Annotated in this window: 54 protein-coding genes (2 of these 54 cut by a window edge); 34 read left to right on the forward strand and 20 right to left on the reverse strand. The window is 70.5% G+C overall.

What is annotated here, in order from left to right:
- The 7 genes from J3P44_RS03870 to J3P44_RS03900 form a co-directional block, all read left to right on the forward strand.
- Positions 1–4 carry the 3' portion of an ATP-binding protein gene (locus tag J3P44_RS03870; RefSeq protein WP_255888911.1) on the forward strand. 569 nt of this gene lie to the left of the window's left edge, so 4 of the gene's 573 nt are visible here — the last part of the coding sequence; its start codon lies beyond the left edge, outside the window; its stop codon occupies positions 2–4.
- Between the two features lie 259 nt (positions 5–263).
- Positions 264–3,476: an isoleucine--tRNA ligase gene (ileS, locus tag J3P44_RS03875; protein ID WP_255888912.1), complete on the forward strand. Its 3,213-nt coding sequence runs from the start codon at positions 264–266 to the stop codon at positions 3,474–3,476.
- Between the two features lie 39 nt (positions 3,477–3,515).
- On the forward strand, positions 3,516–4,619 hold the full coding sequence (gene dapE / locus J3P44_RS03880; RefSeq protein ID WP_255888913.1) for a succinyl-diaminopimelate desuccinylase: 1,104 nt from the start codon (positions 3,516–3,518) through the stop codon (positions 4,617–4,619).
- Positions 4,616–5,374 (forward strand): LOG family protein, encoded by a 759-nt coding sequence (locus tag J3P44_RS03885; protein WP_255888914.1) that lies wholly within the window; start codon positions 4,616–4,618, stop codon positions 5,372–5,374. Before dapE ends, J3P44_RS03885 begins: the two co-directional genes overlap by 4 nt.
- A 7-nt stretch (positions 5,375–5,381) precedes the next feature.
- The gene (locus J3P44_RS03890) at positions 5,382–5,675 is read left to right on the forward strand and encodes a DivIVA domain-containing protein (RefSeq protein ID WP_255888915.1); all 294 of its coding nucleotides are present in this window, start codon (positions 5,382–5,384) and stop codon (positions 5,673–5,675) included.
- Between the two features lie 14 nt (positions 5,676–5,689).
- Entirely contained in the window at positions 5,690–6,112 is a 423-nt protein-coding gene (locus tag J3P44_RS03895) for a hypothetical protein (RefSeq protein ID WP_255888916.1), read from the forward strand.
- Complete coding sequence (locus J3P44_RS03900; protein ID WP_255888917.1) at positions 6,112–6,882, forward strand: M14 family zinc carboxypeptidase; 771 nt, start codon at positions 6,112–6,114, stop codon at positions 6,880–6,882. The genes J3P44_RS03895 and J3P44_RS03900 overlap by 1 nt, the downstream gene beginning before the upstream one ends.
- Before the next feature lie 71 nt (positions 6,883–6,953).
- Here the strand turns inward: J3P44_RS03900 and J3P44_RS03905 are convergent, their stop codons facing one another.
- Positions 6,954–7,757 (reverse strand): enoyl-CoA hydratase/isomerase family protein, encoded by an 804-nt coding sequence (locus J3P44_RS03905; protein ID WP_255888918.1) that lies wholly within the window; start codon positions 7,755–7,757, stop codon positions 6,954–6,956.
- Positions 7,758–7,941: 184 nt separating this feature from the next.
- On the opposite strand from J3P44_RS03905, the gene J3P44_RS03910 reads away from it, so the two are divergent.
- Genes J3P44_RS03910 through J3P44_RS03920 form a run of 3 tightly spaced genes read left to right on the forward strand, consistent with a single transcriptional unit; the run spans position 7,942 to position 9,985 of the window.
- Complete coding sequence (locus J3P44_RS03910; protein WP_255888919.1) at positions 7,942–8,109, forward strand: DUF3117 domain-containing protein; 168 nt, start codon at positions 7,942–7,944, stop codon at positions 8,107–8,109.
- 2 nt (positions 8,110–8,111) lie between these two features.
- The gene (locus tag J3P44_RS03915; RefSeq protein ID WP_255888920.1) at positions 8,112–9,647 is read left to right on the forward strand and encodes a leucyl aminopeptidase family protein; all 1,536 of its coding nucleotides are present in this window, start codon (positions 8,112–8,114) and stop codon (positions 9,645–9,647) included.
- Positions 9,647–9,985 carry a hypothetical protein gene (locus J3P44_RS03920; RefSeq protein ID WP_255888921.1) on the forward strand — a complete coding sequence of 113 codons (339 nt, stop codon included), beginning with the start codon at positions 9,647–9,649 and terminating at the stop codon, positions 9,983–9,985. Before J3P44_RS03915 ends, J3P44_RS03920 begins: the two co-directional genes overlap by 1 nt.
- Positions 9,986–10,422: 437 nt before the next feature.
- Here the strand turns inward: J3P44_RS03920 and J3P44_RS03925 are convergent, their stop codons facing one another.
- On the reverse strand, positions 10,423–11,082 hold the full coding sequence (locus J3P44_RS03925) for an O-methyltransferase (protein WP_255888922.1): 660 nt from the start codon (positions 11,080–11,082) through the stop codon (positions 10,423–10,425).
- Positions 11,083–11,306: 224 nt separating this feature from the next.
- On the opposite strand from J3P44_RS03925, the gene sigE reads away from it, so the two are divergent.
- The 3 genes from sigE to J3P44_RS03940 are packed head-to-tail and all read left to right on the forward strand — an operon-like array spanning position 11,307 to position 13,866.
- Positions 11,307–11,918: an RNA polymerase sigma factor SigE gene (gene sigE, locus J3P44_RS03930; RefSeq protein ID WP_372496468.1), complete on the forward strand. Its 612-nt coding sequence runs from the start codon at positions 11,307–11,309 to the stop codon at positions 11,916–11,918.
- Positions 11,918–12,445 (forward strand): anti-sigma factor, encoded by a 528-nt coding sequence (locus J3P44_RS03935; RefSeq protein WP_255888923.1) that lies wholly within the window; start codon positions 11,918–11,920, stop codon positions 12,443–12,445. The genes sigE and J3P44_RS03935 overlap by 1 nt, the downstream gene beginning before the upstream one ends.
- On the forward strand, positions 12,442–13,866 hold the full coding sequence (locus tag J3P44_RS03940) for a S1C family serine protease (protein WP_255888924.1): 1,425 nt from the start codon (positions 12,442–12,444) through the stop codon (positions 13,864–13,866). Before J3P44_RS03935 ends, J3P44_RS03940 begins: the two co-directional genes overlap by 4 nt.
- A gap of 9 nt (positions 13,867–13,875) precedes the next feature.
- On the opposite strand, the gene J3P44_RS03945 is transcribed toward J3P44_RS03940, so the two are convergent.
- Positions 13,876–14,109 carry a helix-turn-helix domain-containing protein gene (locus J3P44_RS03945; protein ID WP_255888925.1) on the reverse strand — a complete coding sequence of 78 codons (234 nt, stop codon included), beginning with the start codon at positions 14,107–14,109 and terminating at the stop codon, positions 13,876–13,878.
- Positions 14,110–14,245: 136 nt separating this feature from the next.
- On the opposite strand from J3P44_RS03945, the gene J3P44_RS03950 reads away from it, so the two are divergent.
- The 3 genes from J3P44_RS03950 to J3P44_RS03960 are packed head-to-tail and all read left to right on the forward strand — an operon-like array spanning position 14,246 to position 17,108.
- Positions 14,246–14,923 carry a CpaB family protein gene (locus tag J3P44_RS03950; RefSeq protein ID WP_255888926.1) on the forward strand — a complete coding sequence of 226 codons (678 nt, stop codon included), beginning with the start codon at positions 14,246–14,248 and terminating at the stop codon, positions 14,921–14,923.
- A gap of 5 nt (positions 14,924–14,928) precedes the next feature.
- The gene (locus J3P44_RS03955) at positions 14,929–16,215 is read left to right on the forward strand and encodes a CpaE/TadZ family protein (protein ID WP_255888927.1); all 1,287 of its coding nucleotides are present in this window, start codon (positions 14,929–14,931) and stop codon (positions 16,213–16,215) included.
- A 32-nt stretch (positions 16,216–16,247) separates the two neighbouring features.
- On the forward strand, positions 16,248–17,108 hold the full coding sequence (locus J3P44_RS03960; RefSeq protein WP_255888928.1) for a calcium-binding protein: 861 nt from the start codon (positions 16,248–16,250) through the stop codon (positions 17,106–17,108).
- A gap of 10 nt (positions 17,109–17,118) precedes the next feature.
- Here the strand turns inward: J3P44_RS03960 and J3P44_RS03965 are convergent, their stop codons facing one another.
- Both J3P44_RS03965 and J3P44_RS03970 read right to left on the reverse strand, forming a co-directional pair.
- Entirely contained in the window at positions 17,119–18,456 is a 1,338-nt protein-coding gene (locus J3P44_RS03965; RefSeq protein WP_255888929.1) for a hypothetical protein, read from the reverse strand.
- 2 nt (positions 18,457–18,458) lie between these two features.
- On the reverse strand, positions 18,459–18,845 hold the full coding sequence (locus tag J3P44_RS03970) for a hypothetical protein (protein ID WP_255888930.1): 387 nt from the start codon (positions 18,843–18,845) through the stop codon (positions 18,459–18,461).
- A gap of 151 nt (positions 18,846–18,996) precedes the next feature.
- On the opposite strand from J3P44_RS03970, the gene J3P44_RS03975 reads away from it, so the two are divergent.
- From J3P44_RS03975 to J3P44_RS03990, 4 genes are read left to right on the forward strand one after another with little or no spacing between them, the layout of a single operon-like run.
- Positions 18,997–20,454, forward strand: coding sequence for a WS/DGAT/MGAT family O-acyltransferase (locus J3P44_RS03975; protein WP_255888931.1), 1,458 nt, complete (start codon positions 18,997–18,999; stop codon positions 20,452–20,454).
- Complete coding sequence (locus tag J3P44_RS03980; RefSeq protein WP_255888932.1) at positions 20,451–20,795, forward strand: DUF6912 family protein; 345 nt, start codon at positions 20,451–20,453, stop codon at positions 20,793–20,795. Before J3P44_RS03975 ends, J3P44_RS03980 begins: the two co-directional genes overlap by 4 nt.
- A gap of 31 nt (positions 20,796–20,826) precedes the next feature.
- A complete protein-coding gene (gene pruA, locus J3P44_RS03985; RefSeq protein ID WP_255888933.1) occupies positions 20,827–22,455 on the forward strand; it encodes an L-glutamate gamma-semialdehyde dehydrogenase in 1,629 nt (542 codons plus the stop codon).
- Positions 22,456–22,478: 23 nt separating this feature from the next.
- Positions 22,479–22,643, forward strand: coding sequence for a hypothetical protein (locus tag J3P44_RS03990; RefSeq protein WP_255888934.1), 165 nt, complete (start codon positions 22,479–22,481; stop codon positions 22,641–22,643).
- On the opposite strand, the gene J3P44_RS03995 is transcribed toward J3P44_RS03990, so the two are convergent.
- Both J3P44_RS03995 and J3P44_RS04000 read right to left on the reverse strand, forming a co-directional pair.
- The gene (locus tag J3P44_RS03995) at positions 22,626–23,270 is read right to left on the reverse strand and encodes a maleylpyruvate isomerase N-terminal domain-containing protein (protein WP_255888935.1); all 645 of its coding nucleotides are present in this window, start codon (positions 23,268–23,270) and stop codon (positions 22,626–22,628) included. The genes J3P44_RS03990 and J3P44_RS03995 overlap by 18 nt on opposite strands.
- Positions 23,267–23,740, reverse strand: coding sequence for a DUF2505 domain-containing protein (locus tag J3P44_RS04000; RefSeq protein WP_255888936.1), 474 nt, complete (start codon positions 23,738–23,740; stop codon positions 23,267–23,269). The genes J3P44_RS03995 and J3P44_RS04000 overlap by 4 nt, the downstream gene beginning before the upstream one ends.
- 141 nt (positions 23,741–23,881) lie before the next feature.
- Between J3P44_RS04000 and J3P44_RS04005 the strand changes: the two genes are divergently transcribed.
- The gene (locus tag J3P44_RS04005) at positions 23,882–28,738 is read left to right on the forward strand and encodes an NAD-glutamate dehydrogenase (protein ID WP_255888937.1); all 4,857 of its coding nucleotides are present in this window, start codon (positions 23,882–23,884) and stop codon (positions 28,736–28,738) included.
- 33 nt (positions 28,739–28,771) lie between these two features.
- Positions 28,772–29,644 (forward strand): SDR family NAD(P)-dependent oxidoreductase, encoded by an 873-nt coding sequence (locus tag J3P44_RS04010; protein WP_255888938.1) that lies wholly within the window; start codon positions 28,772–28,774, stop codon positions 29,642–29,644.
- A 17-nt stretch (positions 29,645–29,661) separates the two neighbouring features.
- On the opposite strand, the gene J3P44_RS04015 is transcribed toward J3P44_RS04010, so the two are convergent.
- Positions 29,662–30,420, reverse strand: a complete 759-nt coding sequence (locus J3P44_RS04015) for a sulfite exporter TauE/SafE family protein (protein WP_255888939.1) — start codon at positions 30,418–30,420, stop codon at positions 29,662–29,664.
- A gap of 176 nt (positions 30,421–30,596) precedes the next feature.
- On the opposite strand from J3P44_RS04015, the gene J3P44_RS04020 reads away from it, so the two are divergent.
- The gene (locus J3P44_RS04020; RefSeq protein ID WP_255888940.1) at positions 30,597–31,772 is read left to right on the forward strand and encodes a CaiB/BaiF CoA transferase family protein; all 1,176 of its coding nucleotides are present in this window, start codon (positions 30,597–30,599) and stop codon (positions 31,770–31,772) included.
- Positions 31,773–31,814: 42 nt separating this feature from the next.
- Here the strand turns inward: J3P44_RS04020 and ku are convergent, their stop codons facing one another.
- On the reverse strand, positions 31,815–32,741 hold the full coding sequence (gene ku / locus J3P44_RS04025; protein ID WP_255888941.1) for a non-homologous end joining protein Ku: 927 nt from the start codon (positions 32,739–32,741) through the stop codon (positions 31,815–31,817).
- Between the two features lie 16 nt (positions 32,742–32,757).
- Here ku and ligD (J3P44_RS04030) point away from each other — a divergent pair, with 16 nt between their 5' ends.
- From ligD (J3P44_RS04030) to J3P44_RS04045, 4 genes are all read left to right on the forward strand, one after another.
- Positions 32,758–33,681, forward strand: a complete 924-nt coding sequence (gene ligD, locus J3P44_RS04030) for a non-homologous end-joining DNA ligase (RefSeq protein WP_255888942.1) — start codon at positions 32,758–32,760, stop codon at positions 33,679–33,681.
- 41 nt (positions 33,682–33,722) lie between these two features.
- Positions 33,723–34,628 (forward strand): non-homologous end-joining DNA ligase, encoded by a 906-nt coding sequence (gene ligD / locus J3P44_RS04035; RefSeq protein WP_255888943.1) that lies wholly within the window; start codon positions 33,723–33,725, stop codon positions 34,626–34,628.
- A 110-nt stretch (positions 34,629–34,738) separates the two neighbouring features.
- Complete coding sequence (locus tag J3P44_RS04040; RefSeq protein WP_255888944.1) at positions 34,739–34,885, forward strand: hypothetical protein; 147 nt, start codon at positions 34,739–34,741, stop codon at positions 34,883–34,885.
- Positions 34,886–34,907: 22 nt separating this feature from the next.
- Positions 34,908–35,594 carry a response regulator transcription factor gene (locus J3P44_RS04045; protein ID WP_255888945.1) on the forward strand — a complete coding sequence of 229 codons (687 nt, stop codon included), beginning with the start codon at positions 34,908–34,910 and terminating at the stop codon, positions 35,592–35,594.
- A 25-nt stretch (positions 35,595–35,619) separates the two neighbouring features.
- Here J3P44_RS04045 and fdhD read toward each other — a convergent pair whose 3' ends face one another.
- The 10 genes from fdhD to J3P44_RS04095 form a co-directional block, all read right to left on the reverse strand.
- Positions 35,620–36,462: a formate dehydrogenase accessory sulfurtransferase FdhD gene (gene fdhD / locus J3P44_RS04050; protein ID WP_255888946.1), complete on the reverse strand. Its 843-nt coding sequence runs from the start codon at positions 36,460–36,462 to the stop codon at positions 35,620–35,622.
- Between the two features lie 7 nt (positions 36,463–36,469).
- Positions 36,470–37,096, reverse strand: a complete 627-nt coding sequence (locus J3P44_RS04055; protein WP_255888947.1) for an MBL fold metallo-hydrolase — start codon at positions 37,094–37,096, stop codon at positions 36,470–36,472.
- Positions 37,093–38,178 (reverse strand): S-(hydroxymethyl)mycothiol dehydrogenase, encoded by a 1,086-nt coding sequence (locus J3P44_RS04060; RefSeq protein WP_255888948.1) that lies wholly within the window; start codon positions 38,176–38,178, stop codon positions 37,093–37,095. Before J3P44_RS04060 ends, J3P44_RS04055 begins: the two co-directional genes overlap by 4 nt.
- Before the next feature lie 34 nt (positions 38,179–38,212).
- Positions 38,213–39,076: a formyltetrahydrofolate deformylase gene (purU, locus tag J3P44_RS04065; protein WP_255888949.1), complete on the reverse strand. Its 864-nt coding sequence runs from the start codon at positions 39,074–39,076 to the stop codon at positions 38,213–38,215.
- Between the two features lie 179 nt (positions 39,077–39,255).
- Positions 39,256–40,248 carry an ABC transporter substrate-binding protein gene (locus tag J3P44_RS04070; RefSeq protein ID WP_255888950.1) on the reverse strand — a complete coding sequence of 331 codons (993 nt, stop codon included), beginning with the start codon at positions 40,246–40,248 and terminating at the stop codon, positions 39,256–39,258.
- A 64-nt stretch (positions 40,249–40,312) separates the two neighbouring features.
- Positions 40,313–42,415 (reverse strand): ABC transporter permease, encoded by a 2,103-nt coding sequence (locus J3P44_RS04075; RefSeq protein WP_255888951.1) that lies wholly within the window; start codon positions 42,413–42,415, stop codon positions 40,313–40,315.
- Complete coding sequence (locus J3P44_RS04080; protein WP_255888952.1) at positions 42,412–43,482, reverse strand: quaternary amine ABC transporter ATP-binding protein; 1,071 nt, start codon at positions 43,480–43,482, stop codon at positions 42,412–42,414. Before J3P44_RS04080 ends, J3P44_RS04075 begins: the two co-directional genes overlap by 4 nt.
- Positions 43,479–45,179 carry a choline dehydrogenase gene (gene betA, locus J3P44_RS04085; RefSeq protein ID WP_255888953.1) on the reverse strand — a complete coding sequence of 567 codons (1,701 nt, stop codon included), beginning with the start codon at positions 45,177–45,179 and terminating at the stop codon, positions 43,479–43,481. Before betA ends, J3P44_RS04080 begins: the two co-directional genes overlap by 4 nt.
- Before the next feature lie 10 nt (positions 45,180–45,189).
- Positions 45,190–46,659 (reverse strand): aldehyde dehydrogenase family protein, encoded by a 1,470-nt coding sequence (locus tag J3P44_RS04090; RefSeq protein ID WP_255888954.1) that lies wholly within the window; start codon positions 46,657–46,659, stop codon positions 45,190–45,192.
- A gap of 221 nt (positions 46,660–46,880) precedes the next feature.
- Positions 46,881–47,684 (reverse strand): IclR family transcriptional regulator, encoded by an 804-nt coding sequence (locus J3P44_RS04095; RefSeq protein WP_255888955.1) that lies wholly within the window; start codon positions 47,682–47,684, stop codon positions 46,881–46,883.
- Positions 47,685–47,910: 226 nt separating this feature from the next.
- On the opposite strand from J3P44_RS04095, the gene J3P44_RS04100 reads away from it, so the two are divergent.
- The 3 genes from J3P44_RS04100 to J3P44_RS04110 are packed head-to-tail and all read left to right on the forward strand — an operon-like array spanning position 47,911 to position 51,038.
- Positions 47,911–48,780, forward strand: coding sequence for a bifunctional methylenetetrahydrofolate dehydrogenase/methenyltetrahydrofolate cyclohydrolase (locus tag J3P44_RS04100; RefSeq protein WP_255888956.1), 870 nt, complete (start codon positions 47,911–47,913; stop codon positions 48,778–48,780).
- A gap of 9 nt (positions 48,781–48,789) precedes the next feature.
- Positions 48,790–49,665 (forward strand): methylenetetrahydrofolate reductase, encoded by an 876-nt coding sequence (locus J3P44_RS04105; protein WP_255888957.1) that lies wholly within the window; start codon positions 48,790–48,792, stop codon positions 49,663–49,665.
- Positions 49,662–51,038: a bifunctional folylpolyglutamate synthase/dihydrofolate synthase gene (locus J3P44_RS04110; protein ID WP_255888958.1), complete on the forward strand. Its 1,377-nt coding sequence runs from the start codon at positions 49,662–49,664 to the stop codon at positions 51,036–51,038. Before J3P44_RS04105 ends, J3P44_RS04110 begins: the two co-directional genes overlap by 4 nt.
- Positions 51,039–51,138: 100 nt before the next feature.
- Here the strand turns inward: J3P44_RS04110 and J3P44_RS04115 are convergent, their stop codons facing one another.
- Entirely contained in the window at positions 51,139–51,726 is a 588-nt protein-coding gene (locus J3P44_RS04115) for an anthranilate synthase component II (RefSeq protein WP_255888959.1), read from the reverse strand.
- Between the two features lie 118 nt (positions 51,727–51,844).
- Between J3P44_RS04115 and J3P44_RS04120 the strand changes: the two genes are divergently transcribed.
- The 4 genes in view from J3P44_RS04120 to fdhA are tightly spaced (at most 52 nt apart) and all read left to right on the forward strand, a layout consistent with a single transcriptional unit that may run on beyond the window.
- Positions 51,845–54,283, forward strand: a complete 2,439-nt coding sequence (locus J3P44_RS04120) for a GcvT family protein (protein ID WP_255888960.1) — start codon at positions 51,845–51,847, stop codon at positions 54,281–54,283.
- 52 nt (positions 54,284–54,335) lie between these two features.
- Positions 54,336–55,655 carry an aromatic ring-hydroxylating oxygenase subunit alpha gene (locus tag J3P44_RS04125; protein WP_255888961.1) on the forward strand — a complete coding sequence of 440 codons (1,320 nt, stop codon included), beginning with the start codon at positions 54,336–54,338 and terminating at the stop codon, positions 55,653–55,655.
- Positions 55,656–55,680: 25 nt separating this feature from the next.
- The gene (locus J3P44_RS04130) at positions 55,681–56,823 is read left to right on the forward strand and encodes an FAD-binding oxidoreductase (protein ID WP_255888962.1); all 1,143 of its coding nucleotides are present in this window, start codon (positions 55,681–55,683) and stop codon (positions 56,821–56,823) included.
- 51 nt (positions 56,824–56,874) lie between these two features.
- Positions 56,875–57,079 carry the beginning of a formaldehyde dehydrogenase, glutathione-independent gene (gene fdhA, locus J3P44_RS04135; protein ID WP_255888963.1) on the forward strand. It continues 1,010 nt past the right edge of the window, so only the first 205 of its 1,215 coding nucleotides appear in the window; the start codon lies at positions 56,875–56,877; the stop codon falls past the right edge of the window.

Below are 57,079 nucleotides of genomic sequence, written 5' to 3' on the forward strand. Positions count from 1 at the left end.
CTAGAACCGATTGGCGGGCGTGCGAGCCGGAGCCGTACGATCGGGGGCAGGCGTCTGAGCCGTCATCAGCGGCGAGCCACGGGAAGAACGGGTGCGGCGATCCGGCCGTCACCTCACTAGAACCCGGCGGGTCCGGCCCGACACAGCCGAAAACGAAGCGGGCGCACACGTGCGCCAAGCGAGGTGGTACCGCGGCAGCCCCCAGGGACGTCGTCCTCGTGTCAGCAGACCGAGACGTACGACGCCACCGCAGGAGCCCCGCCATGACCTACCCGAAGGTCTCGCACACCGACGCGACCACCGTCGCCAGCAGCCCCCGCTTCCCGGCGATCGAGGAAGCGGTGCTCGCCTACTGGGAGTCCGACGACACCTTCCGCGCGAGCGTCGAGCAGCGCGACGCGGGGGAGGACGGCGCCAACGAGTTCGTCTTCTACGACGGCCCGCCCTTCGCCAACGGGCTGCCGCACTACGGCCACCTGCTGACGGGCTACGTCAAGGACCTCATCCCGCGCTATCGCACCATGCGCGGCCAGCGCGTCGAGCGCCGCTTCGGCTGGGACACCCACGGCCTCCCCGCAGAGCTGGAGGCCATGCGCCTCAACGGCATCAAGACCACCGACGAGATCGTCGAGCTCGGCATCGAGAAGTTCAACGAGGCGTGTCGCCAGTCGGTGCTGAAGTACACCGGCGAGTGGCGCGACTACGTCACCCGTCAGGCGCGCTGGGTCGACTTCGACAACGACTACCGCACCATGAACCCGGAGTTCATGGAGTCGGTCATGTGGGCCTTCAAGCAGCTCCACGAGAAGGGCTTGGTCTACGAGGGCTTCCGGGTGCTGCCCTACTGCTGGCAGGACGAGACGCCCCTCTCCAACCACGAGCTGCGGATGGACGACGACGTCTACCAGATGCGGCAGGACCCCGCCGTCACCGTCGGCTTCGACGTGACGACCGCCGGCGATCTCCGGGGCGTCAAGGTGCTCGTCTGGACGACGACGCCCTGGACCCTGCCGTCCAACCTCGCGGTGATGGTCGGCGAGGACATCGAGTACGTCGTCGTAGAGTCCGCCGCGCCGACCGGCAGCCCGGAGCGCTACCTGATCGCCGACGCCCGCCTGGCGTCGTACAAGCGCGACCTCTATCCCGACACCGACGAGCCCACGATCGTGGGGCGCTACCAGGGCGCCGATCTGGTGGGGTTGGAGTACGCGCCCGCGTTCACGTACTACGCGGGACACGAGCGAGCCTTCCGGCTCGTGCCCGCCGAGTTCGTGACGACCACGGACGGCACGGGCCTGGTGCACACCGCGGGCGCCTTCGGTGAGGACGACAAGGTCGTCACCGACCGCGAGGGCATCGAGGCGGTCATGCCGGTCGGCAAGGACGGGCGGTTCACGTTCCCCGTCGTCGACTACGAAGGCATGCAGGTCTTCGACGCCAACCTGCAGATCATCGACCACCTCAAGGCGGCGACGTCCCGCGCAGGGGAGACCGGATCGGTCACCCCCGGAACCGTGCTGGTGCGCCGCGAGACCTATGACCACTCCTACCCGCACTGCTGGCGCTGCCGGCAGCCGCTGATCTACAAGGGCGTCTCGTCGTGGTTCGTCGAGGTCACGAAGGTCAAGCAGCGCCTCATGGAGCTCAACCAGGACATCCGCTGGGTGCCCGACCACATCAAGGACGGCCAGTTCGGCAAGTGGCTGGAGAACGCCCGTGACTGGTCGATCACCCGCAACCGGTTCTGGGGCAGCCCGGTGCCGGTGTGGAAGTCCGACGACGAGCACTACCCGCGCGTCGACGTCTACGGCTCCTTCGAGGAGATCGAGCGCGACTTCGGCAGGCTGCCGCTCGACAAGGACGGCAACCCGGATCTCCACCGGCCCTTCGTCGACGACCTGACCCGTCCCAACCCCGACGACCCGACCGGGAAGTCGACGATGCGCCGCGTCACCGACGTCCTCGACGTGTGGTTCGACTCGGGCTCGATGAGCTTCGCGCAGGTCCACTACCCGTTCGAGAACAAGGACTGGTTCGAGCACCACTTCCCCGGCGACTTCATCGTCGAGTACATCGGCCAGACCCGCGGCTGGTTCTACACGATGCACGTCCTGGCCGGCGCGATCTTCGACCGGCCGGCGTTCTCGACGTGCCTGAGCCACGGCATCGTGCTGGGCACCGACGGACAGAAGATGTCGAAGTCCCTGCGCAACTACCCCGACGTGCGCGAGGTCTTCGACCGCGACGGCGCCGACGCGATGCGCTGGTTCCTGATGTCGAGCCCGATCCTGCGCGGCGGCAACCTCATCGTCACCGAGCAGGGCATCCGCGACTCGGTGCGGCAGGTGCTGATCCCGCTGTGGAACAGCTGGTCCTTCTTCAGCCTGTACGCCAACGCCGCGGGGGGCGGGCAGGGCCACGACGCCACGTGGCGGGCCAACAGCTCCCACCCGATGGATCGCTACATCCTGGCCAAGCTGCGCGACTACGTCGCCGCGATGACCGACCAGCTCGACAACTACGAGGTGGCCGCGGCGTGCGACTCGACGCGCAGCTTCCTCGACGTGCTGACCAACTGGTACATCCGCCGCTCGCGCGAGCGCTTCTGGGACGAGGACGCCGACGCCTTCGACACCCTCTACACCGTGCTCGAGGTCGTCTGCCGGGCCACCGCACCGCTGCTGCCGCTGACGACCGAGGAGGTCTGGCGCGGCCTCACCGGCGAACGCTCGGTCCACCTCACCGACTGGCCCGTCGCCGGGGACCTCCCCATCGACGAGGACCTGGTCGCGTCGATGGACACGGTCCGAGACGTCTGCTCGGCGGGCTCAGCGCTGCGCAAGGCGGGCAACCTGCGCAACCGACTGCCCCTGTCCCGGCTCACGGTGGTGACCGACGCCCGCCTCGACGGATTCGAGTCCCTGGTCGCCGACGAGCTCAACCTCAAGGCCGTCGAGGTCCTCGCCGTCGACGCGCCCGAGGCGGAGTCGTACGGCGTCTCGCAACGGCTCACCGTCAACGCCCGCGCGGCAGGCCCGCGCCTCGGCAAGGACGTGCAGCTCGCGATCAAGGGCTCCAAGTCGGGCGACTGGAGCGTGGCCGAGGACGGCACGGTCACGGCGGGTGGTCTCGCGCTCGTGGAGGGGGAGTACGCCCTCGAGACCGTCGCCGGCACCTCGCAGGACGACACCGCGATCGGCATGCTGCCGCGCGGCGGGTTCGTCGTGCTCGACACGGCGGTGACGCCCGAGCTCGAGGCCGAGGGCACCGCCCGCGACCTGGTCCGCGCGGTCCAGCAGGCCCGCAAGGACGCGGGTCTGCAGGTCAGCGACCGCGTCTCGCTCACGATCTCGGGCCCGGCCGAGATGCTGGCCGCGGCGCGGACCCACGAGGGCCTGATCGCGGAGGAGACGCTGGCGACGTCGGTGTCGTACGCCGACGCGGCCGAGGTCGCGGTCGAGGTGGCGAGGGCCTGAGCGTCGGCGGCTGATCGACCGGCTGGTTGAATCGGGACCATGCCTCACCTCGATCTCTCAGCCGACGTCGTCACCCTCACCCAGCAGCTGGTCGACATCTCGTCGGTGAGCCACGACGAGCAGGAGATCGCCGACGCGGTCGAGACGGTCCTGCGCACGCTGCCGCACCTGACGGTGACCCGGCGCGGCCACACCCTGGTCGCGCGCACCGACCTGGGCCGCGGCGAGCGGGTCGTGATCGCCGGCCACCTCGACACGGTCCCCCTCAACGACAACCTGCCGGCCCGGCTCGAGGACGGCATCCTGCACGGGCTCGGCAGCTGCGACATGAAGGGCGGCGACGCGGTGATGCTCAAGCTCGCCGCCGACGTGGCCGAGCCCAACCGCGACCTCACCTTCATCTTCTACGAGGCGGAGGAGGTCGACTCGGTCCACAACGGCCTGCGCAAGCTCACCGTCAGCGACCCCGACCTGGTCGAGGCGGACTTCGCGATCCTGATGGAGCCGAGCAACGCCTCGATCGAGGCCGGCTGCCAGGGCACCATGCGCGCCGACGTGCGTACGACCGGCGAACGCTCCCACAGCGCCCGCAGCTGGAAGGGCGTCAACGCCATCCACCTGGCGGCCCCGATCCTGGCGCGCCTCAACGACTACCTGGCCCGCGAGCCCGAGATCGACGGCCTGACCTACCACGAGGGTCTCAACGCCACCGGCATCCGCGGCGGCGTCGCCGGCAACGTGATCCCCGACGAGTGCGTCGTCGAGGTCAACTTCCGCTTCGCGCCCGACCGCAGCGAGGCGGACGCCGAGGCGTTCGTCCGCGAGTTCTTCGAGGGCTACGACGTCACGGTGACCGACATGGCCGCGGGCGCGCTGCCCGGCCTCGACCGCCCCGCCGCCAAGGCGTTCGTCGAAGCAGTCGGCGGCGAGGCCAAGCCGAAGTTCGGGTGGACCGACGTCGCGCAGTTCACCAAGCTCGGCATCCCCGCGGTGAACTTCGGACCGGGGGATCCGATGTTCGCGCACAAGCAGGACGAGCACGTCCCCACCGAGCACATCGAGCGCTGCGAGCGCACGCTCAAGGACTGGCTGGGCGCACCGCTGGGATCACCGGTGGGATCAGCGTCGGGGGAGCACGCATGAGCGACCGCATGGAGGGCCCGGTCGTCACCCGCCGCGGCCAGGTGGAGACCGGCTCCACCACCGACCAGCGGCTGCTCGACTCGCGCGGCCCCTCGGACTGGGTGCACACCGACCCCTGGCGGGTGCTGCGCATCCAGTCGGAGTTCGTCGAAGGATTCGGGGCCCTGGCCGAGATCGGGCCGGCGATCGCGGTCTTCGGCTCGGCGCGGACGCCGGCCGACCACCCGCATTACGCCGTCGCCGAGGCGGCCGGTCGCAAGCTCGTCGAGGCCGGCTTCGCGGTGATCACCGGAGGTGGCCCGGGCGCCATGGAGGCCGCAAACAAGGGCGCCTGCGAGGCCGGAGGAATCAGCGTCGGCCTTGGCATCGAGCTCCCCTTCGAGGCCGGGCTCAACCAGTGGGTCGACAAGGGCATCAACTTCCGTTACTTCTTCGCCCGCAAGACCATGTTCGTCAAGTACGCCCAGGGCTTCGTGGTGCTGCCCGGAGGGATCGGGACGCTGGACGAGCTGTTCGAGGCGCTCACCCTGGTGCAGACGCAGAAGGTCACGTCCTTCCCGATCGTGCTCATCGGCACGGCCTACTGGCAGGGCATGTTCGACTGGCTGCGCGAGACGGTCCTGGCCGAGGGCAAGATCAACGCCTCCGACCTCGACATGATGGTGGTGACCGACGACATCGACGAGGCGGTGGCGCTGATGGTCGCCGCCCGCGAGGGCCGCTGGCCCACGCCCGCCCCCGAGCGCCCGGAGTGATCCAGTGATGATGTGGCTGTTCGCCGTCCTGATCGTCCTCGCCATGGGCGGGGTCGCCATGATCGCGTCCGGACGAGGCGGCTCGATGGCACCGGCGTACGACGACCGCCCCGACGTCGCTCTTCCCGACGACCGCCCCCTGCAGGCGCAGGACCTGCGCACGGTGCGGTTCCCGCTGGCGGTCCGCGGCTACCGGATGTCCGACGTCGACGCGGTGCTGGCACGGCTCGCCACGGAGCTCGAGGACCGCGCCGAGCCTGGTCACGAGGACGACGCGGCTGGCGACGCCGGTCCGGGCTAGGGCACACTCCTCGCGTGTCGTTCCCGATCGTGGTGTGGATCCTCACGGCCCTGGCTGCCGTGGTGGTCGTGCTGACCCGTCTGCGCCTCAGCGGCGACGAGACGGCCGGCCGGTTCTCCATCAGCCGCCGGCTCCCCGCCGCCCACTTCGTGGCCGGGACCATCGCGCTCGTCCTGTGGCTCGGCGTGCTCGTCGCACCGGAGGACACGCTGGTCGGCGGCCCGCTGGTCGGCATCCTCGCGATCGCCGCCTGGTGGATCACCGCCATCTGCGGCCTGCTGATCCTCGCCCGCTGGCTGCCCGCCAAGGGCCGGCACGTGCCGGAGGCGACGGGAGACAGCTGGAGCGACGGGCCGGGGTTGTCGTTGCTGGCCCACCTCGGGATGGTGGTCGGCGTCCTCGTGTTCACCTACGCCTACCTCACCGCCGCCGTCTGATGCGCCGCCTCCTCGGGGTCGTCCTCGCGGCGGCAGTGCTGGCCGCGGTCGCGGCAGGCGATCCTCTCGCTCCTGCACCGGCAGCCGCGTTGCCAGCCGGCCCCAGTGACCGCCCGGCCGTGGTCGAGGCCCGCACCATCGGGCACTCGGTGAAGGGCCGCCCGATCCGCGCGTGGCGGCTGGGCGAGCCGGGCAAGCGACGGATCGTGCTGGTCTCGACGATGCACGGCAACGAGCCGCACACGCGAGGCATCCTCCAGAGCCTGCGTGACGGCCGGGCGGTCCGCGGCGTGGACCTGTGGGTGATCCCCACCTACAACCCCGACGGGCTCGCCAGGGGCACCCGTCGCAACGCCCGCGGCGTCGACCTCAACCGCAACTTCCCCTACAAGTGGGCCGACCTCGACGGCAACTACGAGTCCGGCCGGCGTCCCGGCAGCGAACCGGAGACCCGTGCGGTGATGAGGTTCCTCGATGAGATCGACCCGCGCCGGGTGCTCAGCTTCCACCAGCCGCTCAACGGGGTGGACACCGACACCAAGGACCCGGGCTTCGCCCGCCGTCTGGCCCGCGCGCTCCGGCTCCCGCAGACAAGGCTCGACTGCGGCGGCCTGTGCCACGGCACCATGACGATGTGGTTCAACCACCACTTCCGCGGCGCTGCCCTCACCGTGGAGTACGGCAGCCACCCCTCGCGTCGACGCATGGTCGTCGAGGCGCCCCGCCAGGTACTCGGCGTACTCGGGGCGCACCGCACCTCGCTCGGCTGACCGCGTGCAGTCCTCATCGGATGGGTTGGTGTCCCGCCCTGGGGCGACCCGATTGAGGCGGACCATCGGGTTCAGCGGCCGCGGAAGACCGGCTTCTCCTTGGCGACGAAGGCATTCACCGCGGCCAGGTGGTCCTCGGTGCCGCCGGTGAGGGCCATCATGTCGGCCTCGAAGGCCAGCGCCTCCTCGAGCGGCTGCGCGGCCGAGTTCGCCACGGCCCTGCGGATCGAGCCGAAGGCGACCGTGGGCCCGGAGGCCAGGCGGGTCGCCAGCTCGCCGACGGCCCGCGGGAACTCCTCGGCCGTCACCACCTGCGTGGCCAGCCCGAGGTCGAGCGCCTCCGCGGCCGTGACGGTGCGCGGGAAGTAGAGCAGCTCCATCGCCTTGGCCCGCCCGACCAGGCGGGGCAGCGTCCAGCTCGAGCCGGTGTCGCACGACAGGGCGACGCCGGCGAAGGAGGTGTTATAGCCCGCCGAGTCGACCAGGATCCGGAAGTCGGCCGCGAAGGCCAGGCTCGCGCCCGCGCCAGCGGCGACCCCGTTGACTGCGGCGATCACCGGCTTCGGCATGGTCGAGAGCGCCAGAACGATCGGGTTGTAGTGCTTCTCCACGGTGTCGGACAGGGGTACGTCGGCCGCGCCGGTCAGTCCGGCCAGGTGCTCCTTGAGGTCCTGGCCCACGCAGAACGCCTTGCCGCTGCCGGTGAGCACGACGCACCGCACCGCGTGGTCCTCGCTCACCTGCTGCACCAGCTCCAGCAGGAGGTCCTTGGTCGCCACGTCGAGACCGTTCATCGCCTCGGGCCGATTGAGGGTGATCGTGGCCACCGAGTCGACGACGTCGAGCAGGACAGGGGCACTGGTTGAGCTCGTCATGGGGGCAGTCTGCCCGACGTACATCTGCCGTCCGTGCGCCCTGTGGTGCCGATCACGTGCGTCATGAGGGATAATGAATTCTGTACGACGCCTATCGGGGCGGCCAGGCACGACTCAGCCGCCTCGATTCGCATGTGAAGAGCGACCATCCCCGACGATGGCTGAACCAGGAAGAGGTGCGCCGATGGCCGCCATGAAGCCCCGCACGGGCGACGGACCGCTCGAGGTCACCAAGGAAGGCCGCGGCATCGTCATGCGCGTCCCGCTCGAAGGCGGGGGACGCCTGGTGGTCGAGCTCAACGCCGAGGAGGCGACGGATCTCGGTGACGCGCTCAAGGACGTCGTCGGCTGACCGTGCCCATCACTGCGCACCTTCCCACGCAGGTCTCTCCTCCCCAGTTCGCCCTCAGCCCCGCCCTGCCGCACCAGATCGGCGGCGCGGAGGTGTGGGCCTTCCCGGTCCTCCCCGACCAGGAGGGACTCCTGCTGGGCCCCGGTGCGGACGAGGCGTCCGAGGCCCTCGGCATCGACCTCCTGGCGGCCCTCGACGCAGCGCGTGCCACCGGTCGGACCGGCGAGGTCACGTCGATCCCGGTGACCTCCTCCGACGCGAACCACGAGGTGAGCCTCGTGCTCCTCGTCGGTGTCGGCGAGGGCACGGTCACCGACTTCCGCCGTGCCGGTGCCGCCGTGGCCCGAGCGACCAAGGACCGAGCCAGCGTCGTCACCTCCCTTGCGGCGATCGCGCCTGACGAAGGCCTGGGTGCACTGGTGGTCGGTGCGATGCTCGGCTCCTTCGCGTTCCACTGGCGCTCGACCGGTCCTCGGGAGCGCCCGGTGGCGCGGATCGTGCTCGCCGGCGTCAGCGACGACGGCGCCGACGACGCGCTGGCCCGGGCCATCGCGCTCGGCGGAGCAGGCTGGCGCTCCCGGGCACTGGCCATGGTCCCGGCCAACCTCAAGACCCCCTCCTGGCTCGCCGAGCAGGCTGTCGAGGTCGGGGAGGCCGCGGGCCTCGAGGTGACGGTCTGGGACGAGGAGAGGCTCCGTGCCGAGGGCTTCGGGGGCATCCTCGCCGTCGGCGGCGGCTCTGCGCACCGGCCCCGGTTGATCCGCATGGACTACACCCCCCGCGGAGCCACCAAGCGCATGCCCACCGTCGTGCTGGTGGGCAAGGGCATCACCTTCGACACCGGCGGCCTGGACATCAAGCCCAGCGAGGGCATGCTGACGATGAAGCGCGACATGAGCGGCGGTGGCGCGGTGATCGCGGCGATGGCCGCGCTGCGCGACGTCGACTGCCCGGTCCGCGTCATCGGCCTGGTCCCGGCAGCCGAGAATGCCATCAGCGGCTCCGCGATGCGTCCCGGCGACGTGGTCACCCACTTCGGCGGTCGCACCTCCGAGGTCAACAACACCGACGCCGAGGGCCGACTGGTGCTCGCCGACGCGATGGCGTACGCCGTCGCCGAGCTGTCGCCGACCGTGCTGGTCGACATCGCCACCTTGACCGGGGCGATGAAGGTGACGCTGGGGCAGTGGACCGGCGGCTTCTTCGCCAACGACGAGGTGCTGGCCGGCCACGTCGAGTCGGCCGCTGCCGCCTCCGGGGAGAACGTCTGGCGGATGCCGCTGGTCACCGACTACGAGGACCGGGTCACCTCCAAGATCGCCGACGGCGACAACGCCGCCGGTGGGGCCGGCGCCATCACTGCGGCGCTGTTCCTGCAGCACTTCGCGGGCGACGTGCCGTGGGCCCACATCGACTTCGCCTCCGCCGCAGAGTCCCCCGCCGAGCGGCACGAGTGGACGGCGGGCCCCAGTGGCTTCGGTCCGCGTCTGCTGCTCACGTGGCTGGGCTCCGACGACCCGTTGGAAGGGATTGCCTGATGCTCGGTCTCACAGTCCGCTGGTCGCTCGCCGACGCGCCGGAGGGCGTCGTGGAGGAGCTCTCGTCGTATGTCGCCGAGACCTCACACGCGCGCTTCACCGGCATGGCCGGTCTCCGCTTCAAGACGTGGCGGATGGTGCGCGGCGAGTGGTTCGAGGGCTGCTACGTCTTCGCCACGAGCGAGGCGCGGGAGGAGTTCCAGCGCACCTTCACCGAGGGCGCCGCCGAGTCGCCGGGGTCGCGGATCATCGGCTCGTCGCCGATCCTCATCGAGGCGTGCGACATCGTCGCGATCGCCGAGGGCTGGGAAGGTTTTGCGGCAGCGTCCCGGTACTGATGCGCTCGCTCCGCTCGCGCGTGCTGTGTCTTTGGCGCTCGCTCCGCTCGCGCGTGCTCGTCGCCCTTGAACGGCCTGTCTTCCCTCGTCGCTCGACGGCGCTGCCTCGCTTCGCTCGTCACGCTTGCTCGCTCCTCAGTCCAGACAGCCCGGGGCGACGAGCGCGTGAGCTGAGGTGGTCGGTCGCCTAGACCACATCGCTCGTTCCTTCATGCGTAGCGAGCGTGGCGAGCCCCGAGGTCAGACTCACTTGAGGCTCGGCGCCCGACGTCGTCTGGACTGACGAGCGACGCGAGCGCAGCGAGCAAGCCGAGGAGGGAAGACGACGTCTACGGGGGCGCCGAGCACGCGCGAGCGGAGCGAGCGCCATACAGCAGGGGCGGCGAGCACGCGCGAGCGCAGCGAGCGCCAAAGCAGAGCGGAGCGAGCGCCAACGACTACGCCTCCGGCGCCCATTCCTTCTTGGCGACCAGCAGGCCGTCGCCGACGGGGAGGAGCACCGGCACGAGGGACTCGTGCTCGAGGATCGTGCGACCCAGGTCGCGGATGGTGACCGTCTCCTCGTCGCGCTGCGCGGGGTCGGCGACGCGGTCGTGCCACAGTGCGTTGTCGAAGGCCACGATCCCGCCGGGACGCAGCAGGCGCAGCGCCTCCTTGAGGTAGGCGGCGTACTCGCGCTTGTCACCGTCGCAGAACACGAGGTCGTAGTGACCGTCGGTCAGGCGGGGGAGGACGTCGAGCCCGGCCCCGGCGATCGTGCGCGCCCGGTTGCTCGGGATGCCGGCCTCGGTGAAGGTCTCCTTGGCCAGGCGCTGGTGCTCGGCCTCGATGTCGACCGTGGTCAGCACGCCGTCGGCACGCATGCCGCGCAGCAACCAGAGCCCCGAGACGCCGGTGCCCGTGCCGATCTCGACGACCGCGCGAGCCTCGAGGACGGAGGCGAGGAAACAGAGGGTGGCTCCGACGCCGGAGCCGATGGGGGCGACGCCGACCTCCTCGGCACGGCTACGAGCGGCGGCCAGGATGTCGTCCTCGACCACGAACGACTCGGCATAGGACCAGCTGGCGGGCTTGATCGGCGCAGTGGGGGTGGGCACGGGCGCGACTCTATCGCGCGCGAGCTGTCCGACGTGTCCGGGAACACACACGGCACCCCGGTCGTTGGAGGGGGTACGCCAGCTGGGGAGGCCCGGTTGCCGGGGAAGTTCTTGGCCGGAGCGCATGGGGTTCACAGGGAACTCTCAGGCGGACTGCCTAGCGTCAGGAAGGACATCGAACCGAGTTGCAGCTGCGGTCGAGGAAGACGAGCCAGGGGGCACCAGTGGGTGAGCAGGTCGACACGAGTCTGGACCCGGACGTCGTACCCACGTGGGACGAGATCGTCGAGCACCACTCGGACCGGGTGTTCCGCCTCGCCTACCGCCTGACGGGCAACCGTCCTGACGCCGAGGACCTGACGCAGGAGGTCTTCGTCCGCGTCTTCCGCTCGCTGGACACCTACTCGCCCGGCACCTTCGAGGGCTGGCTGCACCGCATCACCACTAACCTGTTCCTCGACGGCGCGCGCCGCAAGCAGCGGATCCGCTTCGACCCGCTCTCGGACGAGCGCGCCGCGCGGCTCACCAGCTCGGCGCCGGCGCCCGACCTGGCCATGGCCGACCAGACCTTCGACGACGACATCGAGACCGCCCTCGCCACGCTCCCACCCGACTTCCGCGCCGCTGTCGTGCTGTGCGACGTCGAAGGCCTCAGCTACGAGGAGATCGCGGAGATCATGGACGCCAAGCTCGGCACCGTACGCTCGCGCATCCACCGCGGCCGCAGCATGCTCCGCAAGGCGCTCGCCCACCGCGAGCCCGCAGCCGGACGCCAGCGATACTCCGGCCCCACCGCGCCGCAGCTCCAGCCTCGATCGCAGGGGTCGGTGTCGTGATGAGCCACTTGGGATCCCGTGTCAGTGCCCTCATCGACGGCCGCCTCGCCCCGGACGAGGAGGAGCGCTGCTGGGACCACGTCCACAGCTGCCACTCCTGCCGTGACCTGGTCGAGAAGGAGGGCTGGGTGAAGACCCAGCTCGCACAGCTCTCCTTCGGGCCCTCGGAGCCCTCGCGCGACTTCAAGTCGTCGCTCATCGGCCACTGCTCCGCCCTGGCGCCCGCGTCGGGCTCCGGCCTGACGGCCGCGACCCCGTTCCCGACGTCCTCCCAGCGATCGCGTCGTGGCCTCGTGGCCATCGGCGGTGGTGCGGCCAGTGCGTGCGTCGTCGGCGTCCTGGCGCTCGGTGTCGCCGGGGCTCCGCGGATGGAGCCCCGTCCGCCGGCCACGGACCTGAGCCGTCCGGCCGGCCCCGCGACACCAGTCAACAGTGTCGACGACCGTGCCGTCCGTGGCCCGGTGTCACCCTCCCGGACGCCCCTGGCTGAGCGCCTTGTGGCGATCCGGGAGAAGATTGCTCCGTGAGCGACGAGCACGAGCCCGACGAGCAGGCGCCCGAGGAGCCGACGCAGCCCCTCGCGGGCTGGAGTCCACAGCCCGACGGGCAGGCGTACGGTCGCACCGACGCGTCCCACGACCGCCCGGACGACGGCATGCTCGCGCCGCCGCCCCCGCCGCCCCACGTCGAGGAGCCGACCGCTCCCCAGGCACAGCAGCCGCGTCCGCACGAGTCGGCCGCTCCGACCGTGCCGTTCGGTCACCCCGCTCCGGGGCCGGCGTACTTCGGTCCCGGTCCCTATCCGCAGCCCGGCTACGGTCAGCACGCGGGAGCGACCCGGACCCGCAAGCTCCCGCTGTGGGTGTGGCCGTCCGTCGCGTGCCTCGCGCTGGTCGTCGGCATCGTCGGCGGTGTCGCCGGTAGCGCGCTGCACGACGAGCTGGCCTCGTCCCAGGGTGCCACGGTCGACAACGGCCTCGACGGAGTGCGGACCCGCACGGCCGCACCGCTGACCACCGACAACGGCTCGGTCCCGGCCGTCGCCCAGGCCCTGCTGCCCAGCACCGTGCAGATCGTCGCCGAGTTCGACGGTGACGCCGCCGGAGCGACCGGGTCGGGCTTCGTGCTCGACCGCGAAGGTCACGTGGTGACCAACAGCCACGTGGTGGCCTCCGCCGCCGAGGAGGACGGCCCGATCGTGGTCATCGACCACTCCGGTGAGCGGCACGAAGCCACGGTCGTGGGTCGCAGCGCGGTCTACGACCTCGCGGTGCTCGACGTCGACGGCGCCGAGTCGCTGGAGCCCGCCGCGCTGGGCGCCTCGCAGGCGCTCCGCGTCGGCGACCCGGTCATCGCCTTCGGTGCCCCGCTGGGCCTGAGCCAGACCGTCACCTCGGGGATCGTCAGCGCCCTCAACCGACCGGTCACCACGTCGGGTGAGTCCAACGACGACTCCTCCTACATCAACGCGGTGCAGACCGACGCCGCGATCAACCCCGGCAACTCGGGTGGCCCGCTGGTCAACCTCGCCGGCGAGGTGGTCGGGGTGAACTCCGCGATCGCCACCACCGGCGGGGCCTCGACCGAGTCGGGCAACATCGGCGTCGGGTTCGCGATCCCGATCGAGCAGGTCATCACGACGGTCGACCAGATCCTGCGGACCGGGAAGGCGGAGTACCCCGTCATCGGTGCCCAGGTGCGCACGGGCGGTGCGCCCGACGCCGAGGGCGCGACCATCACCGAGGTCATGCCGGACACTCCCGCCGAGCAGGCCGGGCTGCGCGAGGACGACGTGATCACCGCCGTCGGGGACCTGCCCGTGAACGACGGCATCGCCCTCATCGTCGCCATCCGGACGCACCTGCCCGGTGAGACGGTGGAGATGTCTGTGCTGCGCGACGGCGAGGAGCAGGTCGTCGAGGTCGAGCTCGACGGCAAGGTCGGCTGAGGACGGGTCCTAGTCGGACTCGGCCTCCACGAACGGGTGCTCGTCGACGAACGCCTTGGTCTCGGCATACATCCGCTGGATGAACTCCTCGAGCTGCACGCGCTCCACCCGCCACTGCCCGCGGCCGCCGATCTTGATGGCCGGCAGGTCACCACGGCGCACGAGTGCGTAGACCTGCGCACCGGAGGTGTTGAGCACCTCGGCGACGTCGGCGAGCGTCAGGAATCGGGGGTCCTCGGGCATGGGCCCATCGTGCCATCGACGAGGTGAGCGACGACGCCGCCCGGCCGGGGCTGTGGACAGGCAGGTGTGAAGTCCGCCCGGTGGGGCAATGATGACCCCCGTGTCTCGGAACGTGTCTCGCAACCTGTCTGACAACGTGTCTCGCAACCGGTCCAGGAGGTTCCGCGCCGTCGACGTCCCCGTCGCGAGCCGCGCGAGCTCTCCCGGATGGCGCGACCCCCGGCTGTGGATCGGGATCGCCCTCGTCACAGGGTCCGTGGTGGCCGGCGCCCGCATCCTGTCCGGTGCCGACGACATGACGGCCGTCTGGTCCGCCTCCTCGGACCTGGTCGCCGGACAGACGCTCACCGCCGACGACCTGACGGCGACCCGGGTCCGGTTCGCCGAGGGCGCCGACCAGCAGCGCTACCTCCCCGTCGACGACGAGCTCCCGGACACGCTCACGCTGACCCACCCCTTGGCCGCCGGAGAGCTCGTCCCCGCAGGGGCCCTGGGCGAGGAGGCGGCCGACGACACCGTGGCCGTGTCCATCGCCGTGTCGGCCGAGCACGTGCCGACCGATCTCGTACGCGGCTCGCACGTCGACGTGTGGGTCATCGACGGCCAGAGCGCGGGGGCCCGACGCTCACGCGCAGCCGCCGAGCTCGTCCTGGCCGACGTCCTCATCCTCGACGCGCCCCTCGTCTCGGACTCCTTCGCCTCCGCCACTGCGAGGCAGCTCGTGCTGGCCGTCCCGCAGGACGACGAGGAGTCGTTGGGGCTGGTGCTCGCCGCCAGTGGCGAGAACCGCGTCCGCGTCGTCGGCCGGAGCTGAGCGCCGTGATCTGCGTGCTGCTCCTGGCGGCGGGGGAGGCGTGGGAGTCGCCGGCTCTCGCAGACCTCGAGGCGCACCACGGCGTCGTGGTCCTGAAGCGTTGCGTCGACGTGGACGACCTGCTGGCCTCCGTGACCAGCGGGCAGGCGGACGTCGCCGTGCTGTCCCTCGACGCGCCGGGACTCGACCCGGCGAGCATCGCCCACCTGAGGCGCCATGCCGTGCGCCCGGTCGGGGTGACCGCGGCGCGCGCCGACGACCTCGACGTGCGCGAGCACGCGCAGCGCCTCGGGATCTCGGCGGTCGTGGGCTCGGGGGAGCTGGCCTCGCTGCCGGTCGTGGTGACGACGGTCGAGGACGTTGCCGACACCCGTGCACGCGACGACGCGCCGGCGCCCGTCGCAGGTCCCGACCCGACGCGGGCGACGGACCGAGGCCGGGTGGTCGCTGTCTGGGGGCCGATCGGCGCCCCGGGCCGTACGACGGTCGCGACCAACCTGGCCTGCGAGGTCGCGCGGCGCGAGGTCGCCGCCGTGCTGGTCGATCTCGACCCCTACGGCGGCGCGGTGGCCCAGCAGCTGGGCATCCTCGACGAGGTCTCGGGGCTGCTCTCGGCGTCCCGGCTCGCCGGGTCCGGTCAGCTCGACGACCGGTTCGCATCGGTCTGCCGGGGGGTCGGCGACCACCTCGCCGTCGTCACCGGGCTCCCGCGGGCCGACCGCTGGCGGGAGGTCCGAGCCGCCCACGTGGACCAGCTGCTCGAGGCCTCACGCTCCCTCGGGCACGTGCTGGTCGACACCGGGTTCTGCCTCGAGGACGACGCAGGATCGGACTTCGGCGGCCGTCCCGGCCGCAACTCCCTCACTCTGGCCGCGCTGGACCAGGCCGACGAGATCGTCGTGGTCGGATCGGCCGACCCGGTCGGCCTCGCCCGGCTGGCGCGGGCCCTCGTCGAGCTGCGTGAGCGCGCGACGGGCAGCCCGGTGCGGGTCGTGGTCAACCGCATGCGCGGCTCCATCGGGTGGTCCGAGAAGGAGATCGCCGGCATGGTCGAGGGTTTCAGCCGGGTGGCAGGGATGCACTTCCTCCCGGAGGATCGACCGGCCCTCGACCGGGCCCTCGTCTCCGGGCGGCCGCTGGTGGAGCAGGGCGACTCCTCCCTGGTGCGCAGCCTTGCGGCGCTCGCCGATGCCGTGTTCCCCGACTCGGTGCCGACGACCCCGGAGCGGGGACGGCGTCTCGCTGGGCGGCGGATCCGGGCAAAATCCAACGAATCGTCAAGATTCATCTAAGATTGGGGCCTTCTTCTAAGGAGAACCCTGACGTGTCACGTTCCGTACGCACCAGCGCCCTGGCGATCACCGCGCTCGTCCTGACCGCCACACCGGCCTTCGCCGGTCGTGTTGTCGAAGGCACGACGAAGAACGACGTCATCTCCGGGCGGTCGAAGAGCGACCACATCATGTCCCTCGGTGGTCGCGACCGCGTGACGGGCAACGGCGGTGACGACAAGATCTACGCCGGGTTGGGTCACGACATCGTCCACGGTGACGACGGCAACGACTGGATCACGGCGCAGCCCGGCGACGACTTCGTCGCCGGCGGGCTCGGCAACGACAAGATCGATGGCGGGCAGGGCGAGGACGTCCTCTACGGTGGCGAGGGCGACGACATCATCTCCTCCAGCATCGGCCACGACACCGTCTACGGCGAGCTCGGCAACGACATCCTCGGCGGCAACGACGGAGATGACCGCCTCTTCGGCGGTGACGGCTCCGACAAGCACATCGGCGGCGCCGGCAACGACTGGATCGACGGCGGCCCCGGTGACGACGGAGCCATCCAGGGCGGTCCCGGCGACGACGTGCTCATCGACGGCGACGGCAACGACTGGCTGATCAAGGGCGACGAGGGCAACGACGTCGTGTTCCTCGGCCCCGGCGCCGACAAGGTCTTCACCGAGCAGGGTGACGACACGATCTACGTCCTGCCCGACGGCATGGTCGACAAGATCCGCTGCGACGACGACGGCCAGCAGAACGGCACCAACGACCAGGTGATCTTCGTCGGCTGGCGCGACCCGCTCGACCAGGTCGACCCCTACGGCGGTCGCTGCGAGGTCGTCACCGTGATCACGGAGCTGCCTCAGGGCTGGCCCTACGGGCCGGTCCCTCCCCGCGGCTGAACCCGCTGGGTCACGCCGCGAACAGCAGGTAGAGACCTCCCACGGTGAAGCCCACCATCGCCACGAGCAACGGCAGCTGACCCGTCAGCTGGTGCCGCGGCGGCAGGAGCTTGACCGCGCGGTCGTGTGCGGCCACCACGCCGAGCACGTGGCCCAGCGCCACGGCCAGGACCTTGGCGACGGCGACGAACGTCGGGTGCATGGACAGCCAGTAGTTGACCTGCAGGTCGGCGGTGCCGAGGTAGTCGTCGCCACGGCTGAGCGGATCGCTCAGCTGGATCAGGGTCTGCTGGCCGTACTCGACGAGGTAGGTGAGGTAGTGGGCCGCGATGTAGCCCACGATGATCGGCACCACTGCGTGGGCGAACAGGTCCGGCAGGGCACGCCGCAAGGTGTCGCTGGTGACGCCTGTGGCCATCGTGGCGACGGTCAGGACCAGGGCCACCCCGAGCGAGAACGTGATCAGCGCCAGGGTGTCCGGGAGGACCCGCGACATCGACATCGACTGGACCAGCCGCAGCCAGGCGCTCGACTCCCGGAACGAGTCGAAGGCAGTGCTGCCGAACAGCACCCCCACGACCGCGACCAGGCCGGGGCGCGGCACCACCGTGTCGAGGTTCGCCAGGGGGCTGCGCAGCACCAGCACGCCCTGGCGGCGCCCCCAGATCGACAGCTTGGCGACCAGTGAGGAGTAGACCTCGAACGGGTCGGCGCGCGCCAGGAACGTGGTGCCCCACACGGCCGAGCCGATGAGCATGATGCCGAGGTAGGCAGCTGTCCACAGCCGCACCGGGCCGAGGTCCGTGGAGTGGGGGTAGACCAGCTCGAGCCAGACGAAGGCGAAGAGGCCGGCGGCGGCCGGCCAGTAGCCGAGGCGGGCGGGGTAGGCGTACAGGCCCTCGCCCTCGGGCACGCCGGAGATCTTCGCGAACAGCATGCTGATGGTGCGGACCGGGCTCACCGCCTTGAAGAACGGACCCAGCAGCAACGATGCCGGCACCAGGCCGACCCAGAGCAGCACGTAGAACGTCCCGAGGAACGGGTTGATCAGCGAGTCCTTGCCCGCGACCGCCGCGGCCGCGACGTAGAGGAAGAACGCCATGCCGAGCACCCGGGCGACGACGGCCAGCACGCGCGAGGACACGAGGCGGTCCAGCCACGCGGGAGCCGGACGCCCGCTCGTGGCCGCGTCGTAGCGGGGTTCGCGCCAGGCCAGGGCCAGGACGGTGAACGAGATGACGAGCGCGGCGACCGCGCCGGCGATCGCCAGCTCGGCCGGGATCGGCAGGTCCTTCGCGCCCCCGAGCCCGTGGGCCGAGATCGAGCCGCCCACGCTCAGCGGACCCACGGTCAACGTACTTCGAGCTGGAGCACGACGACGTCGGGCTCGTGGCTCTCGACCTCCACCACACCGGGGCGGTCGATGGTGATCTCGTGCTCGGAGGTGCCCTCCTCGTAGGCGATCTCCTGCTCCGGGGTGCTGTGCACGTGGAGATCCCCGGCCTCGTCGGCGGTGACGGTGAGGACGAGGGTCTGGTCGACGCCGAGCTCGACGCGCTCTCCGTTGGGGGTGAACTCCCCACCCTCGCGGGTCACGGTCAGGGCGACGGAGTCGCCCTCCGTGGCGGGTTGCGTGCTGGCCGGCGGGTCCGCGTCGTCACCACCACCGCACGCGGTCAGGCTCACGGCGACGACGAGGGCGAGGGGGACAAGGCGGGCGAGGCCGCGACCGGACACAGCGTTCTCCTTCAGGCGTTGCACGAGTGGCGGTGGCCACGACACGCACTCCGCCACCGGCTCTGTCAGAATCCCATGCGGGACAAGCGCGAAGGGCACCGGCCCTGGCCCGGGCTCCGACGGTCCGACACTTCAGCGAAGGGGCAACCAGATGAGTGAGCGGCTCCGGCCGCGGGACCTGGCCATCCTGGCCGCCGAGTCCCCCACGACGCCCATGCACAACGCCACCGTCGAGATCTTCGACCCCGGTGACTCGGGGTTCGACCACGACCGGCTGGTCGAGCTGATCGCCGACCGGATCGCCTTCGTCCCGCGCTACCGCCAGCGCCTGCAGGTCGTGCCGGGTCGCCTGGCCAACCCGGCGTGGGTCGACGACGAGAACTTCGACCTCGGCTACCACGTACGCCGCTCCGCGCTGCCGCGGCCCGGGACGCACGACCGGCTCCGTGAGCTCGTCGCCCGCATCGCGTCCCGGCCGCTGGACCGCGGCCGCCCCCTGTGGGAGGTCTACTTCGTGGAGGGGCTGGCCGAGGGGCGAGTGGCGCTGCTCACCAAGAGCCACCAGATCCTCGTCGACGGCCGTGAGACGGTCGACATCGGGCAGGTGCTGCTCGACACCTCGCCGGACCGCTCCACGCTCGGGCACGACGACGTCTGGCGCCCACGACGCACGGCGGGCCCGGTCGCGGCCGCGGTCAACGCGGTGACCGACAGCCTGGAGAGCCCGCGGACGCTGTGGCTGACCACGCGAGCCAACGCGGAGTCGCTGGGCCGGCAGGCCTCCGCGACCGGCGCCCGGGTCGCCGAGGTGGCCAACGCCCTCGCCGGACGTGCCCCGGTCCACTCCACCCCGGTGCACCGGCGGCTGTCCCAGCAGCGTCGGTTCGTCACCGTGCACACCGAGCTCGCCGACTACCGCAAGATCCGCGAGGTGCACGGCGGCACCGTCAACGACGTCATCCTCGCCACGCTCGCCGGCGGCCTGCGCGGCTGGCTGATGACGCGGGCGGAGTCGATGGGTGGGCTCAAGACGATCAAGGCGATCGTGCCCATGTCGGTCATCGACGACGAGCTCGAGGCCACCTCGCTGGGCAGCCAGATCACCGGCCACCTGGTGAACCTCCCGATCAGCGAGCCAAGCCCGGTCGTACGCCTGCACCAGGTCAGCTACGACCTCAAGGCGCACCGCGAGAACGGCCGCAACGTCTCGGCCCGCCGACTCTCCGGCATCGCCGGCTTCGCGCCGACGACCTTCCACGCGCTCGGCTCCCGGCTGGCGGCCGCCGAGCTGCGGCGCGGGTTCCACGTCTCGATCACCAACGTTCCCGGCCCGCAGTTCCCGCTGTACGCCGACGGCGCGCGGATGCTGGAGTCCTACCCGGTCCACCCGCTCCTGCCCGACCACCCGCTGGCCATCGGCGTGACGTCCTACGACGGCGGTGTCTTCTACGGCATCACCACCGACCGTGACGCCGTGCCGGACGCCGACGTCCTGGGGCAGTGCGTGCTGGAGTCGCTGGAGGAGCTGAAGGACTCGGCCTCGGACACCAGGCCACGCGCCCCCCGCGGGCGGAAGAAGGCCTCAGGTCAGAAGGCAGGCAAGAAGTGACCCGCCGCTACGTCCCGAGCACCCTTCCTCGCCTCGCTGAGGAGTGGGAGCGCGAAGGACCTGAGGTCCGCGACGCCGTGGTGGCCGAGGACGAGGGCGAGGAGACGGAGTACGCCGCCCTGATGACCGCGGCCGACGCGTCGGCACAGCTGCTCGCCGCGCTCCCGGACGGGCGGCGTCGCCGGGTCGTGGTGGTCGTCGAGACCGCCACGGCGGAGGGCCCGGCAACCTGGCGAGACGTGGTCGCCGTGCACGTCGACAGCAGCGACGACGCGGATCCTGACGACGACCTCGCCTGGTGGGCGACGCAGGAGATCGGTGACCTGGTCGCCTCCTTTTGAGGCCCGCGCGTCTGGATGAGACCATCGCCGGATGGACGCGATCACCTTTCCTCCGGCTCCCACCAACGAGCCGAACCTGACGTACGCCCCCGGCAGCCCGGAGCGCGAGGACCTTGTCGTCGAGCTCGCGTTGCTGGAGAAGGAGCAGCGCAGCTTCCCGGCCGTCATCGGGGGCGAGCACCGTGAGGGTGGCGGTGCGGAGATCAAGGTCGTCCAGCCGCACGACCACCAGCACGTGCTCGGCACGCTGAGGAACTCCACCACCGCTGACGCTGAGGCCGCCGTGAAGGCCGCCACCGCGGCCGCGCCCGACTGGCGGGCGATGCCCTTCGACGAGCGGTGCGCGATCCTGCTCAAGGCCGCGGACCTGCTTGCCGGCCCGTGGCGCCAGCGCCTCAACGCCGCGACCATGCTGGGGCAGTCCAAGACCGCGTTCCAGGCCGAGATCGACGCCGCGTGCGAGCTGATCGACTTCTGGCGCTTCAACGTCCACTACGCCAAGCAGATCCTCACCGACCAGCCGATCGCCAACAGCCCGGGGATCTGGAACCGCACCGACCACCGCCCGCTCGAGGGCTTCGTCTACGCGATCACGCCGTTCAACTTCACCGCGATCGCCGGCAACCTGCCCACGGCCCCGGCGCTGATGGGCAACACGGTGATCTGGAAGCCGTCGCCGACCCAGCAGCTCGCCGCGTCGCTGACGATGGAGCTGTTGGAGGAGGCCGGCATGCCGCCCGGCGTCATCAACATGCTCCCCGGTGACGGCCTGGACGTGTCGAAGGTCGTGATGCCGCACCGCGACCTGGCCGGTATCCACTTCACCGGCTCGACGCCGACCTTCCAGCACCTGTGGCGCACGATCGGGGAGAACATCCAGGGCTACCGCACCTACCCGCGGATCGTGGGGGAGACGGGCGGCAAGGACTTCATCGTCGCCCACCCCAGCGCCGACCCCGACGCGCTGCGCGTCGCCATGATCCGCGGCTCGTTCGAGTACCAGGGCCAGAAGTGCTCGGCCGCCTCGCGTGCCTACGTCCCGCGCTCGGTCTGGGTGAAGATCAAGGACCAGCTCATCGCGGACACCGACGCACTGTCGATGGGCGACGTGACCGACCTGTCCCACTTCATGGGAGCGGTGATCGACGAGCGTGCGTTCGCCAAGCACGAGAAGGCGATCGGCCGCGTGCAGGGGACCGACCACCTCAGCCTGCTGGCCGGCGGTCAGACCGACGACTCGGTCGGCTACTTCGTCCGTCCGACGATCGTCGAGTCCACCGACCCGACGGACCAGATGTTCTCCGACGAGTACTTCGGCCCGATCCTCGCCGTCCACGTCTACGAGGACGACCACTTCGAGCAGGTCGTCGAGCAGATGGAGTCGTTCGCCCCGTACGCCCTGACAGGCGCGATCATCGCGCAGGACCGGGCGGCCATCGCGTGGGCGCGCAAGACGCTCCGCTTCGCGGCCGGCAACTTCTACATCAACGACAAGCCGACCGGGGCCGTGGTCGGCCAGCAGCCGTTCGGCGGCGGACGCGCCTCGGGCACCAACGACAAGGCCGGCGCCGCCGTCAACCTGCTGCGCTGGACCTCGCCGAGGTCGATCAAGGAGACCTTCGTGCCGCCGAAGGACCACCGCTACCCGCACATGGGCTGAGGCCCCGGGTGACGCCGTGGCACATGGGTTCGCTGCACCCCTACGAGCAGGCGCTGACGCTCCTTTTGGCGTTCGGGCCGTTCGTGGTGCTCGGGCTCGTCGTGTGGCTGCGTCGTCATGCGGACGAGACGGCGAGCATCAGCTCGGAGCAGACCTCGGCCGACCCCCTGTCAGCTGAAGACCGGTAGGCGCGCATCCCCGAGGGCCTCGCGCTCCTCCGGGGTGGGTGCTGCTCGCCCGGTGCCGACGAGGGCGACCCGCTCGTCGGACCACCCCGGCAGGACAGCCGGGAGGAGCGCCTCGACCACGTGGCGCACCTCGGCCAGGCCGCTGGCGGTGGGACCGGCAGGGCTGCCCTCGAGGTGGGCGACGAGATCGCCGTGGTGGAGGGTCGCCTCCACGGCCAACGTGCTGGCGAGGTCAGCGGCGCGGATGGCATGGCCCTGGGTGGCCACGACCTCGTCGTCCGGCAACGCGCTCACTGCGCGGGAGGCTGCGGCCGCAGCCTCCAGGTACCGCTCGCGCAGGACCGAGAACTCGTGCAGTCCGGCCTCGACCCGGGTCAGCCGCCTGGTGCGGTCGTCGGCCCGCGGGTCGCTCCCCCAGGAGCGCCAGTAGGCCACGGCGTCGCAGTCCGCCGGTCGGCGCGCAGGAGTGTGCGCCGCGACCAGTCCCCGTACGGCGTCGGCGTGCAGGTGCCACACGAGGTCGCGCACCGTCCACCCTGTGCAGCCCGTCACCACCCACTGCTCCTCGTCACCGAGCTGTTGGACGGTGCCGGAGAGCGCGGCGTAGACGTCGTGCAGCAGTGTCATCCGCGCGCGAGCCACTCCACGCCGACCTCGTGCTCGCGGTCGAGCGCGTCACGGAAGAGCCCGGCGATCATCGCCTCGATCTTCCCCCCGACCAGGGGGATCCGGACGGACAGCTCGAGGTCGAGGGACTCGGTGGTGGTGCCCCCGGCCTCGGTGAGGGTCAGTGATCCCGCCGCCTCTCCCGGCTTGCCCGGGATGGCCAGCTCCACGTCGGCCGCGGTCGGGGAGGTCCAGGTCTCCTTCTGCACGATGACGATCTCGTCCCCGACGAACTTGCGCGCGAAGGAGGGGATGTCGTGGGCGGAGCGGACCTGCTCGATCGTCACGACGTCACCGTCGATGTCGACCGAGCCGCGCACCACCTTCTGCCGCTCGAGCACCGCTTCGCGGAACGCAGGGTCCTCGAGCATCGCGGTCACGGCCGCCGCCGGAGCGTCGTACGTCAGCTGCTTGGTGAGCTTCGTGCTCATGGGTGACCACCGCATTCCGTGTCGTCGTGGGAGCCGGGTCCTGCTGTCCGGTGTGCGGCCCATCATGGCGCAGGATCCGTTGTGACTTGCGGGTAGGGGGCTGTGTTGTGAGCGTCACACGGCGGGTCCTATGGTCGGTGGGTGGCGACGCCGGAAGAGACCAAGGAACATCAGCTCGACGCAGCGGCGAAGCTCCGCCCGGACTGGGGTGACCTGCTGCACGCCTACTACCGCCACGTGGCTCCTGACGAGGTCGTCGAGCGCTCGCCGGAGGACCTGGTGGGCGCCCTCGCCTCGCACCGCGAGCTCGCCTCAGCGCGGCCGCAGGGCACGGCAGCCGTCCGGGTCGTGACGCCCACCAGCGCCGAGTCCGGCTGGTCCGCCTCGGGCCGCTCGGTGGTCGAGGTGGTCACCGACGACATGCCCTTCCTCGTCGACTCGGTGACGATGGAGCTCAACCGGCTCGGGCACAACGTGCACTCCGTGATCCACCCGCAGTTCTCGGTCGAGCGGGACATCACCGGTGAGCTGGAGCAGGTGGCCTCCCTGGCCGAGGAGCCGCACGCGGACACGGTCGGTGCCGAGTCGTGGATGCACATCGAGATCGACCGCACCGACGAGGTGGAGGCCGCCGACATCACCGAGGGCGTCCAGCGCGTGCTGCGCGACGTGCGGGAGTCGGTGGAGGACTGGGCCAAGATGCACGGCCAGGTGCTGCAGGTGGTCGCCGAGCTCGACGCAGACCCGCCTCCGTTGTCGCAGGACGAGCTGCGCCAGGGCCGCGACTTCCTCACCTGGCTGGCAGACGACCACTTCACGTTCCTCGGCTACCGCGAGTACCAGCTCGAGAGCGAGGAGGGGTCGCCCGACGAGTGTGGCCTCCGCGCCGTCCCCGGCACCGGCCTCGGCATCCTCCGCCACGACCAGGACCTGTCGAGCGCCTTCGCCAAGCTGCCGCCGCTGGTGAAGGCCAAGGCTCGGGAGAAGACGTTGCTGGTGCTGGCCAAGGCCAACTCCCGCGCGACTGTGCACCGCCCGGCCTACCTCGACTACGTCGGCATCAAGACGTTCGGCCCCGACGGTGAGGTCGTCGGTGAGCGCCGCTTCCTCGGCCTCTTCTCCAGCGCCGCCTACACCGAGTCGGTCACCCGCATCCCGGTCCTGCGCGAGAAGGTCACCGAGGTGATGCGCCGCGCCGGCTTCGACCCGCGCAGCCACGCCGGCAAGGCGCTGATGGACACCCTGGAGAACTATCCGCGCGACGAGCTCTTCCACACCACGCCGGCCGAGCTCGCGCCCGTGGCACAGGACGTCATGTTCGCGCGCGAGCGGCGCCAGCTGCGGGCCTTCGTGCGCCGTGACACCTACGGCCGCTACGTCTCGGTGCTGGTCTACCTGCCCCGCGACCGCTACAGCACGACCGTGCGCGAACGGTTCTCCGACATCCTGCGCGAGGACCTCGGAGGCGAGCACATCGAGTTCACCGCGCGCGTCAACGAGTCGACGACCGCGCACGTGCACTTCGTGGTGCACCCGCCCAAGGGCGCCAGCATCCCCGACATCGACGTCACCGCCCTGGAGCGCCGGCTCACCGAGGCCTCCCGGTCGTGGCGCGACGACTTCATGAGCTCGGTGGTCAGCGAGTACGGCGAGGAGCGCGGCTCGCAGCTCGCCCGCGCCTGGGCGAATGCCTTCCCCGAGTCCTACAAGGAGGACTACACCCCGCAGCGCGGGTCCGCCGACCTCGGGCGGATGGAGGACATCGAGGGCGACGTGGGCATCGACCTGGCACTCTTCGACCAGGAAGAAGAGGCCGGCACCTACCGGCGCGGGGAGTCGCGGCTCAAGGTCTTCCGGATCGGTGAGCCCCTGTCGCTGAGCACCGTGCTCCCGATGCTCACGTCGATGGGCGTGGAGGTCGTCGACGAGCGGCCCTACCGGCTCGAGGGGCTGTCGCGGCCGTCGTACATCTACGAGTTCGGGCTACGCCACGGCCGCGTCCTCTCGTCCCACGAGCGGACCCTCTTCGCCGAGGCGCTGCGCGCCGTGTGGGACGGCTACAACGAGATCGACGGCTTCAACCAGCTCGTCCTCGCCGCCGGGCTGACCTGGCGCCAGGCGACGGTGCTGCGGGCCTACGCGAAGTACCTCAAGCAGGGCAACTCGCCCTTCGCCCTCGACTACATCGAGGGCGCGCTGCGCAACAACGTCGACATCACCCGGCTCCTCGTCGAGCTGTTCGAGTCCCGCTTCGACCCGGGCCGCGCGGACCGGGCGCTCGAGGCCGACGCCGAGGCCCGGGTCGCCAAGGTGGAGGCGATCGAGGAGCGGCTCGCGAAGGCGCTCGACGACGTGGTCAGCCTCGACCACGACCGCATCCTGCGCTCCTACCGGACGCTCATCCGGGCCACGCTGCGGACCAACTTCTTCCAGCGCGACGCCCAGGGAGAGGTGCACCCCTACATCTCGTTCAAGCTCGAGCCGTCGGCCATCCCCGACCTGCCCGAGCCGCGGCCGCGCTTCGAGATCTTCGTCTACAGCCCGCGTGTCGAGGGCTCGCACCTGCGCTTCGGCGCGGTCGCGCGCGGTGGCCTGCGCTGGTCCGACCGGCGCGACGACTTCCGCACCGAGGTGCTCGGCCTGGTCAAGGCGCAGATGGTGAAGAACACCGTCATCGTGCCCGTCGGCGCGAAGGGTGCGTTCTTCTGCAAGCAGCTGCCCGACCCCTCCGACCGCGACGCCTGGCTGGCCGAGGGGGTCGCCTGCTACAAGACCTTCATCTCCGGGCTGCTCGACATCACCGACAACCTCGTCGACGGCACCAACGTGCCGCCGCGCGAGGTCGTCCGCCACGACGGCGACGACTCCTACCTCGTGGTCGCGGCCGACAAGGGCACGGCGACGTTCTCCGACATCGCCAACGGCGTGGCCAAGGACTACGGCTTCTGGCTCGGCGACGCCTTCGCCTCCGGCGGGTCGGTGGGCTACGACCACAAGGCGATGGGCATCACCGCCCGGGGCGCGTGGGTCTCGGTCCAGCGGCACTTCCGCGAGATGGGTGTCGACTGCCAGCACGAGGACTTCACCGCCGTCGGCATCGGCGACATGTCCGGCGACGTGTTCGGCAACGGCATGCTCTGCTCCGAGCACATCCGGCTGGTGGCGGCCTTCGACCACCGCGACATCTTCCTCGACCCCGATCCCGACGCGCCGTCGTCGTACGCCGAGCGGAAGCGGCTCTTCGACCTGCCGCGCTCGAGCTGGCGCGACTACGACTCGTCGCTGATCTCCGAGGGCGGCGGCGTCTGGCCGCGATCGGCCAAGTCGATCCCGGTCTCCGCCCAGGTCCGGGCCTCGCTCGGGCTGGGGCCCGAGGTCACGGCGATGACTCCCGCCGAGCTGATGAAGGCGATCCTGCTCGCACCCGTCGACCTGCTGTGGAACGGCGGGATCGGCACCTACGTGAAGGCGTCCGAGGAGGGCAACGCCGACGCCGGCGACAAGGCCAACGACGCGATCCGCGTCAACGGCATCGACCTCCGGGCCAAGTGCATCGGCGAGGGCGGCAACCTCGGCTTCACCCAGCTCGGCCGCGTCGAGTACGCCCGGTTCGGCGCTGGTGGGAGCGGGGGCCGGATGAACACCGACTTCATCGACAACTCCGCCGGGGTGGACACCTCCGACCACGAGGTCAACATCAAGATCCTCCTCGACAAGGTCGTGCGCTCGGGGGCGATGGACGAGGCCGGCCGCAACGTGCTCCTCGCCGAGATGACCGACGAGGTCGGCGGCCTGGTGCTGCGCGACAACTACGAGCAGAACCTCGCCCTGGCCAACGCGGAGGCGCACGCCACCTCGCTGCTGCACGTGCACGAGGACTGGATGCGCGCGCTGGAGAAGCGCGGCGTGCTCAACCGCGACCTCGAGGGCCTGCCGAGCACCCGTCAGGTGCGCCGCCGCCTCGACCGCAAGGAGGCCCTCTCCGGACCGGAGCTGGCCGTCCTGCTGGCGTGGACCAAGATCGTCCTCGCCGACGAGCTGATCAAGTCCGACCTGCCCGACGACCCCTACCTGCGCGACGACCTGCTGGCCTACTTCCCCAGCCGGATGAAGCCCGACCTCGAGCAGGCCATCGAGGACCACCCGCTGCGCCGCGAGATCATCGTGACCCAGGTGGTCAACGACCTGGTCAACGGCGCGGGCATGACGTTCTGGCCGCGTCTGCAGGGGGAGACCGGGGCGAGTGCCGCCGACCTGACCCGCGCCAACTTCGTGGCCCGCGAGATCTTCGGCTCGCTGGCGATGCGCCAGGAGATCGCCGCGCTCGACAACCAGGTGCCGGCTGATCGCCAGACCCGCATGCGGATCGAGATGCGTACGCTCGTGGAGCGCGCGTCGCGCTGGCTGGTGACCAATCGACGCCCACCGCTCGACTCGCAGGCGACCGTCGACTTCTTCCGCGGACGTGTGCAGGCCGTGATGGCCGTGCTGCCGAGCATCATGAGCGGCCGCGAGCTCGACGACTTCCGTGCCCGCGAGAAGCGACTCACCGACCAGGGCGTCCCCGCCGACCTGGCCTCGCGGGTCGCGGGGCTGGCCCCCGCCTACGCCCTCCTCGGCATCGTGGAGACCGCCGACCGGCTCGGCCTCGACCCGGTCGAGGTGGCGCGCGTCCACTTCGCCCTCGGCGAGCGGCTGGGCCTGCCCGCCCTGGTCGAGCGGATCTTCGCCCTGCCCCGCGACGACCGCTGGCAGACGATGGCGCGGGCCGCGGTGCGCGACGACCTCTTCAGCGTCCACCAGCAGCTGACTGCGCAGGTTCTCGTGTCCACCAGCGCGGACGACTCGGCGCCGGCCCGGGTCGCGGAGTGGGAGAACTCCGACGAGGAGCTCGTGGGTCGCTCGGCCGTCACGCTGGAGGAGATCTGCCGCGAGGAGACCGCCGAGCTGGCCCGCCTGTCCGTCGGCCTGCGCGTGGTGCGCGGCCTGCTGTCCTGATGGGCCCGAGATCCTGATGGGCCCGGGATCCTGATGGGGCTGCTCCTCGCGACCCCGCGCGCCCGCCTGCGACGGCTCGCGGCCCGGTCGGGCCGGGCGGCGAGCCCACTCGCTGGCCGGACGGTGCTGGTCACGGGCGCCAGCTCGGGCATCGGCGAGGCCACGGCGCGCGCGGCGGCGGCGAGGGGCGCGCACGTCGTGCTGGTGGCCCGGCGGGAGACGGAGCTCGAGCGGGTCCGCGGTGAGATCGAGGCGAGCGGCGGGCGCGCGTCGTCGTACGTCGCCGACCTGAGCGACCTTGATGCGATCGACTCCCTCGTCGAGCGCGTGCTGGCCGAGGTCGGCACGGTCGACTACCTCGTCAACAACGCCGGGCGGTCGATCCGCCGCTCCCTGGACCTGTCCTACGACCGGTTCCACGACTTCGAGCGCACGATGGCGATCAACTACTTCGGCCCGGTCCGGCTCACGATGGGGCTGCTGCCCTCGATGCGGGCGCAGGGATTCGGCCACGTGGTCAACATCGTGACGTGGGGCGTGCAGATGAAGGCGCCGAAGTTCGCCGCCTACATCGCCTCGAAGACCGCCCTGGACACGTGGTCACGCATTGCCGGGCGCGAGACCTACGCCGACGGCGTCACCTTCACCAACATGCGATTCTCGCTCGTGCGCACGGCGATGGTCGTGCCGACCGACGTGTACGACAACCGCGCGAGCATGAGCGCCGAGCAGGCGGGCGTCAAGGTCGTCCGGGCGCTGGAGGACCGGCCGGTCACGTGGGACACCGTCGCTGGTCGCGTCGGCGAGGTGGTCAACATCGTCGCGCCGCGGCTCAGCGACGCCCTGATGTCACGCTTCCACCGCGCGGTGCCGGACTCGGCGGCTGCCCGCGGCGGGCGGGACTGATCCCGCACCGGAGTCAGTCAGAACATCAGGACGGCGGCCACGACGCCCGCGGCCACGACTGCCCAGCGGAAGACGGCGTCGGGGAGCTTGCGACCGATGCGGGCGCCGACGTAGCCGCCGACCACCGAACCGGCCGCGAGCAGCACGACGACGTCCCAGCGAGGGTCGGCGACGACGACGAAGATCAGCCCGGCGACGATGTTGCCGACCATGAGGGACAGCGTCTTCAGGCCGTTGACGATCCGCAGCTCGAGGTCGGTGCCGAGACCGAGGACGGCGACCATCATCACGCCCGCGCCGGCACCGAAGTAGCCGCCGTAGACGCCGGTGAGGGTGGCGAACACGGTGGTTGCCGGTGACATGTGCCGCCGTTCGCCGTGCCGCTCCCCGTTGCGCGCTCGCAGCCAGGCGGAGATGCGCGGCTGGGCGCCGACGAGCAGGCAGGTGAAGAGGATCAGCCACGGCACGATCGCCTCGAAGACACCGGGCGGCAGGCCCAGCAGGACGGCCGCACCCCCGGCGCCGCCGAGGGCGCACACGAGGATGATCCGCTTCGCGATCGGTCCGGCCTCGCGGACCTCCGCCCGGTAGCCGACGACGCCGCCGATGCCACCGGGGATGAGGCCCAGGGTGTTGGACACGTTGGCGACGACCGGTGGCAGGCCGAGGGCGACGAGGACCGGGAAGCTGAGGAGCGACGCGACGCCGACGGTGGAGGAGAGCACGCCGGCACCCAGCCCGGTCGCGACGACCAGGAGCGCCTCGGTCGCGGTCACCTCGCCAGGCCAGTGACGGTCTGCATGGTCCAACCCCCGTGGTCTGTGGAGCCCGCCCAGCATAGGGCCGAGCCGGTGCCGGTGTTGCTCTGCCCACGAGGGTCGCCAAGACGATCGGACCGCCGGCGTCTACCTCTGCCATGGCGGAGCGCCGGGGCTTCGGGAAGGGTGTGCCCATGACTGGACCGCTCGCAGACCTGCTCGTCGTCGACCTCACGCGTGCCCTCGCCGGACCACACGCCACGCAGATGCTGGGCGACCTCGGCGCCCGCGTGATCAAGGTGGAGGCGCCCGGCCACGGCGACGACACCCGCGGCTACGGGCCACCGTTCGTGGGCGAGCCCGACGCCCGCGAGTCGACGTACTTCCTGTCCACCAACCGCAACAAGGAGTCCATCGCGCTCGACCTCAAGGAGGAGACGGACAAGGACGTCCTGCTCGGCCTGGTCGACCGAGCCGACGTGCTGGTGGAGAACTTCCGCACCGGCGTGCTGGAGCGCCTCGGCCTCGGGATCGAGGAGCTGATGCGCCGCAACCCGCGGCTCGTGGTGCTCTCGATCACCGGCTTCGGCCACGACGGCCCCGAGGGAGGCCGGGCGGGCTACGACCAGATCGCCCAGGGCGAGGCCGGCCTGATGTCCCTGACCGGGTCCGGGCCGGACGACCCGCAGCGCGTCGGCGTACCGATCGCGGACCTGCTCTCGGGGATGTACGGCGCCTACGGCGTGCTCGCGGCCCTGCACGAGCGTCACGCCACCGGCAAGGGCACCGTCGTGCGTACGTCCCTGCTCGCGTCGGTGGTCGGCGTGCACGCCTTCCAGGGCACCCGCTGGACCGTCGCGGGCGAGGTCGGCCGCGCGCAGGGCAACCACCACCCCTCCATCGCTCCCTACGGACTGTTCCACTGCCGCGACGGCGCGGTGCAGATCGCGCTCGGCAGCGAGGGCCTGTGGAAGCGGTTCTGCGAGGGCTTCGGGCTCGACCCCGACGCCGACGGGCTCGCCACCAACGGCGAGCGGGTCGCCCACCGCGAGCGCGTGATCGAGGTCGTGGAGCAGGCGTTCGCCGACTGGGACGCCGAGCCGCTGCTGGCCCGGCTCGCCGAGGTGGGCGTGCCGGCCGGCAAGGTCCGCGCCCTCGACGAGGTCTACGAGTGGGACCAGGTCGCCAGCCAGGGACTGCTGGTCGACGTCGAGCACGCCACCCTGGGGCACCTGACCCTGCCCGGACCGCCCCTGCGGTTCTTCGACGCCGACGGCACCGAGGTCACCCGTCGCGACCACGTGGCCCCGCCGCTGCTCGACCAGCACGCCGACGAGATCCGCGCCTGGATCGGAGGCGGTGGCGCGTGAGTGCACCCCGTGACTCGAGGGTGAGCCATCCCCGGGCAGCGGTCAGCTGGCCTTCTTGGCCGCAGCCTTCTTCGCCGGCGCCTTCTTGGCCGTCTTCTTGGCCGCGGTCTTCTTGGCCGCCGACTTCTTGGCCGGGGCCTTCTTCGCCGCGCCCTTCTTGGCGGTCGACTTCTCGGGCTCCTCGTCCGTCTCCTCGCCGCGCGCGGACTTCGCCGCGGCCACCGACTTCTGCAGCGCGGCCAGCAGGTCGACGACCTCGCCCGAGGTCTTGGTGGACTTCTCCGTGCGCTTGATCTCGCCGCCCTCGATCTTCGACTTCACCAGGGCCTCGACGGCACCGGCGTAGTCGTCCTCGAACTCGCTGGCGTCGAAGTCGCCCGCCAGCGTCTCGACGAGCATGTGCGCCATCTTGACCTCGGTGTCCTTGACGTCGCCGGTGTCGACCTTGAAGTCGGGCGTGCGGACCTCGTCGGGCCACATCATCGTCTGGAGCACGATCACGTCGTCCTTCACCCGCAGCACCGCGATGCTGGTGCGCTGGCGCAGGGCGACCGTCACGACGGCCATCCGGTCGGCGTCGAGCAGTGCCTGTCGGAGCAGGGCGTACGGCTTGGCGCCGGCACCCTCGGGCTCGAGGTAGTAGGACTTCTCGAACAGCAGCGGGTCGATCTGCTCGCGAGGGACGAACTTCTCGACCGCGATCTCCCGCGACGACGCGGCCGGCAGCTCGGCCATGTCGTCGTCGGTGAGGATCACCATCTCGCCGTCCTCGGTCTCGTAGCCCTTGGCGATGTCGGCGTAGGCCACCTCCTCGCCGTCGAGGGAGCACACGCGCTGGTACTTGATCCGGCCGCCGTCCTTGGCGTGCACCTGGCGGAAGGAGACGTCGTGGCTCTCGGTGGCGGCATACAGCTTGACCGGGACCGAGACCAGGCCGAAGGAGACCGCGCCTTTCCAGATGGCTCGCATGAGGTAAGCATGTCCCATGCGCCCCATGCTCGCCACCAAGGGAGACGTCGTCCCCACCGGCGACGAGTGGTCGCACGAGGTCAAGTGGGACGGCGTCCGCATGCTCGCGGACGTGCGTGGCAGCGTGGATCGGGCTCGGTTGACCACACGCAACGGCAACGACGCCACCGTCGCGTGGCCCGACATCCATCCCGCCCCGATGGGTGGGCGCGACCTGCTCGTGGACGGGGAGATCATCGGCATCAACCACAACGGGGTGCCGGACTTCGCGGTGATCCAGGAGCGGATGCACGTCCGCTCGGCCACGTCCGCCGCGCGGCTCGCAACGACCGTGCCGGCGACGTTCATGGTCTTCGACGTGATGCGGCTCGACGGCCGCGACCTGACCTCCCTCCCGCTCACCGAGCGCCGCGCGATCCTCGCCGGGCTGGACCTCGGCACCTGGCAGGTGCCCCCGACGTACGACGACGGGCTGATGCTGCGGGACGCGACCCTGTCCCAGGGGCTGGAGGGCATCGTCTCCAAGCGACGGTCCTCGACCTACCAGCCGGGGGTGCGCAGCAAGGCGTGGCTGAAGTTCGCGCACCGGCACCGGTTCTCCTTCGTGGTGGGCGGCTGGCGGCCGCAGGAGGGCACGAAGGACCGGCTGGCCGCGCTGCTGGTCGGCGAGCCCACCCCGGACGGCCTGATCTACCGCGGCCGGGTGGGCAGCGGCATTGGCGGCGCGGCGAGCCGGCTGCTGGCCGGGAAGCTCGCCGGACGGCACCGCGCGGCCAGCCCGTTCGCCGACGAGGTGCCAGCGGTCGACGCGCGCGGCACGGTGTGGGTCGAGCCCTTCCTCGTGGTCGACGTCGAGTCGCACAACAAGATGCCGGTGACCCGGCTGCGCCAGCCGTCCTTCCGCGGCGTGCGCACCGACATCGGACCGGAGGACCTGTGACATGACGGGTGACATGGGGACGGGTGGCATGGGGTGCTGCCATGACTGAGGTGCAGGTCGACGTGGAGGGCCGCACCCTCACCATCAGCAACCTCGACAAGGTGCTCTACCCGCGCACCGGCACGACCAAGGGCGAGGTGCTCAACTACTACGCCCAGGTCTCCCCGGTGCTCCTGCCGCACCTGACCGACCGGGCGGTGACCCGGATCCGCTGGCCGCACGGGGTGGAGGGGTCGAGCTTCTTCGAGAAGAACGCACCGGCCGGCACGCCGTCATGGGTGCGTACGGCCGAGGTGCCGACCACCGGCTCGCGCTCCGGCAAGGGCGACGGCACGATCCGCTTCCCGATCTGCGACGACCTCGCGACGCTCACCTGGCTGGCCAACCTCGCCGCCCTCGAGCTGCACGTGCACCAGTGGACGGTCGAGGCCGACGGCACGCCGCGCCACCCCGACCGGCTGGTGATCGACCTCGACCCCGGCGAGCCGGCCGGCCTCCACGAGTGCGCACAGGTGGCACTGATGGTGCGCGACGCGCTGGCCGAGCGCGACCTGGGCTGCACACCGGTCACGAGCGGCAGCAAGGGTCTCCACCTCTACGCCCCCCTGGCCGCCACCGGACGACGGAGCCTGGACAGCGACGGCACGACCGCGCTCGCCAGGGAGGTCGCCGAGGCCCTCCAGAAGGAGCACCCGGACCTGGTGACGGCCACGATGACCAAGGCCAAGCGGCCGGGGAAGGTCTTCCTGGACTGGTCGCAGAACTCCGGCTCCAAGACCACGATCTCGCCCTACTCGCTGCGCGGCCGCGAGCGACCGACCGCCGCCACCCCCCTCACGTGGGACGAGGTCGAGGCGGGTGCCGAGGACGACCTTGCGCTGGAGCAGTTCTCGATGGAGCAGGTGCTGGAGCGGGTGGCGGAGCTCGGCGACGTCTTCGAGGCCTGACACCCGCACGTGCCCCGTCTCCCGGGATCCGGTTGAAACTGTTACCAGGTGTTACCGCGAGTGACCGTCGTGAGGGTCGGGCGTGGACCTGCGGATCGGATGCTTGCCACATGTCCCGCATCATGCTGATCCCGGTCGCAGTCCTCCTGGCTGCGGGCTCCGTCGTGCTCGGCCCCGGCGAGGAAGCCCCCGCCGCGCCCACGCGGACCGTGGTCACCCCGGCGGTCGACATGGGGATTCACGCCCCCACGCGCTGACCCTCCATCTATGCTCCTTGGCATGGCGCACGACGTGTTGGTGGTCGAGGACGAGGAGGACATCGCCGTCCCCTTGATGCGCACCTTGGAACGTGAGGGCTACGAGGTCACTCGGGTCTCGGGTGGTGCGGATGCGGTGTCCTTCGTCGTCGAGCAGCGACCGGCCGTGGTGATCCTCGACCTCGGCCTGCCCGACATGGACGGGCTCGACGTCTGTCGCCAGATGCGAGCGGGCGGCTACGAGGGCGGGATCATCATGGTCACCGCCCGCGCCGGGGAGCTCGATCGCGTGGTCGGCCTCGACGTCGGCGCCGACGACTACCTCGCCAAGCCGTTCGGCCTCGCCGAGCTCCTCGCCCGCGTGCGCGCCCTGCTGCGCCGCAGCTCCCTCGTCGCCCAGGACGACACCACCGTCACGACGGCCTCCGGTCTCAAGATCGACGCGGGCTCGCGCCGGGTCCACCTCGGGGAGCGCGAGATCGCGCTGACCGCCAAGGAGTTCGACGTCCTCGCCGTCCTCGCGTCCCACCACGACAAGGTCGTGCCGCGCGAGACCCTGATGAACCAGGTCTGGGACCAGAACTGGTACGGCTCGACCAAGACGCTCGACGTGACCATCGGCCGGCTGCGCACCAAGCTCGAGGCCGCCGACGCCGGCGAGCGCGTGGTCGCGATCCGCGGCGTCGGGTTCCGGCTCGAGACCGGCTGAGGTCCGGTCCGACCCTCCCTGGAGATCACACCTGGGCGGATCGCTCGCCGGGCGCGGGCAGGTCGACCCGCGCTGCTCCGGCATAGATGTTCATGCCGCCGTCCCGCACGAACCCGGCCAGGGTGATGCCGGCCTCCGTGGCGAGGTCGACCGCGAGCGTCGACGGGGCCGAGACCGCCGACATGACCGGCACCCCAGCCATCCAGGCCTTCTGCACCAGCTCGAACGACGCCCGGCCGCTGACCTGCAGGACGCAGCCGCGCAGCGGGAGCCGCCCGGCACCGAGCGCCCAGCCGAGCACCTTGTCGACGGCGTTGTGACGCCCGACGTCCTCCCGCAGGCACAGCAGCTCACCGTCCGCGGTGAACAACCCTGCAGCGTGCAGGCCTCCGGTCCGCTCGAAGACAGCCTGGCCGGCGCGCAGCAGGTCCGGCAGTCCGGCCAGCAGCGCAGCGCTCACGCGCACGGGGTCGTCGGTCACCGGCCACCGCGCCGCCGTACGGACCTTGTCGAGGCTGTCCTTCCCGCACACCCCGCACGAGCTGGAGACGTAGAAGTTGCGGGCGAAGTCGGGCACGTCCACGTGGGGAGCGAGCGTCACGTCGACGACGTTGTAGTGGTTGTCGGGGCGACCGTCCACGCAGTAGCGGGCGGAGACCACGTCGCCGGGCATCGCGATGACGCCTTCGGACAGGAGGAAGCCGGCAGCGAGCTCGAAGTCGTCGCCGGGCGTACGCATCGTGACGGCGACCTGCCGGCCACCGACCCGGATCTCCATCGGCTCCTCCACCGCGAGCGTGTCGGGTCGCGCGGTCGCGGATCCGCCGCGCAGCCGCACCACCCGCCGTCGGTCGGATCTCCTGCCCACGTCGGACTCAGTGTCCGCGAGCGATCCAGGCCGCGAGGTCCGGGGCTTCTGCGCCGACGGTGGTGTCGTTGCCGTGGCCGGTGTGGACCACGGTCGCGGCGGGCAACGTGAGCACCTTGCCGCGGATCGACTCGACGATCGTGGGGAAGTCGCTGAACGAGCGCCCCGTGGCGCCGGGCCCACCCTGGAACAGGGTGTCGCCGGTGAACACCGCCTCGAGCTCCTCGGAGTAGAAGCAGCACGCGCCGGGCGCGTGACCGGGGGTGTGCAGCGTCTGCAGGCGCACGCCGCCCACGTCGAAGACGTCGCCGTCGGCCAGCTCGTGGTCCGGTGCGAAGGCGTGCACCCGGTCCCACAGCATCCGGTCGTCGGGGTGCAGGTAGGACGGTGCGCCGGTCGCGGCGCCAAGGTCGCCGGCGGCCCCGATGTGGTCGTCGTGGGCATGGGTGAGCAGCACGGCCAGCACCCGACGGCCGGCGACGGCCTCGACGATCGCCTTGGCGTCGTGCGCCGCGTCGATGACGACGCACTCCTCCTCGTCCCCGATCACCCAGACGTTGTTGTCGACGTCCCAGGTGCCGCCGTCGAGGCTGAAGGTGCCGGACGTGACCACGCGGTCGACGCGGACGCTCACAGCTCGACCACCGAGCGGAGCACCTCGCCCTTGTGCATCTTCTCGAACGCCTCCTCGACGTCCTTGAGGCCGATGGTCTCGCTCACGAAGTCCGCCAGCGGGAACCGGCCCTGCTGGGCGAGGTCGACCAGCATGGGGAAGTCGCGGGAGGGCAGGCAGTCGCCGTACCAGGAGGACTTGAGGGCACCGCCGCGACCGAAGACCTCCAGGAGCGGCAGGGTGATCTCCAGGTCGGGGGTCGGGACGCCGACGAGCACCACCGTGCCGGCGAGGTCGCGGGCGTAGAACGCCTGCTCGTAGGTCTCGGGTCGGCCCACCGCGTCGACGACCACGTCGGCACCGAAGCCGCCGGTGAGGCGGCGGATGGCCTCGACCGCGTCCTCCTCGCGGGAGTTGACGGTGTGGGTGGCGCCGAAGCCCTTGGCCCACTCCAGCTTCCGGTCGTCGACGTCGACAGCGATGATCGTAATCGCGCCCACCAGTGCAGCGCCGGCGATGGCGGCGTTGCCCACACCGCCGCAGCCGATCACCGCGATGGAGTCGCCGCGGCCGACCGCACCGGTGTTGACGGCTGCGCCGAAGCCGGCCATCACGCCACAACCGAGCAGTCCGGCGGCAGCCGCGGGTGCCTGCGGGTCGACCTTCGTGCACTGCCCGGCGGCGACCAGCGTCTTCTCGATGAACGCGCCGATGCCCAGTGCGGGGGAGAGGGGCGTGCCGTCCGTGAGCGTCATCGGCTGGGTCGCGTTGTGGGTCGCGAAGCAGTACTGGGGCTTGCCCTTCGCGCACGCCCGGCACTGGCCGCAGACCGCACGCCAGTTGAGGACGACGAAGTCCCCGGGCGCCACCTCGGTGACGCCGGGACCGACGGCCTCGACGACACCGGCCGCCTCGTGGCCGAGCAGGAACGGGAACTCGTCGTTGATCCCGCCCTCGCGGTAGTGCAGGTCCGTGTGGCACACGCCGCAGGCCTGCACCTGGACGACCGCCTCACCCGGTCCGGGGTCCGGGACCACGACGTCGACGACCTCGACGGGCGCTCCCTTGCTGCGCGCGATGACTCCCTTGACGGTGCTGGGCATGACTCTCCTCGTGGAGGACGGGTTCCGCAGGCTGTCAGCGGAAGACGACGGTGTGGGTGCGGTCCAGGAGGACGCGGTGCTCACTGTGCCACCGGATCGCCCGGGAGAGGACCTGCGCCTCGACGTCGCGGCCCGCGGCCGTCATCGCAGCGGGATCGAGGGAGTGGTCGACGCGGACGACGTCCTGCTCGATGATCGGCCCCTCGTCGAGGTCCGCAGTGACGTAGTGCGCGGTCGCGCCGACGAGCTTGACGCCTCGCGCGTGCGCCTGGTGGTAGGGCTTCGCGCCCTTGAAGCTCGGCAGGAACGAGTGGTGGATGTTGATGGCGCGACCCTCGAGCTTGCCGCACAGCTCGTCGGAGAGCACCTGCATGTAGCGGGCGAGCACCACGAGATCGATGTCGAGCTCGTCCACCAGCTCCAGGAGCCGGGCCTCGGCCTCAGGCTTGGTGTCCGCGGTGACCGGCACGTGGTGGAACGCGATGCCGTTGGCCTCCGCGACCCCCTCGAAGTCGCGGTGGTTGGACACGATGGCGGGGATCTCGATGTTGAGCGCGCCGGTCGACGTGCGGAACAGCAGGTCGTTCAAGCAGTGCCCGAACCTGGAGACCATCAGCAGTGTCCGCGTGGGCGTGCGTACGTCGTGCAGCTGCCACACCATGGCGAACTGCTGGGCGACGGGAGCGAACTCACGGCGGAGCTGCTCGGCGCCGGCGCCCTCGAGCCGGAACTGGACCCGCATGAAGAAGCGGTCGGTGAGCCGGTCGTCGAACTGCTGGCTGGCGCTGATGTTGCCGCCGTGCTCCATCACGAAGCGACTGACGGCGAAGACGATGCCCGGGGCCTCCGGGCAGGTCAGCGTGAGCACGTACTCGACGTCGGGGGAAGGCTGGGACATCCGAATCTCCTTTTGCGTAATACACAACACGCTGAGCGATACGCAACAGCCTGCCGTACGAACCGGGCACGGGTCAAGAGGGGATTCGGGCGAGTTGAGGCAGAACGCGGTCGCGCCCGGCCGGGGCGAACCCCGGCCGGGCGCGTGCTGTCGTGTCCTCGAGCGGACGTCCTCTCAAGTCACTGAGCGAGCCAGGCCTCGACCTTGTCGGGGTTGTCCTCGATCCACTTCGCCGCGGCCTCCTCCGGCGACATGCCGTCGGAGGAGATGTACGCAGCCACGACGTTCTGGTCGTCGTTGGTCCAGGTGAAGTTCTGCACCAGGTCCACAGCCGTGGAGTCGGACTCCGCCCAGTCCGTGCCGACGATCTTCTTCAGCTCGGTCTGGGGGTAGTCACAGGCGACCGTCTGCGGGTCGTCCTGGCAGCCCGTCTCGTACGGCGGCAGCGCAACCCTCTGCATCGCCACCTCCGCGTTGAAGTACTGCGGCTCGTACCAGTAGCCGATGACCCATTCCTTGTTCTCCTCCGCCTTGCGGAAGGCCTCGATGGTGGCCGCCTCCGAACCGGAGAAGACGACCTTGAAGTCGAGGTCGAGGTTGCTCACGATCGCCTCGTCGAACTGGACGTAGGACGGGTCGGCGCCGAGGAACTGACCCTGGCCACCGGACTCCGAGGTCGCGAACTCCTTGGCGTACTTGTTGAGGTTCTCCCACTCGAGGATGTCGGGGTGCTCCTCCGCGAGCCACGGCGGAACGAACCAGCCGATGATGCCGATGTTGCCCTGCGGACCGAAGTCCATGGCCGTGCCGTCACCCTTGCCCTCGAAGAACTTCTTCTCGAGGTCCGGGTGGCCCCAGTCCTCGATGACGACGTCGACCTCACCGGTGCCGAAGCCCTGCCAGGCGACGTCCTCCTTGAGCTCCTTGTAGTTGACCGTGCAGCCGAGCTGGTCCTGGGCGACGGTGCCGACGACGTAGGCGCTCGCCTCATAGCCGACCCAGGGGTTGACGGCCATGTTGAGGTCGCCGCACTCCCCGCCGGCAGCGGCAGCCTTCTTCTCGTTGGCCTCGGTCTCCTTCGCGATCGACCCTCCGCCGCAGGCGGAGAGTGCGAGGGTGGCGACGGCGGCAAGGACCCCCAGTCGCGCTCCTCGGCTACGGGCAGTGCTCATGGCGGGTTGCCTCATTCGTGGATCTCCTCATTTTCTTGGTGGTCCGAGAAATCAGGGGGTGTCGTCACTTCGGCGGCCCGATCGGCAGCCGGACGAAGAAGGCGCGGCGGGGCCCGGGGTCGTCGCGTCGCTTGTCTGCCGCGGCCCGGGTGATCCGGTCGAGCATCACGCCGAGCAGCACGATCGTGATGCCGGCGGCCAGCCCCTTGCCCCAGGCCTCGCTGCGGGAGAAGCCGTAGACGACGTCGTAGCCCAGCGCGCCGGCGCCGACCAGGCCGCCGATCACGACCATCGCGAGCACGTAGAGAAGTCCTTGGTTGGTGGCGAGCACCAGCGACCCCTTCGCCATCGGCAGCTGGACCTTGGTGATCTCCTGCCAGGTGGTCTGCCCGGTCGAGCGGCCGGCCTCGATGGTCGTCGGCGAGACCGCCTTGACGCCGTCGGCCACCAGCTTGATCGCCGCCGGGGCGGCGTACACGATGCCGGCCACGATCGCCGTGAAGCGCGAGGGGCCGAACAGTGCCAGCACCGGAATCAGGTAGACGAACGGCGGAATGGTCTGACCGGCGTCGAGCAGCGGCCGGATGCCGAGGTCGACGCGTCGGTCCCGGGCCATCCAGACGCCGAAGACCAGCGCAAGGATCATGACCAGGACCGTGCCGACGAGCGCCATGTTGAGGGTGATCATCGCGTCGTGCCACAGGTCGAAGTACCAGATGCCGGCCAGGCAGATGATCGTGGTGATCATGGCGCGAAGGCCGCCGAAGACGAGGGCCAGCGCGGCGATCCCCAGGCCCGAGACATACCAGGGCGACTCCGCCAGGACCGACTCCATGGGGTTGAGCAGGCCGTTGGTGATCGCGTCCTTGAAGGCGCCGGTCGCTCCGGAGAAGGTGCCGGTGATCCAGTCCATCACGTCGTTGACGACGTCGGCGATCCTCGAGCCGAGGGTGTTCTCGGGGAAGCGGGCCAGGTCGACGTAGGTGCGCGAGACGTAGACCGCGACGATCGTCACGACCGCTCCGCCGATCAGCAGGATCCTGCGCGTCCGGGGGTCGCCGCCACCACCACGGGCGACCTTCTCGGCCCGCTCGCTGGCGGCCGTCGTGGTGCGGTCGAGCATCACTGCCATCACCACGATCAGGGCGCCGGGCACGAAGGCGGTGCCGACGTCGTTGATCCGCAGCCCCGCCAGCACCGGCTTGCCGAGGCCCGGCCCATCGACGAAGGACGCCAAGGTGGCCATCGACAACGCCGCGAGGATGGTCTGGTTCAGACCGACGATGATGGTCTTGCGAGCCATCGGGATCTGCACCTTGAGCAGTCGCTGCCAGTAGGTCTGGCCGGCCGAGTCGGTGGCCTCGATCGTGGTCGTCGGCACTTCGCGGATGCCGAACCCGGCAATCCGGACGATCGGCGGCAGCGCGTAGATCAGCGTAGCCACGACGGCCGACGGGATGCCGATCCCGAAGAACAGCACGACGGGCAGCAGGTAGACGAACGTCGGCATCGTCTGCATCACGTCGAGGACGACCGTGATCGCCCGGTTGGCTCGCGCACTCGTCCCGACGAGCACCGCGAGCGGCATCCCGACGACCACGGCGATGACGACCGAGATGCCGGTGATGATCAGCAGGTCGAGCGACTGCTCCCAGAAGCCGAGGACGCCGAAGGACAGGAACGACGCAAGCACCAGCAGCGCAATGCGCCAGTTGGCCACCACCAGCGCGACGTACGTCGAGCAGGCGGTCACCCCGAGCCAGCCGATCTCCGGCACGGGTCGCGGCAGGTTGGGCTTGGAGAAGATGCCCTGCATCATCTCGACGAGGCTGCGCAGGGCGTCGGCGAGGGCACCGGTGAACAGCATGACCGGGTTGGTGTCACGACCGGCAAGCAGATCGTTGTTGATCTCGGTGAGGTCGTCGTGCAGCGCCGTGCGTGCCACGCCCGGCAACGACAGGGTGTCCTTGCCGTCGGTGAGGTACCAGACCACGACCCACGCCACGATCACCCCGAGGGCGGGGATCCAGCGGCTGAGCGTCTTGCGCTCGGGAGGCGGAGGCGCCGCACCGGGCTCGACAGGACGCGGCGAGTCGGGGTTCGCCAGCTTCTGGCTCTCGACGAAGCCCCTGGCTCGAAGCCCGGGCCCGGCGACCCCTTCGGTCACGACTCCACCTCGGCCACGACGACCCGCATGATGTCGTCCTCGTCGACGACGCCGAGCAGCTTGTCGCCGTCCATCACCCGGATCGGGTGGTCGGACGCGATGGCCGCCCGCGCGGCCTGGCGGACGATCGTCGTCACCGGCAGTGCGGGGCCCTCCAGGGACTCACCCGGCCGCGGATCGCGCATCACCCACTTCAAGGTCAGCACGTGCGACTTGGGCACCTCGGAGACGAAGTCCTTGACGTAGTCGTCGGCGGGACGGGCGACGACCTCGTCGGGTGTCCCGATCTGCACGATGGCGCCGTCGCGCAGGATCATGATCCGGTCGCCCAGCTTGAGGGCCTCGGAGAGGTCGTGGGTGATGAACACCATGGTCTTGCCGAGCTCGCTGTGGAGTCGGATGACCTCGTTCTGCATGTCCCGGCGGATGAGCGGGTCGAGGGCCGAGAACGGCTCGTCGAAGAGCAGCATCTCCGGGTCGCCGGCGAGGGCGCGCGCCAGGCCGACGCGCTGCTGCATGCCGCCGGAGAGCTGGTCGGGGTAGGACTTCTCGTAGCCCGTCAACCCGACGAGGTCGACGATCTCGGCCGCCTTCTCGCGTCGCTCCTTCTTGGGCACGCCCCGCACCTCGAGGCCGTAGGCGACGTTGTCGATCACCTGGCGGTGCGGCAGCAGCCCGAAGTGCTGGAAGACCATCGAGACCTGCTTGCGGCGTACGTCGCGGAGCTGCTTCTCGGAGGCTGAGGTGACGTCCATCCCGTTGAGGCAGATGGTGCCGGCCGTGGGCTCGATGAGCCGGGTCAGCAACCTGACGAGGGTCGACTTGCCCGAACCCGACAGACCCATCACCACGAAGACCTCGCCCGGGGCGACGTCGAAGGAGACGTCCTTGACCCCGACGACGTTGCCGGTCTTGGTCTTCAGGTCGGCACGCGAGAGCTCGGCGTCCGGCGTGCCGATGACCTTGTCGGCTCGCGGTCCGAAGATCTTCCAGAGGTTGCGCACCGACAGCGCGGGCTCGGCGCTCTCGGCGGTGGATGTCTCCTGGCCCTCGGACGTGATCGTCATGGCTGCTCCTCGAGGTTGCGGCTGTCGCCGGGCGGGTAGAGAGGCGTGTCGTCGCGGTAGCGGTAGTACGGCACGTCAGCCGGGGGGAGGGGAGTGTTGCCGGCGATGAGGTCGGCAGCCTTCTCCGCGACCATCATCACGGGCGCGTAGATGTTGCCGTTGGTGACGAACGGGAACACCGAGGCGTCGACGACCCGGAGTCCTTCGATGCCGTGCACCTTCATCGTGCCCGGGTCGACCACCGCCATCTCGTCGATGCCCATCTTCGCGGTGCACGAGGGGTGCAGGGCCGTCTCGGCGTCCTCGGCGACCCACTTCAGGATCTCCTCGTCGGTCTCGACCGACGGCCCAGGAGACAGCTCGCCATCGTTGTAGGGCGCGAACGCCGGCTGGGTGAGGATGTCGCGGGCCACCCGGACCGCCTCCACCCACTCCTTGCGGTCGGTCGGCGTCGACAGGTAGTTGAACAACAGCGACGGGTGCTCGCGCGGGTCGGTGGAACGGATCCGCACGTGACCGCGGGTGTCGGCGTACATCGGCCCGATGTGCACCTGGTAGCCGTGGCCCTTGGTCGGGGAGCTGCCGTCGTACCGGATCGCGATCGGCAGGAAGTGGAACATCAGGTTGGGGTAGTCGACCTCGTCGTTGCTGCGCGCGAAGCCGCCACCCTCGAAGTGGTTGGTGGCGCCCAGTCCTCGCCGGTGGAACAGCCAGTCGTAGGCGATCTTCGGCCGCATGTGCCACCGCAGGCCGGGCGCGATCGAGACGGGTTCCTTCGAGGCGTACTGGATGTAGACCTCGAGGTGGTCCTGCAGGTTCTCACCGACGCCGGGCAGGTGGTTCACGACCTCGATGCCGTGCTGGCGGAGCAGCGCCTGGTCGCCGACCCCGGAGAGCTGCAGCAGCTGGGGGGTGTTGATGGCGCCGCCGCAGAGGATGACCTCACCGGCCTCGACGCTGCGGTGGCGGCGTCCGGCGCGTTCGTAGTCGACACCGACCGCACGCTGGCCGCGGAACCGGACGCCCGTCACGAACGCCATGGTCTCGACGTGCAGGTTCTTCCGGTGGCGCACCGGGTGCAGGTAGGCGCGGGCGGCGGAGAGTCGGCGGCCCCGGTGGAGGTTGCGGTCGAAGCGCGCGAAGCCCTCTTGCCGGTAGCCGTTGACGTCGTCGGTGAGGTGGTAGCCCGCCTCCTGCGCCGCCTGGAAGAACGCACCGAACAAGGGGTTCTCGGCCGGTCCGCGCTCGAGCACCAGCGGACCTTCTCCGCCGCGCCAGTCGTCGGCACCGGCCAGGCAGCTCTCCATCCGCTTGAAGTAGGGCAGGCAGTGGAGGTAGTCCCACTCCTTCATCCCGGGCTCGTGTCCCCAGCGCTCGTAGTCGAGCGGGTTGCCTCGCTGGAAGATCATCCCGTTGATGCTGCTCGAGCCCCCGAGCACCTTGCCGCGGGCGTGGAAGACCCGGCGGCCGTTCATGTACGGCTCGGGATCGGTCTGGTACTTCCAGTCGTAGAGCCGGTTGCCGATCGGGAAGGGCAGTGCTGCCGGCATGTTGATGAGCGGATCCCAGCGGTAGTCGCTGTGACCCGCTTCCAGCACCAGCACGCTGGTGCTGGGATCGGCTGAGAGGCGGTTGGCCAAGGCGCAGCCGGCTGAACCGCCACCCACGATCACGACGTCGTAGCGCTTCGCACCCATGTGTTCGTCCTTATCCCGCAAACCAGCGCTGCTCGGTGGGTCGGATGTTGTGCCAGATGTGCTTGGTCTCGCGGTACTCCTCGAGACCCGCCAGCCCGAGCTCGCGTCCGTTGCCGGACTGCTTGAAGCCGCCCCACTCCGCCTGCGGCACGTAGGGGTGGTAGTCGTTGATCCAGACGGTGCCCATCCGCAGCCGGCTGGCAACCCGCTGGGCCTTGCCCGCGTCCTGGGTCCACACCGCGCCGGCCAGCCCGTAGATGCTGTCGTTGGCGATGGCGACGGCGTCGTCCTCGTCAGTGAAGGTCTCGACCGTCAGCACCGGACCGAACGACTCGTCCTGGGTGACGCGCATGTCGCTCCGGCAGCCGTCGAAGACCGTCGGCAGGTAGTAGTAGCCGTCGGCCAGGGCGGGGTCGTCCGGGCGCGCGCCGCCGCAGCGGAGGACGGCACCCTCGGCCAGGCCTGCCGCGACGTACTGCTCGACCTTGTCGCGGTGGGCGGCGCTGGTCAGCGGTCCGGTCTCGGCCTTGTCGTCGAACGGTCCACCGAGCCGGATCCGCTGGGCGCGCTCCACGAGGGCGTCGACGAACTCGTCGTGGATCGACTCCTCCACCACGAGCCGGGCTCCGGCCGAGCAGACCTGACCCGAGTGGAGGAAGACCGCGGTGAGGGCGAAGTCGAGGGCGACCTCGAGGTCGGCGTCGGCGAACACGATGTTGGGGTTCTTGCCGCCGAGCTCCAGGGCGACCTTCTTCACGGTGCCGGCTGCCGCGGCCATGAGCAGCTTGCCCGTGGACAGACCGCCGGTGAACGACACCAGGTCGACGCGGGGGTCCTCCGAGAGGGGGGCGCCGGCGGCGGGGCCGGCGCCGAGGACGAGGTTGCCGACACCGGCGGGCAGCCCGGCTTCGGCGAGCAGCTTCATCAGGTGGATGGCCGTGTGGGGGGTCAGCTCGCTCGGCTTGAGCACGAAGGTGTTGCCGGCAGCCAGGCAGGGGGCCACCTTCCAGGAGGTCTGGAGCAGGGGATAGTTCCACGGGGTGATCAGGCCGCAGACCCCGAGCGGCTCGTGCACCACCCGACTGACCACGTCAGGGTTGCCGGTGTCCACGACCCGGCCCGAGTCCTCGGCGGCGATCCGTCCGTAGTGGCGGAACACCCCCACGACGTCGTCGATGTCGTACTCGGACTCGACCAGGCGCTTGCCGGTGTCCAACGACTCGAGCCGGGCGAGGGCGTCCTTGTCGCGCACGAGCAGGTCGGCCACCCTCAGCAGGAGGTCGCCGCGCTCGCGGCTCGAGGTACGGGGCCACGGGCCGTCGTGGAACGCACGATGTGCTGCCCCGATGGCGGCCTCGGTGTCCTCGCGACCTGCCTCGTCGACCTCGCCGACCAGGGAGCCGTCGGCGGGGCAGTGGATCGCCCGGCGTCCCCCTGCCCGGGCGGTCACCCAGTGACCGTCGACGTACAGTTCCGGCACGATCCGACCCCACCTTCTGGGAGCCCATGAGTTAGCGCATCGCGCAACTGTTTGCTTCCCTCGCAACTTGTGGGGTTGAGAGTGGCGCTGAGGCGTTGCCCGTGTCAAGGGTTACGGCAGCCGTAATGCAATGTTCATCAGGGGGAAGGAAACGAAACACGAAGGCCGGAACCGGTCCGCCTGCGTCCCGATTCTGGCCGTTGGTCGGCGGAGGCGTCTTGCTAGCCGAGCCAGCCCATGCGCTGGCTGATCCGGGCGCCACCCTCTTTGAGGTCGTCGGCGATCTCCTCTATCCGCGCCTTGTCGAAGCGGTAGGCCGGACCGGCGACGCTGAGCGCGCCGATCACGGCTCCGGTGTGGTCGCGGACCGGGACGGCCGCCGCGTTGAGCCCGGTCTCGAGCTCCTCGAACGCGGTCGCGAATCCCGTCGTACGCGCCTCGGCCAGCTGTGCCATCAACGTCGTGCGGGAGGTGATGGTGTGCTCGGTGTACGCCTTCAGTCCGGCAGCGGCGAGCACGCCCTCGAGCTCCTCCTCGTCCAGGTGGGCAAGCAGGATCTTGCCGCTCGACGTCGCGTGCAGCGGGGTGAGCTGGCCGACCCAGTTCTGGCTGGCGACGGCCGCCGACCCCAGCGCCTGCTGGACGTGGACCGAGTAGTGCTCGCGGATCACCGCGAGGTTGATGGTCTCGTCGAAGCGCTGGGCCAGGTCGTCGACGACCGGCCGGGCCTGACGGACCATGTCGAGGTGCCCCGGGATCGCGCTGGCGAGCCGCAGGATGCCGAACCCGAGCTGGTACTTCCCGCGCTCCGAGTTCTGCTCGACGAGGTCGCGCTCCTCCAGGGCGGCGAGGAGGCGGAACGCGGTCGACTTGTGGACGCCGATCTCGGCCGCCACCTCGCTCACGCCCGCGCTGCCCTCGCGGGCGAGGATCTCGAGCACGCTGACGGCGCGGTCGACCGACTGGACTCCGCCGGTCGCCTCCCCGGCGCCCCGCCCGTTGGACTTCTGCTCGCCGTTGCTCATAGCGCAACCCTACGGGGTGAGCGCGGGAAATCCGACGTCCCAGCGGGTGGTGTGACTCGGATCATCCGGCCACGTCGGCAGCGGGCTTCTCGACCCACCGCTTGACACGCATCGTCTCTGCCTCGCAGACTGTTGCGTATCATGCATGTAGTTGTGTAATCCGCACCGAGGTGGAGAAAATGATCCGAGTCTGCCCGTTCTCTGTGCTCCCCCCTGAGGGGCCGCGATGACCACCGCGACGAAGATCGACGGCACGCGAGTCGCCGCCGACATCAAGCAGCAGCTCGCGCCTCGCGTCGACCGGCTCCACGCCCATCGGGTCCGGCCCGGGCTCGGCACCATCCTGGTCGGTGACGACCCGGGGAGCCGTGCGTACGTCGCCGGCAAGCACCGCGACTGCGCCGACGTCGGGATCGCCTCCCTCCAGGTCGAGCTTCCGGCGACCGCCAGCCAGGCCGAGATCGAGGCGGCCGTCCAAGGGCTCAACGACGACCCCGCGTGCTCGGGCTTCATCGTCCAGCTCCCGCTGCCGCCCCACATCGACACCCACCGGGTCCTCCAGCTGATCGACCCCGACAAGGACGCCGACGGCCTGCACCCCACGAACCTCGGCAAGCTCGTGCTCGGGATGGACGGACCGCTCCCGTGCACGCCGCGCGGGATCATCGAGCTGCTGCGCCAGCACGACGTGCCGATCACGGGCCAGCGGTTCTGCGTGATCGGGTGCGGCCTGACCGTCGGCCGGCCGCTGGGCCTGATGCTCACCCGCCCCACCGAGCACGCGACCGTGACGCTCTGCCACGTCGCCACCGTCGACGTCGCCGCGCACGCCCGCGCGTCCGACGTCATCGTCGCGGCGGCCGGCGTGGCCCACCTCGTCAAGCCCGACTGGGTGAGCCCCGGCGCGACCGTGCTCTCGGTCGGCATCACCCGCACGATCGAGGGGATCCTCGGCGACGTCCACCCCGAGGTCGGCACCGTGGCGGGCAAGGTCAGCGGGGCGACCGGCGGCGTCGGACCGATGACCCGCGCCATGCTGCTGACCAACATCGTCGAGATCGCCGAACGCAGCCTCGACCATCGTCCGGGCAGGTAGGGGGCCCGGATGCTCACCCCTGCCCGCACCGCGGCACTGCGGCGACTGCTCTCCCACGTCCGCTACGAGGTGCTCCCCACGTCGAGGATCGAGGAGATCGTCGCGACGAACCTCCCGTCCGGAAGCACCGTGACGGTGACCGCCTCCCCCTCGAAGGGACTGGAGGCGACCGTCGCGCTGGCCGAACGGCTCGCCGCTCGTGGGTACGACGTGGTCCCGCACCTCGCTGCGCGGATGATCTCCGGCCGGACCGAGCTGGCAGAGATCAGCGACCGCCTGCGCCGGGTCGGCGTGACGACCGTCTTCGTGCCGGGTGGAGACGCGGACCCGGTCGGCGCCTACGTGGGGGCGATGGACCTGCTCGACGACCTCGCTGCGCTCGACAACCCCTTCGCCCAGGTCGGGATCACCGGCTATCCCGAGTCCCATCCGACCATCCATGACGACATCACCGTCCAGACGATGTGGGACAAGCGGCGTCACGCGACCCAGGTCGTGAGCAACCTGACCTTCGACCCCAACGTCCTCGGCGGGTGGGTCCGCCGGGTCCGCGCGCGCGGCGTGACCACCCCGATCCTCGTCGGCCTCCCCGGGCCCGTCGACCGGGCCAAGCTCCTGACGATGGCGACCAAGATCGGGGTGGGGGAGTCGACGAGGTTCCTCGCCAAGAACCGTGGCGTCTTCGCGCGGATCGCGGTCCCGGGTGGCTACGACCCGATGCGCCTGCTGACCCGCGCGGCCGGCGTCCTGGGCAGCGAGGAGATGAACGTCAGCGGGCTGCACCTCTTCACCTTCAACCAGGTGGCCGAGACCGAGACGTGGCGTCGCGACCAGCTCGCCAGGCTCGGCGCGGATGTGGCCGAGCTCGGACGGAGCGCCCGGTGACCGCGACCCGAGCCCCGGACGAGGCCCTGGCGGCCGTGGAGCGGGAGCTCCTCGCGCGATGGCCCGAGACCCGGATGGATCCGACGCTCGACCGGATCCACCTGCTCCTCGAGCAGCTCGGCCGGCCCCAGTGCGACTACCGGTCGATCCACCTCACCGGCACCAACGGCAAGACCAGCACCGCCCGCATGATCGAGGCGCTGCTCGCGGCGGGTGGCCGCACGACCGGACGACTGACCAGCCCGCACCTCGTCAGCATGCGCGAGCGCATCTGCCTCGAGCAGGAGCCGATCGACGCCGCGCGGTTCCTGCGCGCGTACGACGCCGTCGCGGAGCAGGCCCGGCGCATCGACGAGACGTCCGAGCACCCGTTGTCGTTCTTCGAGATGACCGTGGCGATCTCCTACCTGGCGTTCGCCACCCATCGGGTGGACGCCGCCGTGGTCGAGGTCGGCATGGGCGGCCGGTGGGACGCGACCAACACCATCGACGCCGACGTGGCCGCCATCTTGCCCATCGCGATGGACCACGCCGACTACCTCGGCGACACGCCGGAGGCGATCGCCGCCGAGAAGTCCGGGATCGTCAAGCCCGGCGCGGTCTGCGTCTCGGCAGAGCAGTCGCCGGGGGTCGCCGAGGTGCTCCGCGGGCAGGCCGCGGCCGTCGGCGCGCGTCTGGTGGTCGAGGGCCACGAGTTCGCCGTCACCGCCCGCCGGGTCACGGCAGACGGTCAGGTCGTCTCGGTCCGGGGCCTGCACAGTGACTACGTCGACCTCCCGTTGGCACTGCACGGCGACCACCAGGCGCAGAACGCCGCTGTGGCGATCGCATCCGTGGAGGCCTTCCTGGACGCACCGCTCGACATCGAGCTGGTGCGGAGGGTGCTGGGGCGGGTCACGTCGCCGGGACGGTTCGAGGTCCGAGCCGGGACGCCGCCCGTGGTCCTCGACGCCGCCCACAACCCACACGGAGCCCAGGCCCTCGCGCGCAACCTCGCCGAGCTCGCACCAGGCCGCACGATCGCCGTCCTGGGCGTGATGGCCGACAAGGACCACGGCGCGGTGCTCCGAGAGCTGGAGCGCGTCGTCGACGTGGTCGTCTGCACCCGCAGCTCCAGTCCGCGGTCCCTGCCGGCCGACGCCCTTGCGGTCACTGCACGGGCGAGGTTCGGCGCGGCGCGGGTGCGCGTCGCCGCGGACGTGGCCTCTGGGCTCGCCATGGCCCGTGCCCTCGCTGCCGACGGCGATGCGCCGGGGGAGCTGATCCTCGTGAGCGGCTCGGTCGTCACCGTCGGCGATGCCGTCGACGTGCTTGCGTCCGACGCCGAGGCGCACCAGGGTGCCCCGCCGGGTCGCCCTGCCCATGACCGCTGACGGGTCTGCTGCGCAGCAGCACCGCCTTGCCCGGGCCGCCCGTCAGCTCGGGGTTGGGTGCCGACGTTCCTTGTCGGCACCCAACCCCACCCTCGCGAGCTCAGGGTGCGCCGCGCAGGAAGTTCTCGATGAGCCGGACGCCGTGCTCGCTGAGCACCGACTCGGGGTGGAACTGGACACCGTGCAGCGGGAGGTGCCGGTGGCGCACCCCCATCACCACCGATCCCCGCTCGCCGTCGCGGCACTCCGCCGTGACCACGAGCTCGTCCGGCACCCGGGTGGCGGCGAGCGAGTGGTAGCGCACCACCGAGTACGGCGACGGGATCCCCGCGAACAACCCCGTCCCGTCGTGGCACACCGCGGCGACGTCGCCGTGGGCCGGCTCGATCCGTTCCACGAGCCCGCCGTACGTCGTCACCAGGCCCTGCATCCCCAGGCAGACACCGAGAACGGGGACGGTGCCGGCACGCAGGACGTCGCCGCCGACCGTGAAGTCCGCGGGGTCGTCCGGGCGCCCGGGCCCGGGGGAGAGCACCACGTGGTCGTAGGCGAGCACGGCGGCGGCGGTCGTCGCGTCGTGCTGCACGACGTCGGGCGCGGTGCCGGTCACGGCGGCGACGAGGTGCACGAGGTTCCACACGTAGGAGTCGTGGTGGTCGATCACCACGACGCGTGGAGGCGGGGTCACGGCGTTCCCTCCGGCTCGTGCAAATCGGGCGTTCAAGCCCCTTGACGGCACAGTCCAGCAGCAGGCATTGTTGCTGTCAACGCAATTGAGTGCAGATTACGCAACAGGAGGAAGTCGCATGGCTGGACGGCGGACCGTCATCATCGGCGCTGGAGTCGTCGGTGCCGCCCTCGCCGACGAGCTGTCGGCGCGAGGCTGGACGGACATCACCGTCGTCGACCAGGGCGACCTGCCCCTGACCGGCGGATCGAGCTCGCACGCTCCCGGACTGGTCTTCCAGGCCAGCGGCTCCAAGGTGCTCACCGAGATGGCGCGCTACACGGTGGAGAAGTTCCTCTCGCTGCAGCACGAGGAGCAGTCCTGCTTCCTGCAGGTCGGCGGCCTCGAGGTCGCGACCACGCCGGAGCGCCTCGCCGAGCTGCACCGCCGCCACGGCTGGCTCACCTCGTGGGGCGTCGAGGCCGAGGTCGTCGACGCAGACCGCTGCGTGGAGCTGCACTCGCTCGTCGACCGCGACCAGGTCCTCGGCGGCCTGTGGTGCCCCACCGACGGCCTGGCCAAGGCGGTGTGGGCCGTCGAGGCGCAGATCGAGCGCGCCAAGGCCCGGGGCGTGACGTTCCTCGGTCGCCACGAGGTCACCGACATCACCGTCGAGGACGGCCAGGTCACCGCCGTCGTCACCGACCACGGCGAGCTCCCGGCCGACGTCGTCGTCTCGTGCGCGGGCATCTGGGGCCCGAAGGTCGCCGCCCTGGTCGGCCTGGACCTCCCGCTCACACCCCTCGCGCACCAGCTCGCCGTGACCGCCCCGATCCCCGAGGTCGCCGGCCAGACCGACGAGGCGGTCCGCCCGATCCTGCGCCACCAGGAGCACGGCCTCTACTACCGCGACAGCTTCGACAGCCTGACCATCGGCTACTACCACCACGAGCCGATGCCGATCTCGGCGTACGACATCCGGGCGGTCGACGAGACCGAGGAGATGCCGTCCGTCCTCGCCTTCACCCCCGAGGACTTCGAGCCGGCCTGGGAGGAGACCCAGCGCCTGCTCCCCGCCACCAACGACACCAAGGTCGAGGAGGGCATCAACGGCCTCTTCTCCTTCACCACCGACGGCATGCCGCTGCTCGGCGAGTCGCGTGAGGTCCAGGGCTTCTGGGTCGCCGAGGCCGTGTGGGTCACCCACTCCGCCGGTGTCGGCCGTGCCGTCGCCGAGTGGATCGCCGACGGCTACTCCGAGACCTTCGACATCCACGAGTGCGACGTGAACCGCTTCGAGGACTACCAGGTCGCCCCGGCGTACGTGCTCGAGCGTGACTGCCAGAACTTCCGCGAGGTCTACGACATCCTGCACCCGCTGCAGCCGATGGACTCCCCGCGCAACGTCCGCCTCTCGCCGTTCTTCCGCCGCGAGGAGGAGCTCGACGCGTTCTTCCTGCCGGCCAACGGCTGGGAGCGCCCGCACTGGTACGGCGCCAACGCCGGCCTGCTCGAGCGCTACGACGTCCCGACCCCCAACGACTGGGCGGCGCAGTACTGGGACCCGATCGTCGGCGCCGAGGCGAAGGCGACCCGCGAGGGCGTCGCGATGTACGACATGACCGCCCTCAAGCGGATCAGCGTCACCGGCCCCGGCGTCGTCGACTTCCTGCAGCGCCTGTGCACCAACGACGTCGACAAGTCGGTCGGTGCGGTGGTCTACACCCTGCTCCTCGACATCGACGGCGGCATCCGCAGCGACATCACGGTCGCCCGACTGGGCAAGCACCACTACCAGGTGGGTGCCAACGGCGCGCTGGACATCGACTGGTTCGAGCGCCACCTCCCCGAGGACGGCACCGTCCAGGTCGCCGACATCACGCCGGGCACCTGCTGCATCGGCCTGTGGGGCCCGAAGGCCCGCGACGTGCTGGCCGGCCTCACCGACGCGGACATGACCAACGACGGTCTCAAGTACTTCCGAGCGAAGTCCCTCACCATCGGCAACGTCCCGGTCACCGCCTGGCGCCTGTCCTACGTCGGTGAGCTCGGATGGGAGATCTACACGACCGCCGACCTCGGCCAGCGCCTGTGGGACACCCTGTGGGAGGCGGGCCAGGAGCACGGCATCATCGCCGCCGGCCGTGGTGCCTTCAACAGCCTGCGCCTGGAGAAGGGCTACCGCTCGTTCGGTGGCGACATGACCAACGAGCACGACCCCTACGAGGCCGGACTCGGCTTCGCGGTGAAGCTCGACAAGGGCGACTTCATCGGCCGCGACTCGCTGATCGCCCGCAAGGAGCACCAGACCAGGACGCTGGCCTGCCTGACGATCGACAGCACCGAGGACGTCGTCCTCGGCAAGGAACCGGTCCTCGCCGAGGGCAAGCCGGTCGGCTACGTCACCTCCGCGGCCTACGGCTACACGATCGAGAAGGGCATCGCCTACGCCTGGCTGCCGCTCGAGGTCGCCGAGGTCGGCACCGAGCTCGAGATCGGCTACTTCGACAAGCGGGTCAGGGCCGTCGTCACCGCCGAGCCGCTCTTCGACCCGAAGATGACCCGCCTCCGCGGCTGATCACCCCCGTCCTCTCCTTCTCCCCACTCCTTCTTCTCTCCGGAGGTTCCCCGTGAGTTTCAAGACCGCCCCCGCGGCCAACATGGCCGAGATCGCCGCCATGGTCGAGCGCCGCGAGGTGGGCTACAGCCTCGAGTCCGCCTTCTACGCCAGCCAGGAGGTCTACGACCTCGACATCAAGGCGATCTTCGGCCAGCACTGGATCTTCGTCGCCTCCGAGGCCGAGATCCCCGAGCCGGGTGACTTCGTCACGATCGAGATCGACACCCAGTCGCTGATCATCACCCGTGACGACGACGAGCAGATCCGCGCGATCCGCAACGTCTGCCGTCACCGCGGCTCTCGCCTCCTGGAGGACCCGTGCGGCTCGATCGGCAACATCGTGTGCCCCTACCACCAGTGGACCTACCGCGCCGACGGTGAGCTCATGTACGCCGAGAGCCAGTCGCCGTCGTTCGACAAGTCGAAGTTCAACCTGAAGCAGGTCCACGTCCGCACCGTCGGCGGCCTGATTTTCATTTGCCTCGCCGACGAGGCGCCGGCCGACTTCGACGAGGTCGCCTCGGTCATCGAGCCCTACCTGCGCTCCTACCGCATCTCGGAGGCGAAGGTCGCCCACCAGACCGACCTCGTCGAGGAGGGCAATTGGAAGCTCGTGATGGAGAACAACCGCGAGTGCCACCACTGCGATGCGTCGCACCCGGAGCTGATCACCTCCTACTTCCCCTTCCTCCGCTACTCCGAGGAGGACGTCACCCCCCGCATGCGGCCGACCTACGAGCGCTATCTCGCCGCCACGGCCAACCTGGACAACGTCTGCTCGATCAACGGGGTCCCGCGCGAGCTTCGCCACGAGCTCGACACGCGCCCGACCGGCTTCATGATCATGCGCCTCCCGCTGGACGGCGACGGGGCGTCCTTCGGCCCCGACGGAGCCCAGGTGTGCCGCAAGCTCATCGGCGACGTCACCACCCCCCAGTTCGGCGACCTCTCCCTGCACATGCAGCCCAACTCGTGGTTCCACTTCCTCAGCGACCACGTGATCGTCTTCACCGTCCTGCCGATCGGTCCGGACAGGTCCCTGGTCCGCACGACCTGGCTGGTCCACCCGGACGCCGTGGAGGGCGAGGACTACACCATCGAGGGGCTGACCGGCGTCTGGAAGGCCACCAACGACCAGGACCGCGTGCTGGTCGAGAAGGCCCAGCGCGGAGTCACGGACCCGAGCTACGTGCCCGGTCCCTACGCACTGGTCGAGGACGACGTCGAGTCGTTCATCAACTGGTACGTCCGCCGCCTCCACGACTACCTCGAGCCGCACCGCGAGAGCGCCGAGCGGCTCGGTCATCTCAACGCGGTCGCGGCCCAGTAGCCACCTGATCTCCAGGAGAAGTGAAATGTCGTCCATCCAGGCACCTCAGCGCCTCGTGCCGTCCCTGCAGTCGCCCGTCTGCTGGACGGAGGAGGACCAGGCCGTGCTGGTGTGCACCGCGGTCAGCGACGTCACCCACGACGTCAAGAACTTCGTGTTCGAGCCCGAGGGCGACCAGGTCTTCGACTTCGAGGCCGGTCAGTTCCTGACCCTGATGCTCGACATCGACGGCTACCCGGTGAACCGCTGCTACACGATCTCCTCGCCTCCGACGCGCCCCCACCGCCTTGCCATCACCGTCAAGCGTGTCCTGGGTGGCGCGGTGTCCAACTGGGTCCACGACAACATCGTGCCCGGCAGCAAGGTCAACGCGATGGCGCCGCTGGGTGCCTTCACGCTCGCCAAGCAGCCGGCGGAGAAGTATCTCTTCCTGTCGGCCGGCAGCGGGATCACCCCGCTCATGTCCATGCTGCGCACGATGTACGACCTGGGGTCGCACGCCGACGTGGTCTTCCTCCACAGCGCGCGCACGCCGAGCGACATCGTGTTCCGTCACGAGCTCGCGGCCATCGAGACGCTCATGCCCAACCTCCGCGTGGTGCACGTCTGCGAGAACGACTACCCCTCGGAGCGCTGGGGTGGCATGCGTGGGCGCCTCTCGCCCACCATGCTCCACACGATCGTCCCCGACCTGCACGAGCGGGTCACCTTCAACTGCGGTCCGGTGCCCTACATGGAAGCCGTGCGCCGCATCCTCGGCGAGCTGGACTACGACCTCGGCAGCTACCACGAGGAGAGCTTCACCTTCGACGACCCGGCCCAGCCGGGCGCGACGCCGCCGCCGGAGGGAGTCGCGTACGACGAGATCGCCGTCGCTCCGCCGCCCGCCGGTGACGACGGGGTGGCGACGTACTCCGTCGAGTTCACCAAGAGCGGGCGCACGATCACGTGTCGCGCCGACCAGTTCGTCCTGGACGCGGCCCTCGCCGCCGGCGTACGCCTCGCGTCGTCCTGCAGCCAGGGCATGTGCGGCACCTGCAAGCTCCCCAAGCTGTCCGGCGAGGTGGAGATGAACCACAACGGCGGCATCCGCCCGCGCGAGGTCGCCGCCGGAAAGATCCTCGCGTGCAGCTCCAAGCCACTCAGCGACCTCTCGCTCGACGCCTGATCGCGCCCACAGCGCACCCCATCACCCCCGAACCAAGAATGGAGTCACCCCATGGCTGACAACCGAGTCGTCGTCTACGCGGGACCTGGAGAGGTCGCGATCGAGACCATCGAGTTCCCCAAGCTGGAGATCCCACGTGAGGTCGCCGAGGGGCTCGGCATCAAGCAGGCCGCCCCGCACGCGGTGATCCTCAAGCTCGTCACGACCAACATCTGCGGCAGCGACCAGCACATGGTCCGTGGCCGGACGACGGCGC

It is taken from the genome of Nocardioides astragali (genome assembly GCF_024436375.1).
GTDB classification, from domain to species: Bacteria; Actinomycetota; Actinomycetes; order Propionibacteriales; family Nocardioidaceae; genus Nocardioides; species Nocardioides astragali.

Bases quoted from the DNA above. Each gene is read 5' to 3' on its own strand.
- ileS (WP_255888912.1), top strand. From the start codon at position 264: ATGACCTACCCGAAGGTCTCGCACACCGACGCGACCACCGTCGCCAGC.
- dapE (WP_255888913.1), top strand. From the start codon at position 3,516: ATGCCTCACCTCGATCTCTCAGCCGACGTCGTCACCCTCACCCAGCAG.
- J3P44_RS03885 (WP_255888914.1), top strand. From the start codon at position 4,616: ATGAGCGACCGCATGGAGGGCCCGGTCGTCACCCGCCGCGGCCAGGTG.
- J3P44_RS03890 (WP_255888915.1), top strand. From the start codon at position 5,382: ATGATGTGGCTGTTCGCCGTCCTGATCGTCCTCGCCATGGGCGGGGTC.
- J3P44_RS03900 (WP_255888917.1), top strand. From the start codon at position 6,112: ATGCGCCGCCTCCTCGGGGTCGTCCTCGCGGCGGCAGTGCTGGCCGCG.
- J3P44_RS03905 (WP_255888918.1), bottom strand. From the start codon at position 7,757: ATGACGAGCTCAACCAGTGCCCCTGTCCTGCTCGACGTCGTCGACTCG.
- J3P44_RS03910 (WP_255888919.1), top strand. From the start codon at position 7,942: ATGGCCGCCATGAAGCCCCGCACGGGCGACGGACCGCTCGAGGTCACC.
- J3P44_RS03920 (WP_255888921.1), top strand. From the start codon at position 9,647: ATGCTCGGTCTCACAGTCCGCTGGTCGCTCGCCGACGCGCCGGAGGGC.
- J3P44_RS03935 (WP_255888923.1), top strand. From the start codon at position 11,918: ATGAGCCACTTGGGATCCCGTGTCAGTGCCCTCATCGACGGCCGCCTC.
- J3P44_RS03945 (WP_255888925.1), bottom strand. From the start codon at position 14,109: ATGCCCGAGGACCCCCGATTCCTGACGCTCGCCGACGTCGCCGAGGTG.
- J3P44_RS03975 (WP_255888931.1), top strand. From the start codon at position 18,997: ATGAGTGAGCGGCTCCGGCCGCGGGACCTGGCCATCCTGGCCGCCGAG.
- pruA (WP_255888933.1), top strand. From the start codon at position 20,827: ATGGACGCGATCACCTTTCCTCCGGCTCCCACCAACGAGCCGAACCTG.
- J3P44_RS03990 (WP_255888934.1), top strand. From the start codon at position 22,479: ATGGGTTCGCTGCACCCCTACGAGCAGGCGCTGACGCTCCTTTTGGCG.
- J3P44_RS03995 (WP_255888935.1), bottom strand. From the start codon at position 23,270: ATGACACTGCTGCACGACGTCTACGCCGCGCTCTCCGGCACCGTCCAA.
- J3P44_RS04000 (WP_255888936.1), bottom strand. From the start codon at position 23,740: ATGAGCACGAAGCTCACCAAGCAGCTGACGTACGACGCTCCGGCGGCG.
- J3P44_RS04010 (WP_255888938.1), top strand. From the start codon at position 28,772: ATGGGGCTGCTCCTCGCGACCCCGCGCGCCCGCCTGCGACGGCTCGCG.
- J3P44_RS04020 (WP_255888940.1), top strand. From the start codon at position 30,597: ATGACTGGACCGCTCGCAGACCTGCTCGTCGTCGACCTCACGCGTGCC.
- ku (WP_255888941.1), bottom strand. From the start codon at position 32,741: ATGCGAGCCATCTGGAAAGGCGCGGTCTCCTTCGGCCTGGTCTCGGTC.
- ligD (WP_255888942.1), top strand. From the start codon at position 32,758: ATGCGCCCCATGCTCGCCACCAAGGGAGACGTCGTCCCCACCGGCGAC.
- ligD (WP_255888943.1), top strand. From the start codon at position 33,723: ATGACTGAGGTGCAGGTCGACGTGGAGGGCCGCACCCTCACCATCAGC.
- J3P44_RS04040 (WP_255888944.1), top strand. From the start codon at position 34,739: ATGTCCCGCATCATGCTGATCCCGGTCGCAGTCCTCCTGGCTGCGGGC.
- J3P44_RS04045 (WP_255888945.1), top strand. From the start codon at position 34,908: ATGGCGCACGACGTGTTGGTGGTCGAGGACGAGGAGGACATCGCCGTC.
- J3P44_RS04060 (WP_255888948.1), bottom strand. From the start codon at position 38,178: ATGCCCAGCACCGTCAAGGGAGTCATCGCGCGCAGCAAGGGAGCGCCC.
- purU (WP_255888949.1), bottom strand. From the start codon at position 39,076: ATGTCCCAGCCTTCCCCCGACGTCGAGTACGTGCTCACGCTGACCTGC.
- J3P44_RS04070 (WP_255888950.1), bottom strand. From the start codon at position 40,248: ATGAGCACTGCCCGTAGCCGAGGAGCGCGACTGGGGGTCCTTGCCGCC.
- J3P44_RS04080 (WP_255888952.1), bottom strand. From the start codon at position 43,482: ATGACGATCACGTCCGAGGGCCAGGAGACATCCACCGCCGAGAGCGCC.
- betA (WP_255888953.1), bottom strand. From the start codon at position 45,179: ATGGGTGCGAAGCGCTACGACGTCGTGATCGTGGGTGGCGGTTCAGCC.
- J3P44_RS04095 (WP_255888955.1), bottom strand. From the start codon at position 47,684: ATGAGCAACGGCGAGCAGAAGTCCAACGGGCGGGGCGCCGGGGAGGCG.
- J3P44_RS04100 (WP_255888956.1), top strand. From the start codon at position 47,911: ATGACCACCGCGACGAAGATCGACGGCACGCGAGTCGCCGCCGACATC.
- J3P44_RS04105 (WP_255888957.1), top strand. From the start codon at position 48,790: ATGCTCACCCCTGCCCGCACCGCGGCACTGCGGCGACTGCTCTCCCAC.
- J3P44_RS04120 (WP_255888960.1), top strand. From the start codon at position 51,845: ATGGCTGGACGGCGGACCGTCATCATCGGCGCTGGAGTCGTCGGTGCC.
- J3P44_RS04130 (WP_255888962.1), top strand. From the start codon at position 55,681: ATGTCGTCCATCCAGGCACCTCAGCGCCTCGTGCCGTCCCTGCAGTCG.